This window comes from Streptomyces sp. NPDC042364 (assembly GCF_056437585.1).
This window is the reverse complement of the sequence record NZ_JBWKAJ010000008.1, coordinates 55,825-113,495: the sequence shown is the minus strand read 5'-3', so window position 1 is coordinate 113,495 and position 57,671 is coordinate 55,825. Positions and strand designations below refer to the sequence as shown.

The 57,671-nt window shown below is 73.5% G+C and carries 31 protein-coding genes (2 of these 31 only partly in view); 11 read left to right on the top strand and 20 right to left on the bottom strand.

Going from position 1 to position 57,671, the window contains the following annotated elements; genetic code table 11:
• Positions 1–258: the final stretch of a galactofuranose ABC transporter, permease protein YjfF gene (yjfF, locus tag AC067N_RS18180; RefSeq protein WP_478679890.1), read on the top strand. 771 nt of this gene lie to the left of the window's left edge; only the last 258 of its 1,029 coding nucleotides appear in the window; the start codon falls outside the window, past its left edge; the stop codon is at positions 256–258.
• Positions 259–711: 453 nt separating this feature from the next.
• Here yjfF and AC067N_RS18175 read toward each other — a convergent pair whose 3' ends face one another.
• Positions 712–1,149 carry a MarR family winged helix-turn-helix transcriptional regulator gene (locus AC067N_RS18175; RefSeq protein WP_478679889.1) on the bottom strand — a complete coding sequence of 146 codons (438 nt, stop codon included), beginning with the start codon at positions 1,147–1,149 and terminating at the stop codon, positions 712–714.
• A gap of 130 nt (positions 1,150–1,279) precedes the next feature.
• Between AC067N_RS18175 and AC067N_RS18170 the strand changes: the two genes are divergently transcribed.
• The 3 genes from AC067N_RS18170 (at position 1,280) to AC067N_RS18160 (ending at position 6,333) form a co-directional block, all read left to right on the top strand.
• A complete protein-coding gene (locus tag AC067N_RS18170; protein ID WP_478679888.1) occupies positions 1,280–2,302 on the top strand; it encodes an NADP-dependent oxidoreductase in 1,023 nt (340 codons plus the stop codon).
• A gap of 447 nt (positions 2,303–2,749) precedes the next feature.
• On the top strand, positions 2,750–3,538 hold the full coding sequence (locus AC067N_RS18165) for a thioesterase II family protein (protein ID WP_478679887.1): 789 nt from the start codon (positions 2,750–2,752) through the stop codon (positions 3,536–3,538).
• A 404-nt stretch (positions 3,539–3,942) separates the two neighbouring features.
• Positions 3,943–6,333 (top strand): BTAD domain-containing putative transcriptional regulator, encoded by a 2,391-nt coding sequence (locus AC067N_RS18160; protein ID WP_478679886.1) that lies wholly within the window; start codon positions 3,943–3,945, stop codon positions 6,331–6,333.
• On the opposite strand, the gene AC067N_RS18155 is transcribed toward AC067N_RS18160, so the two are convergent.
• The 3 genes from AC067N_RS18155 to AC067N_RS18145 form a co-directional block, all read right to left on the bottom strand.
• The gene (locus AC067N_RS18155) at positions 6,310–7,497 is read right to left on the bottom strand and encodes a cytochrome P450 (RefSeq protein WP_478679885.1); all 1,188 of its coding nucleotides are present in this window, start codon (positions 7,495–7,497) and stop codon (positions 6,310–6,312) included. The genes AC067N_RS18160 and AC067N_RS18155 overlap by 24 nt on opposite strands.
• Before the next feature lie 181 nt (positions 7,498–7,678).
• Positions 7,679–9,217 carry a flavin monoamine oxidase family protein gene (locus tag AC067N_RS18150; RefSeq protein WP_478679884.1) on the bottom strand — a complete coding sequence of 513 codons (1,539 nt, stop codon included), beginning with the start codon at positions 9,215–9,217 and terminating at the stop codon, positions 7,679–7,681.
• A gap of 247 nt (positions 9,218–9,464) precedes the next feature.
• The gene (locus tag AC067N_RS18145) at positions 9,465–10,358 is read right to left on the bottom strand and encodes an NAD(P)-dependent oxidoreductase (RefSeq protein WP_478679883.1); all 894 of its coding nucleotides are present in this window, start codon (positions 10,356–10,358) and stop codon (positions 9,465–9,467) included.
• Positions 10,359–10,511: 153 nt separating this feature from the next.
• On the opposite strand from AC067N_RS18145, the gene AC067N_RS18140 reads away from it, so the two are divergent.
• The gene (locus AC067N_RS18140) at positions 10,512–11,531 is read left to right on the top strand and encodes a helix-turn-helix domain-containing protein (protein ID WP_478679882.1); all 1,020 of its coding nucleotides are present in this window, start codon (positions 10,512–10,514) and stop codon (positions 11,529–11,531) included.
• 61 nt (positions 11,532–11,592) lie between these two features.
• Here the strand turns inward: AC067N_RS18140 and AC067N_RS18135 are convergent, their stop codons facing one another.
• The 6 genes from AC067N_RS18135 to AC067N_RS18110 all read right to left on the bottom strand — a co-directional run bounded on the left by AC067N_RS18135 (position 11,593) and on the right by AC067N_RS18110 (position 40,850).
• Positions 11,593–12,021, bottom strand: a complete 429-nt coding sequence (locus AC067N_RS18135; protein ID WP_478679881.1) for a YybH family protein — start codon at positions 12,019–12,021, stop codon at positions 11,593–11,595.
• 175 nt (positions 12,022–12,196) lie between these two features.
• Positions 12,197–13,033, bottom strand: a complete 837-nt coding sequence (locus AC067N_RS18130) for an NAD(P)H-binding protein (RefSeq protein WP_478679880.1) — start codon at positions 13,031–13,033, stop codon at positions 12,197–12,199.
• Positions 13,034–13,117: 84 nt separating this feature from the next.
• Complete coding sequence (locus AC067N_RS18125; RefSeq protein ID WP_478679879.1) at positions 13,118–14,452, bottom strand: NAD(P)/FAD-dependent oxidoreductase; 1,335 nt, start codon at positions 14,450–14,452, stop codon at positions 13,118–13,120.
• A gap of 54 nt (positions 14,453–14,506) precedes the next feature.
• A complete protein-coding gene (locus AC067N_RS18120; RefSeq protein ID WP_478679878.1) occupies positions 14,507–21,121 on the bottom strand; it encodes a thioester reductase domain-containing protein in 6,615 nt (2,204 codons plus the stop codon).
• 73 nt (positions 21,122–21,194) lie between these two features.
• Positions 21,195–26,849, bottom strand: coding sequence for a type I polyketide synthase (locus AC067N_RS18115; protein ID WP_478679877.1), 5,655 nt, complete (start codon positions 26,847–26,849; stop codon positions 21,195–21,197).
• A 120-nt stretch (positions 26,850–26,969) separates the two neighbouring features.
• Positions 26,970–40,850 carry a type I polyketide synthase gene (locus AC067N_RS18110; protein ID WP_478679876.1) on the bottom strand — a complete coding sequence of 4,627 codons (13,881 nt, stop codon included), beginning with the start codon at positions 40,848–40,850 and terminating at the stop codon, positions 26,970–26,972.
• A gap of 295 nt (positions 40,851–41,145) precedes the next feature.
• On the opposite strand from AC067N_RS18110, the gene AC067N_RS18105 reads away from it, so the two are divergent.
• Entirely contained in the window at positions 41,146–42,723 is a 1,578-nt protein-coding gene (locus tag AC067N_RS18105; protein WP_478679875.1) for an aspartate aminotransferase family protein, read from the top strand.
• 120 nt (positions 42,724–42,843) lie between these two features.
• Here AC067N_RS18105 and AC067N_RS18100 read toward each other — a convergent pair whose 3' ends face one another.
• Positions 42,844–43,275, bottom strand: a complete 432-nt coding sequence (locus AC067N_RS18100) for a PPOX class F420-dependent oxidoreductase (RefSeq protein ID WP_478679874.1) — start codon at positions 43,273–43,275, stop codon at positions 42,844–42,846.
• A gap of 148 nt (positions 43,276–43,423) precedes the next feature.
• Between AC067N_RS18100 and AC067N_RS18095 the strand changes: the two genes are divergently transcribed.
• From AC067N_RS18095 to AC067N_RS18085, 3 genes are all read left to right on the top strand, one after another.
• Positions 43,424–44,002 (top strand): TetR/AcrR family transcriptional regulator, encoded by a 579-nt coding sequence (locus AC067N_RS18095; protein WP_478679873.1) that lies wholly within the window; start codon positions 43,424–43,426, stop codon positions 44,000–44,002.
• A 13-nt stretch (positions 44,003–44,015) separates the two neighbouring features.
• Positions 44,016–45,194 (top strand): GDSL-type esterase/lipase family protein, encoded by a 1,179-nt coding sequence (locus AC067N_RS18090; protein ID WP_478679872.1) that lies wholly within the window; start codon positions 44,016–44,018, stop codon positions 45,192–45,194.
• Between the two features lie 161 nt (positions 45,195–45,355).
• Positions 45,356–46,219 (top strand): EI24 domain-containing protein, encoded by an 864-nt coding sequence (locus AC067N_RS18085; RefSeq protein WP_478679871.1) that lies wholly within the window; start codon positions 45,356–45,358, stop codon positions 46,217–46,219.
• 68 nt (positions 46,220–46,287) lie between these two features.
• Here AC067N_RS18085 and AC067N_RS18080 read toward each other — a convergent pair whose 3' ends face one another.
• The 3 genes from AC067N_RS18080 to AC067N_RS18070 all read right to left on the bottom strand — a co-directional run bounded on the left by AC067N_RS18080 (position 46,288) and on the right by AC067N_RS18070 (position 49,708).
• Positions 46,288–47,559, bottom strand: coding sequence for a pyroglutamyl-peptidase I (locus AC067N_RS18080; protein ID WP_478679870.1), 1,272 nt, complete (start codon positions 47,557–47,559; stop codon positions 46,288–46,290).
• A gap of 250 nt (positions 47,560–47,809) precedes the next feature.
• A complete protein-coding gene (locus AC067N_RS18075; protein ID WP_478679869.1) occupies positions 47,810–48,793 on the bottom strand; it encodes an aldose epimerase family protein in 984 nt (327 codons plus the stop codon).
• 15 nt (positions 48,794–48,808) lie between these two features.
• Positions 48,809–49,708, bottom strand: a complete 900-nt coding sequence (locus AC067N_RS18070) for an SGNH/GDSL hydrolase family protein (RefSeq protein ID WP_478679868.1) — start codon at positions 49,706–49,708, stop codon at positions 48,809–48,811.
• A 342-nt stretch (positions 49,709–50,050) separates the two neighbouring features.
• On the opposite strand from AC067N_RS18070, the gene AC067N_RS18065 reads away from it, so the two are divergent.
• Entirely contained in the window at positions 50,051–50,545 is a 495-nt protein-coding gene (locus AC067N_RS18065; RefSeq protein ID WP_478679867.1) for a DUF3145 domain-containing protein, read from the top strand.
• 234 nt (positions 50,546–50,779) lie between these two features.
• Here AC067N_RS18065 and fabF read toward each other — a convergent pair whose 3' ends face one another.
• The 5 genes from fabF to AC067N_RS18040 form a co-directional block, all read right to left on the bottom strand.
• Positions 50,780–52,051 carry a beta-ketoacyl-ACP synthase II gene (gene fabF / locus AC067N_RS18060; protein WP_478679866.1) on the bottom strand — a complete coding sequence of 424 codons (1,272 nt, stop codon included), beginning with the start codon at positions 52,049–52,051 and terminating at the stop codon, positions 50,780–50,782.
• A 113-nt stretch (positions 52,052–52,164) separates the two neighbouring features.
• Entirely contained in the window at positions 52,165–52,413 is a 249-nt protein-coding gene (locus AC067N_RS18055; protein WP_007381745.1) for an acyl carrier protein, read from the bottom strand.
• A gap of 99 nt (positions 52,414–52,512) precedes the next feature.
• On the bottom strand, positions 52,513–53,544 hold the full coding sequence (locus AC067N_RS18050) for a beta-ketoacyl-ACP synthase 3 (protein ID WP_478679865.1): 1,032 nt from the start codon (positions 53,542–53,544) through the stop codon (positions 52,513–52,515).
• A gap of 21 nt (positions 53,545–53,565) precedes the next feature.
• Positions 53,566–54,504: an ACP S-malonyltransferase gene (locus tag AC067N_RS18045; RefSeq protein WP_478679864.1), complete on the bottom strand. Its 939-nt coding sequence runs from the start codon at positions 54,502–54,504 to the stop codon at positions 53,566–53,568.
• A gap of 89 nt (positions 54,505–54,593) precedes the next feature.
• The gene (locus AC067N_RS18040; RefSeq protein ID WP_478679863.1) at positions 54,594–55,796 is read right to left on the bottom strand and encodes a PucR family transcriptional regulator; all 1,203 of its coding nucleotides are present in this window, start codon (positions 55,794–55,796) and stop codon (positions 54,594–54,596) included.
• Between the two features lie 122 nt (positions 55,797–55,918).
• Here AC067N_RS18040 and AC067N_RS18035 point away from each other — a divergent pair, with 122 nt between their 5' ends.
• Positions 55,919–56,578 (top strand): pirin family protein, encoded by a 660-nt coding sequence (locus tag AC067N_RS18035; protein WP_478680111.1) that lies wholly within the window; start codon positions 55,919–55,921, stop codon positions 56,576–56,578.
• A 7-nt stretch (positions 56,579–56,585) separates the two neighbouring features.
• Here AC067N_RS18035 and AC067N_RS18030 read toward each other — a convergent pair whose 3' ends face one another.
• Positions 56,586–57,671, bottom strand: partial view of a serine/threonine-protein kinase gene (locus AC067N_RS18030; RefSeq protein WP_478679862.1) — the 3' portion only. It continues 714 nt past the right edge of the window; the window shows 1,086 of its 1,800 coding nt (coding positions 715–1,800); its start codon lies off the right edge, out of view; it ends in the stop codon at positions 56,586–56,588.

Genomic DNA, 57,671 nt, shown 5'->3' with positions numbered 1-57,671 from the left:
CAGTCCGGTGACCCGCTGCACGCCGTCGGTATGGAACTCGACGCGATCGCCGCGACCGTCATCGGCGGAACCCTGCTGACCGGCGGCTCCGGCTACGTCATCGGCACGCTGTTCGGCGTCCTCGTACTGGGTCTCATCAAGAGCATCATCCAGTTCGAGGGAACCCTCAGCTCCTGGTGGACGAAGATCGCCACGGGTGTGCTGCTGTGCGCGTTCATCCTGATCCAGCGCGCGATGACGTCACGCAGGAAGACCTGACCGGAAGCGGAACCCGTCCTCGCCACCGGAGCGGCCCGGCGCACGAACCCCGTGCGCCGGGCCGCTCCCGCTGTCGTCGCACGCGGGGCCGCGGGCCGGGACGTGGCTGCCCTTCCGGGCGAAGACCACGAGACGCGGGAGAGTGAAGCGGCCCCCCTCCCGCCGGCGCCGGGACGGACCACGGGCGGAAGAGCCGTCCGAGCACCTCGCCCGGCGTCTCCACCGGGTGCCGCAGGACCGGCATCGCCGCGCCGGTCACCCCCCGCGCCGCCGCCGCGGACCCGGCCGACGGAGCGTGCCCGCGCCAGGTCGCGCCCGGTCCTGAAGGAGGAGCGGGCGCGGGGGTCCGTCGACCGTGGTGTGGAAGCGGCGGTGACCAGGGCGTGGGCCGCGCCCCAGGGCAGCCGGGCCGCGAGGGCAGCCGTCGCGAAGCCGTCACGCGGGCGGCGCGGGCTATGCCTCCAGCATGCGCCGCAGCAGGTCCCGCAGGGACTCCCGTTCCCTCGTCGACAGGCCCGCCAGCGGCTCCCGGGCGAAGTCCAGGGACTCGCGCAGGCTGCGCGCGACGCGTCGGCCCTCCGACGTCGCCGCGGCCAGCTTCACCCGGCGGTCCTTGGGGTCGGGGCGGCGCTCGACCAGACCCCGGGCCTCCAGCCGGTCGACGATGCCCGTCACGTTCGACGGTTCGCAGCGGAGCTTCTGGGCGAGCTGACGCATGGGGAGCGGTTCGAGGGAAAGGAGCCCGAGAAGGCGGGCCTGGGCGCCGGTGAGAGCGTGTCCGGCGGCGGCGTCCTCGTACTCCGCGTGGTAGCGGGCCACGACGGTGCCGATGAGTTCGACGACCTCGAGGGTCAGCGGGTCGATGCGGGGGGTCGTCCTCTGTGTGGCCATGGCCTCCAGACTACCTCTTTACTTGACAGCATGAAATATTCAGGAGCATGGTTGTTTCAGGTACTGAAGTAACCGCACGGTATGTACGACGACGAGCCGTACGCCGAACGCACCCGCAGGAAGGCCCCCCATGTCCGACACCTCCGCCCTCCCCGCCACCGGCCGCGAATGGCACCTGCTCAGCCGCCCCGTCGGCTGGCCGAAGTCCGAGGACTTCGCCCTGGTCGAGGCGGAGATCCGGCAGCCCGCCGCCGGTGAGGTCCTGGTGAGGAACAAGTTCCTCTCCGTGGACCCGTACATGCGCGGCCGCATGAGCGCCGCCAAGTCGTACGTCGCCCCCTTCGAGCTGGGCAAGGCCATGCAGGGCGGTGCCGTGGGCGAGGTCGTCGCCTCCGCCGCGGAGGGCATCGCCGCCGGCGACCACGTGCTGCACTTCGGCGGCTGGCGCGAGTACGCCACCTTCGACGCCAAGCAGGCCGTCAAGGTCGACCCCGACGCCGCGCCCCTGTCCACCTACCTCGGCGTCCTCGGCATGACCGGCCTCACCGCCTACGCCGGTCTGCTGCGCACCGCGTCCTTCAAGGAGGGCGACTCCGTCTTCGTCTCCGGCGCCGCCGGTGCCGTCGGCAGCCAGGTCGGCCAGATCGCCAGGCTCAAGGGTGCCTCCCGTGTCATCGGCTCGGCGGGTTCCGACGAGAAGGTCAAGCTCCTCGTCGAGGAGTACGGCTTCGACGCGGCCTTCAACTACAAGAACGGCCCCGTCGCCGAGCAGCTGCGCGAGGCGGCGCCCGACGGCGTCGACGTGTACTTCGACAACGTGGGCGGCGACCACCTGGAGGCCGCCATCGGGCAGCTCAACCGCGACGGCCGGATCGCCGTGTGCGGGATGATCTCCGTCTACAACAACACCGAGCCCGCCCCCGGTCCCAAGAACCTCGCCCGGCTCATCCAGACCCGCGGCCGCATCGAGGGCTTCCTCGTCGGCGACCACTACGACCTCCAGCCGCAGTTCGTCCAGGAGGTCGGCGCCTGGGTCCGCTCCGGCGAGCTCAAGTACCGCGAGACCGTGGTCGAGGGCATCGAGAACAACCTGGAGGCCTTCCTCGGCGTCCTGCGCGGCGACAACACGGGCAAGATGATCGTCAAGCTCTGAGCCCCACCCCGTGACGCGCCTCCGGTCGCGTTCGTTGCGCACGGCGGAGTCCGCACCCCTGGACGTGGGGTGCGGACTCCGCCGTGTCTGCAGCCGCGGGACGGTGCGCCCGGCGTCGTCGTCGGCCGGCACCGCGGCGGTGACGGTGCCGGCGGCGGTGCTGAACGGCGTGAGTCCCGGTCCGGGTCCCGGCGGAGCCCGGCACCGGTGCCACCGGCGCCTGAACAGCGTGGGGGCGTCGGTGTGTTCGGGGAGCCGGACGGGCAGGACTGCACGATGAGAGCGTGCCGTGGAGAAATGCCGGACGGGATGTGACGCCGGGATGCGACGATGCGGGTGACTGTACGACGCACGAACCTGTTCGAAAGGTCCTTGCATGTCTGATGAGGCGCGGACGCGTCGCGCGGCGGGCGCGGCGAAGAGGATGTCGGGTACGGAAACGCGGGGTTGGTCAGGGTGAGCCAACAACAGAACGTCTGGTTTCGGCGTTTCCCGCCGGCAGGGGACGCGGTTACCGGACCCGGCGTAGGCCCGGAGTGCGAACTGGTCTGCTTCCCGCACGCGGGCGGCTCCGCCACCTACTGGCGTCCCCTCGCCGTCGCCCTCGCCCCGGCCGTGGACGTCGTGGCCGTGCAGTACCCGGGACGCCTCGACCGGCTGCGTGAGGCACCGGTCGAGGACCTGCATCTGATGGCCGACCTGATCGCCGAGGCGCTGGGCCCGTCCGGGGACCGGCCCCGGGCCCTGCTCGGGCACAGCATGGGGGCCTCCCTGGCGTACGAGGTGGCCGTACGGCTCGCCCGGCGGCCCGGCGGCGAGCCGCGGCTGCTCGTCGTGTCGGGCCGCCGCGGACCTGCCGCCGCCCGGGGACGGAAGCGCGCTCTGCCCGGGGACGACGCCGAACTGGTCCGGCGCATACGGGAGTTGGGCGGCACGGACGCCATGGTCCTCGATGATCCGGAGCTGCTTGAGCTGATCCTCCCCTCGCTGCGCGGCGACTACCGGGCCCTCGCCTCCTACGAGGACACCCCCGGACGCCCCTTGTCCTGTCCGGTGGTCGCCCTGGCCGGCGACCGGGATCCGGAGGCGACCGTCGAGGAGGTGCGGACCTGGGGCGAGCAGACCTCGGGCGACTTCCGCACCCGGGTGTTCGAGGGCGGTCACTTCTTCCTCAACGACCATGCGGGGGACGTGATCGACCTGATCCGCGGACTGCTGCCGGTCCGCGCCGGCTGACCGGGACGGGCGACCACCGGCCGGGGCGGGAGGGCCCCGGCCGGCGCCCGGCACCGTCCTCCGTCTGTGCGGAGCCTGTGAGCCGCCTGGATCCGGCCAGAAAACGGGCCGCTTCCTGAGAGAACTTGACCGGAACGCACGGCTCGTGTGTCACTTGAGGACAGGTATTCGTGATCGACTCGGCGGGTCGACTTGCGGAGACGGGGGACACGGGGGTGGCACTGTCGACACCTGGGTATGCCCGTGCAAGGGGACCTCGAAGGCGATCGCTTGCAAGAACTTGAGGAATCTTGTAATGGGGGAAAGCGATGCGGTTTCGAATGCTGGGCCCATTAGAGGTTGTTTGCAGCGACCAGTTGGTCGGACTGGGCGGAACGAGACAGCGCGCTACACTCGGGTTTCTGTTGCTCAACGCCAACCGGGTGGTGGCGAGCAGTCAGTTGATAGAGGCGTTGTGGCCGGTCGGCAAGACGCCTCAGTCGGCCCGGAAAATACTGCAGAACTCCGTGTGGAGACTGCGCCGGGCGCTCACCCCGGACGAGCGCGACGCAGGCTGTGTGGAGCTGTTGAGTCAGGCCCCGGGCTACATGCTGCGGATCGCGCCCGACCGGACGGACCTCCACAACTTCCGGGGGCTGGTCGAAAAGGGGCGCGCGGAACTCGCGGCGGGATCACCGGAGAAGGCTTCCGTACTGCTGCGCGACGCACTGGCCCTCTGGCGGGGACCGGTGCTGGCGGATCTGGTGGAAACGGGAATCGACTGGCCCGAGCTGACGTCCGTCAGGAACGCCCGGCTGGACGCTCTGGAAGACTATTTCGAGGCGGAGCTGGGGTGCGGCCACCATCACCGCATACTGGCCGAGTTGGAGAAAACGGTGGCCACCGAGCCGCTGCGGGAGCGGCTGCTCGGACAACTCATGCTCGCGCTTTACCGGTCGGGGCGGCAGACGGACGCATTGGACGTCTATCACGCCGCCCGCAGTGAAATGGTGGAGAAACTCGGACTCGAACCGGGCCACGCACTCAAGGCATTGCAGCAGGCCATTCTCGTCCATGACCCGGCGCTGGTCCCGGTCGGCGTCCGGCAGCAGATCGAGTTGCTCATGACGGGCGCCTCCCGCGACCGCGCGGAGTCGGGCCTCCAGGGCGTACCGGACGGCCTCGACGCCGTACCCGCCCAGCCGGAGACCCCCGCCGCTCCGGCCGTACCCCGCGACCGCCGGGCCGCCGACGGCACGGTCGCCGAGGAGCCGGCCACCCGGCCGCCGACCGCCGAACCGCCCGCCCCGGCGGCACCCGTGCTGCGGACCATGGTGGCCGAGCGCAAGGACGTCAGCGTCCTCATCGTGCGCGCCCAGCTCAGCCCGGAGGACGGCGACAACGATCCCGAGCGGATCGACGAGGCCGCCGAGAACGCGGCCGCGGTCATCCGCGAGGAGGTCGAGTGCCTCGGCGGTACGGTCACCGCCTCGATCGGCCCGATCTGGCTCGCCCTGTTCGGGGTCCCCCGCACCGGCGAGGACGACGCCGAGCGGGCGGTGCACGCGGCGATGACCATCCGCGACCGCCTCGGTGTCGCGGCGTCCCCCGCCGGGCGGGCCACGGCCGCCGCGCGCGGGGTCTCCGTCCAGGCGGCGGTCGCCACCGGCGAGGCACTCGTCCGCTACCAGCCCGGCAGCGGCGAGGTCCCGCCGTCGGTCAACGGCGCCCTCCTCGACGAGTGCCACACGCTGCTGTCCCTCACCTCGGCGGGGGAGATCAGGGTCTGCGACGACACCCGTCGCGCCACCGAGTTCGCGGTCACCTACCACCACGGCGGCTCCTCGCCCGGCTGGCAGGTCGGGGGCTTCCGCCAGGAGTACGTCGCCCTGCACGCCGTACCCGTGATCGACCGCGAGTACGACCTCGACGTGCTGCGCGGCCTGCTCCAGCGCACCCGGCACCAGGCGACGCCCCATCTGGTGACGGTGCTGGGGGAGCCAGGCATCGGCAAGACCCGGTTCATCATGGAGTTCGAACGGCGGGTCGCGGCCAACCCGGAGGCCGTACGGCTGCTGGTGGTGCGCAGCCGGCCCGTCATCGGGGAGGAGCCGCTGGAAGTCCTGTACGACCTGGTGGCGTCCTGCTGCGGGATCCTGCGGGGCGACTCGGCCGAGACGACGCGGGCCAAGCTCACCGCCACCGTCGAGCGGCTGGTCGAGGCCGAGGAGGAGCGGCAGTGGATGGTGACGTGTCTGCATCCGCTCCTGGACGCCGAGGTCTGCGCGAGCACCCGGGTCGCGGTCGGCGACGCGCTGGCCGCCTCGCGGCAACTGCTCGCGGAGACCGCGGGGCGGGGCCCGCTCGTGGTGGTCTTCGAGGACCTGCACTGGGCCGACGACGTCCTGGTGGACTTCGTGGAGAGCCTCGCGTCGTCGGCGGGCTCACTGCCGCTGCTGGTGATCGCCACCGCGCGGCCGGAGCTGCTCAAACGGCGCCCCGAGTGGGGCAGCGGCATTCGGCACGGACTCACGCTCACCCTGGAGCCGATCTCCGACGCGGCCATCGACCGGCTGCTGGAGTTCCTGATGTCCACCACGGCCGGGGGTATGAACACCTCCGCCGGGGGACTTCTGGAGGCCCTGCTGGAGGGGGCCGGTGACGATCCGGCCGCCCGCCGCACCCAGTTGCGCCGCATCCTGGCGTCCGGCTCGGCCTCCCTCAGGGACGAGCGGTGCGGTCCCGGCGCGGGCGGCCCGCAGACCGCCGCGCCGGACCTGTGCCTGCCGAGGTCAGCCGGACACCCGTACCGGTAGCCGGGTGGGCGAGATCAGCTGCCGGGGGTTCTCGAACTCCAGGGAGCCGGTCTCGTCCACCGCGATGTCCGGGTAGCGGTCCATCAGGATGTTCAGGGCGATCCTCGCCTCGAGACGGGCCAGCGGCGCGCCGAGGCAGAAGTGGATGCCCTGCCCGAACACCAGATGGCTGGTGGTGCGGTGGATGTCGAACCGGTCGGGGTCGGGGAACCGGGAGCCGTCCCGGTTCGCGGCCCCGATCCACGGCGTCACCAGTGACCCGGCGGGGATGGTGTGACCGCCCAGCTCGGTGTCGGCGGTGGTGATCCGGGCCAGCCTCGGGAACGGCGGCCGCAGCCGCAGCACCTCCTCCAGCGCGCCCGGCAGCAGCGAGCGGTCCGCGCGCACCGCGGCCCCCACCTCCGGGTGCCGGTCGAAGAGGAGGACGGCGTTGCCGATGAGGGCCATCGTGGTGGCGTGCCCGGCGAACATGGTCAGACCGGTCACCCCGACGATCTCACCGTCGTCCAGGTACTCGCCGTCGACCTTGGCGCCCGCGAGCCTGCTGAGCACGTCGTCCGTGGGGTTCCTGCGCAGCCGCCGCACGTGCTCCAGCAGATACGCGTTCATCTCCCGCACCGCCGGGACCACCTCGCGCTCCAGCTGCTCCGGCGGGACGGTCGCGGCGTCGACGGTGCCGAGGGCCTCGCCCCACACCCGGAACAGTGGCTCGTCCTCGACCGGCAGACCCAGAAGCTCCAGGATCACGTTGATGGGCAGGGCGTAGGCCAGCGAGTCGATCAGGTCGAAACGGTCGGCGCCGCCCACCCCGTCGAGCAGGGCGTTGGTGACCTTCTCGATCCGGGGAGTCAGCCCGGTCACGGCTCGCGCGGTGAACACGGAGCTGATCACCGAGCGGAGCTGGCGGTGCCGGGGCGGGTCGGTCGTCACCAGATTGCCCATGTCGAAGAAGTCGAGATCGGGCTGCGGCGGATTGAACGCGCGGGCGGTGTCCGAGGAGAAGGTGGTCGTGTCGGCGAGAATCCGGGAGATGTCGGAGTAACCGAAAACCTGCCATCCGTTTTCCGGGTCCCGGTACACGGGCTGGGTGTCGAGCATCGAACGGAACCAGGCGAACAGCGACTCCGCCGGATCCTTTGCGAGAGTATCCGAAGTTATGCTCATGGTCCTGACCTTATCCTCGCGTTTCTCGTCCCACGGCGAATTCCGCGGGCACAAAGGGAATGCGTGAGAGACCTGAAACCGGCAGCGGACCGAAGTCCACTGCCGGTGACGTGGCGCCGGCTTCCGGAGACCGCCCGTATACCGTCGGCAGATCAGGGCGAGACCGGGCCGGGAGCGCGGGTCAGAACGCCGACATCGAGCGGTACAGCCGGCGGTCGACCTGCGGGGCCCGCAGGGCCGCCGTGCTCGTCAGGCGCTTGATCTCGGCGGTGCTCAGGAGCTTGCCCCCGGCCGCGCGGATGCCCGACTCGACGGCTCCGTCCATGTAGCCGCTCCAGCCGTCGGCGATGTCGCCGCCGGCGAACTTCACACGGCCGTGCGGCTTCTGGATGTCGCGGTGCAGCCGGGTCAGCTGGAACGGCTGGCGGAAGGCGCCGACGCCCAGCGCGAACTCGTCGGCGTGCCAGTCGTGGGCCGTGTAGCTGAGCAGCTTGGCGTCCGGAAGGATGTCCTTCACCGCCGCCTCGACCTGCTTGCGGTCCCGTACGTCGAAGGTGTCCTTCACGCTGAACGCCACCACCGGCTGGCCCACGTCGAAGCGGCCCATGATGCAGATCGGGTGTCCCTCCGGGGCCTCCGCGACGAAGCGGTCGGCGGGCCGCTTCAGGTCCAGCCACAGCTTCTTCTCGTGCGGCACGCCGATGCCCGCGGTGGAGGCCGTACGGTGCGCCTCCGGAAGCCCCGGGTTGAACTTGATCGTCTTCCACACGTTGACCGGGACGGCCATGATCACCTCGGGGGCGACGAACTGCTCCCCGGCCCGGGTGACGACGCGCACCCGGCTGCCGTCCTGCTCGACCGAGGCCACCGGAGAGTTCAGGCGCAGCGTGGGCGCCGCCTCGGCCAGGATGGCCGTGAGCAGCGAGATCGTGCCGTTCTTCGGGCGATAGGTGTTGACGCCGTGGAAGCCGTCGAAGTTCCAGCCGGACAGCGCCCACCACTGGGTGAGGTGGGTCAGCGCGCCGCGCTTGCTGGAGCCGCCGTACAGCGAGGTCGTGCTGGTGAGCCGGATCTCCTCCTCCGGCGCGTACCTCAGCTGGTCGAGCCGGTCACGGAGCGAGAAGCCGTCGTGCTCGCGGACCAGGTCCTCGCGGTGGAGCGGCTCGTAGGGGCGCGGGAAGTACTCCCGGTTGCCGTCCTCGAAGAACGGGGTGAACAGCTCCTTCTGGCGGGCGTACGCCTCGGCCGGGTCGTACTCCTGGAACCCGTCGAGGGTGGGCAGGATGCTCCGCTCGACACCCGCGTCGGCGACGATCGGGACCTTGTAGCGGTTCAGCTCCCGCCACACATACGGCTGGAGCGGGTCGACCCAGGCGCCGCCGCGCTCGATCTGCTGCCCCTGGTAGGTGTCGGTCCAGGTCCGTCCCCCGATGCGGTTGCGCGCCTCCAGCAGGAGGACCCGCTTGCCCTGGGCCTTCAACTCGCGGGCGGCGGTGACCCCGGCGAGGCCGGCGCCGACGACGATGACGTCGAAGTCCTTCTTCAGCTCCGCCGCCGCGGCGGCCGGCCGCGCGACGGCCGCACCCGCCGCGGTGACGAGCGTGGTGGCTCCGGCCGCCCTCAGCAGCGAGCGCCGCGTCAGCCGCGACACGGCCCGGCCGGAACCGGACGCCACGTTCTCGTTGGCCGATATCGCGCCGTGCTCGTTGGGTGTACTCACATTTCTCCTCGATGCGTCGCCGGCATGCATGCCGGGCACTCCCCCGGATCGTCGGACCGTGTCCGGAAAACGCTGCCAAACGTAGTGGAGCAGCGGCGATTTTCGGTCTTCCCCGGGTAATTCCGTTTGACGGACGGCAGGGGGATTGCCGGGGATTGAAATGTGAGAATTACGTGCAGGTGGAATGCAAAAGCCTCCGGGGTACGGCTGGTGGGCCGTACCCCGGAGGCCGGGCGGAACGCGTGTGTCAGGCGGAGGGCTTGCGGAACTGCTCGATCAGGGCCGCGTAGCCGTTCTCGGCGTGGCCGTCGGCCACCGCGCGGTCGACGAGCGCCTTGAAGAAGCGGGGCAGCTCGGCGTTGATGCCGAGGGTCTCGCTCTCCTCGGCGAGGTGCTCCAGAGCGTCCTGGTGGACCGTCATGGTGGCGTCGCCGGCCGGGTACTTGCCCTCGTCGATCTGCGGGGCGTACGCGGTCACGTACTCGGTGACCACGTTGATCATCGTGTTGGCCAGCGGGGCGAAGGTGGTGGCCTTCACCTTGGCGGTGCCCAGCAGGGCGGCGCCCTGGAGGAAGCCGTTGAGGATGCCCCACATGATGCCCAGCAGCGACATGTCGTACAGCGCGGACAGCCCGTGGTCGGTGTCCAGGTACGTGGTGCCCGCGGCGCCCAGTGCGCGCAGCGTCGCCTCGTGCTCCTCGTAGGCCGCCTTCGGGCCGCTGTACAGCAGGACGGCGGCGTCGGTGGCGATGTCCGGCGGGATCGCCATGATGGCGCCGTCGAGGTAGGTGGTCTCCACGCCCGCCGCCCACTCCGCGGTCTCGCGGGCCTGTGTCGAGGTGCCCGTGGTCAGGTTCACCACGACCTTGTCCTTGAGCGAGCCGGCCAACGGGTCGAGCAGCTCGCGCACGGCGGTGTAGTCCGTGACGCAGACGACGACCAGCGGGCTCGCCGCGACCGCGTCCGCGACCGAGCCGGCGCGGGCGGCGCCCTCGGCGACGAGCTGGTCGGCCTTGGCGGCCGTACGGTTCCACACGGTGGTGGGGTGCCCCGCCTTGAGGAAAGCAGCGGCTAATGCCTGGCCCATCAGACCCAGGCCGATGACCGACACCGGAGCTTGGGCTGCGTTGGTGTTCGACATTGCGTACTCCTGTTCCAATTCACACTGTGGTTTGCATGGTTTGCATCTCGGCGATGGTCAACCCACTGCCCGCAACCCTCGCATCGCGGTGCGGACGGCGGACAGTGGCAGAAGTGCCGACCTTCGCAAAATTCCTGCCGTAGGCTTGGCGGTATGAATCCTGGGTCTGTCGCCATCGCTCTGGTCAACGACACGGACATGCAGGTGTGCGAGGTCTACGAGACGGCCATCGCCTACGCGGTCTTCGGCGATCCCCAGCCGGACCTCGCCGACCCCTGGTACGACCTGCGGGTGTGCTCGGTGACCCCACCCTCCGCCGCCGAGCCGGCGCGGGGGTTCTCCGTCCGCACCACCCACGGCGTCGAGGACCTCGTCACCGCCGGCACCGTGATCGTGCCCTCGGTGCCGGACGCCGTGGTCAGCCGGGGGGAGCCCCTTCCGGCCGACTTCGTCGACGCGCTGCGCCGGGCCTACGACGCCGGCGCCCGCATGGTGTCCCTGTGCACCGGGGCGTTCGCACTCGCGGAGGCCGGACTCCTGAACGGCCGCCGGGCCGCCGCCCACTGGCTGAACACGGCCGACCTGGCCAAGCGCTACCCCGAGGTGGAGGTCGACGACTCGGTCCTCTACGTGGACGAGGGCCGGGTGCTGACCAGCGCCGGTATGACGGCCGGACTCGACCTGTGCCTGCACATCGTGCGCCATGACCTCGGCGCCCATGTCGCCAACCAGCTCGCCCGCCGCCTGGTGGTCTCCGGTCACCGGCCCGGAGGTCAGGCCCAGTTCGTGGATCTCTCCGTCCCGGTCACCGACGACGACAGCCTCGCCCCCGTCATGGACTGGGCCGCCCGCCACCTCGACCAGCCCCTCACCGTCGACGGGATGGCCAAGCAGGCCGGCATGAGCACCCGCACCTTCTTCCGGCGTCTCCAGGCCGCGACCGGGATGACTCCGCTCAAGTGGCTGCTCAACCGGCGCCTCGCACACGCCCAGACCCTGCTGGAGACCACCGACCTGCCGATCGAACGGGTCAGCGAGTTCAGCGGCCTGGGCACGGCGGCCAATCTGCGCCGCCACTTCACCCTGCACGTCGGGGTGACGCCCACGGACTACCGCCAGTCCTTCGGGGCGGCCCCGGCCCGCCGCAACACCCTCGCCGACGGGCGCCGCTGAACCGCCGGACCGGTCGGACCCAGGGGGCCCGGACGCCCCTCGCGCCCGGGCCCCGCACGGGCTACGCCCCGGCGGCCTCCTCGGCGGTCCGGGGACCGCTGACGCCGTAGGGGTTGTCGATGACGTAACGCCAGTTGCCGTCCTCGCCACGCCGGAGGACGTCCACGGCGACGCCCTCCAGATGCTCCGGCTTGCCGTCCGCGTCCTTGGTCTCCATCGACCACTCGACGATCAGCATCGCCGTGTCACCGGTCACGAGCGTCTGGAGCACCTTCGCGTCCACGGTCGGGCCGTAGGACATGAACTCCTTGACCCGGTCCCGACGGGCCTGGCCCGTCAGCGGCACACCCGGGTCCCAGACGCCGACGGCGTCCTCGGTGTACATCGAGTTGACGGCGTCCGCGTCACCGGAGTTGAACGCCTCGCCGAACATCTCCTGATGCGTCTCGATGTCGCTCGACAAAAACTTGTCGTACTTTCCGCTGGCCATGGATGAGCCGCTCCATTCATTCCCCCGCGGGGGAGTGGGACGAGAGTTGACAGATGGACATCGGGCGGATTGGGCATCGCGCCGCGCATTTCGACCCGTTGAACGCTACTGGCCGCCCGGAACGGCCGGGCCACACCCCGGTAACCATCCCTGACCAGCGGTGGAGAGCCGGTGGTTACCGTGCTGAGACCGCGTCCCAATCCGTCTCGGCCGCGTACAGGCGGAAGTCACGAGGCTCCCGTCCGAGAGCCCTCCGCACACCGTCGGAGAGATATGCCGTCCGGCCGTCACGAATGGTGTCGAACAGTTCGTTCATGAAATCCGCGAAATCCCGTGGGTAGCCCCGCCCGACGAGATGCCGGGCGTATTCCTCGGGGTCCACCACGACCGCGCGGATCTTCCGGCCCGCCGCCTCGGCGATCAGGTCGACGCACTCGGCGAAGGTCATCAGCCGCGGCCCCGACAGGACGTACAGCTCGCCCGCGTGCCCCTCCTCGGTGAGCGCGGCCACGGCGACGGCCGCGATGTCCTCGGCGTCGATGAACGGCTCCACGCCCGCACCGTCCGGCAGGATCACCTCTCCGGCGGCGACGTCCGGCGCCAGCAGCCGGTCCTCGCTGAAGTTCTGGGAGAACCAGGTGGGCCGCAGGATCGTCCACTCGGCGCCCGACTCCCGCACCGCCCGCTCGGCGGCGAACCGGCTCTCGTCGTGCGCCCACTGCTCCAGCGTCCGCGCGGACAGGAACACCAGCCGCCCCACCCCCCGCCGGGTGGCGAACGAGGCGAAGTCGGCGAGGAGTTCCGCGGCGTGGGGACCCTGTTCGTCCACCACGTAGACCGCCTCGACGCCCTCGACGGCCGCGGCCCACGTCTCCTTGTCGCGCCAGTCGAAGGGCTGGGCACCCGAGCGGGACGCCACCCTGGCCGTACGCCCGCGCTCGGCGAGCTGCCGCGCCACACGGCGGCCCGTCTTGCCCGTACCGCCGAGCACCAGAACAGGACTGTCGTTCATGTCACCTGCCATCAGAGAGAAACCGTCACGGAAAAGCCGTCGGGGAAGGCCGGCGAAGGCCGGAACAGGGTCAGGGGGACTCGGTCACGTCCGCGCGGCGTCCGGGGACGCCGCGCGGACCGCCGCCTGGATCCCGGGGGCGACGAGCGCCTCCGGCGGATCGACCAGGAAGACCACGCGGGCGTAAGCGGTCAGCAGCGAGTGGTCGCGGGTGGCCGCCTCCAGGAGCCGACCCACGTACGCCTGCTCCTCCCGCCACTCCTCGGTCCGCTCGCCCTCGACGCCGGGGAAGGCGAGGTCGGCGCTGGTCGTCATCGACCACACCGCGTCCACGGCCCCCTCCGCGAGGTCGGCGAAGTACTCCTCGGCACGCGGCGCGCCCGGCCGGGACACATGGTCGCGCAGCACCATGGCACCGAGGGCGGCGACCGTCATGCCCTGCCCGTACACCGGGTTGAAGCTGCACACCGCGTCGCCGAGCACGAGCAGCCCGGCCGGGAACGAGGTCATCAGCTCGTAGCGGCGGCGCAGATTCGCCGGGAAGCGGTACGCCACCGGGTCACCCAGCGGCTCGTGGTCCTTCACCGTGTCGTAGATGTCCGTTCCGGACAGCGACTTCAGGAACGCGAGGAACCCCTCCGAGTCATGGGGCGGGTAGTCGCCGAGGAAGCCGTACGCCGTCACCACCGTGCGGCCGCCCTCGATGGCGGCGCAGATCGCTCCGCGCCCGGTCTCCGGCGAGGCCACGACGTCGATGGAGATGTCGTCGCCCATCAGCTCGGGCGGCAGCCGGAAGTACTGCGTGGTGTAGCCGACCCCGATCCGCTGCTCGTCCTCCGCCACCTGCGGGAAACCCAGCTCCGCCAGCCACGCCGGGGTGCGGGAGCGCCGCCCGGTGGCGTCCACCACCAGATCCGCGGCCAGATCGCGCGACCGGCCGTCCTCCACCACCGACACGCCCACGACCGTCCGCCGGTCGTCCGACGTCAGCAGCCCGGTGATGTCGTGCCGGTGCAGGAACGACACGTTCGGCAGGGCTCGCACCCGGACCCGCACGCGCTGCTCCAGGTGCGGCCGGCTCATCGACAGCAGCAGCATGTCCGAGTTCGGCTGCGGCATCCGCTGCCCCTCCATGACCCAGCGCACATTCCCGGTGACGTCACCGGTCACCGCGCCGGTGGAGATCAGCTCGTCGGTCGCGCCCGGCAGCAGCTCCTCGATGATGTGCCGGCCACGGGCCAGCAGGGCGTGGACGTGGTTGCCCTGCGGCACGCCCTTGCGCGGCAGGTCGTCGTCCCTCAGCTCGTCCCGGTCCACCACGACGACCTCGTCGTACGCGTCCGCCAGCACACGCGCCGCCAGCAGCCCGGCCATGCTCGCGCCCAGCACGATCGCGCGGTTCCGCTCAGCTGTCCCCACGGTTGTCGCTCCTCCACTGTGTAGAAATCCGAAGCCGCGCGAAGAGGGCGCGGCTCATGCCCCCGCCTTCGGGAAGTAGCCGGCCCGCTCGAAGAACCCCACGTACTTCTCGAACAGGTCCCGCCCGATCTCCGGGCACTCGATGCCGGTGCCGGCCAGCGCCCGCTCCGTCTCCGACACGTCCAGCGGCGGGTACGTCGCACGGCCGTCACCCGCCATGAGGGCCTCGAAGGCGTCGAGCAGCGGCACCAGCGCGTTGTCGCGGTCGGCCCGTACCCGCTCCCGCCAGCTGTCCCAGTCCAGGACCGGCAACTCGTATCCGTACGACCGGAGATGGCCGACGAAGTCGGCGAAGGCCTGGTCCCGCTCGTTGAACAGGTGGAACGTGCCGCCCGCGGCCTCCTCCCGCGCCGCGAGGGTGGTGATCGTGCCGCTCACGTAGTCCACCGGCACCATGTGGAAGGACCCGGCGAGCCGGTCCGGCACCGCCCCGGCCTGGAGCAGGCCCTTCAGGCTCAGCCAGACGAAGTCCTTGGTCTGGCAGGCACCGGCCCGCTGGTCGCCGCAGACCACGTCCACCCGGTACACCGAGACCGGCAGCCCGCGCTCCCGCGCGATCCGGATGACCTGCTCGGCGACCCATTTGCTCTGCAGATACCCGTTCCACAGCTCCTCGGCGGGGCCGGTCGGGTCGGTCACCTTCGCCGGGACGTCCTCGGCGCCGGGCGCCGGCGCCGGGAAGACCCCGCTCGTCGAGACGTGGTGCACCGGCACGGTGCGGTGCCGGGCCGCCAGCCGCAGCACCTCCCGCGTCCCGTCCACATTGGACCGCCGCAGCTCGGTGTACGGCCGCAGCCAGCTCACCGTGGCGCCCGCGTGGTAGACGACGTCGACGAAGCGCGCCAGATCGTCGAACCCGCCCTCCGTCAGCCCCAGCCGGGGCGCGGAGAGATCGCCGACCACCACGGAGATCCGGTCCGGGTCCACCTCGTCGAGGACCTCGTACCACTCCAGGTTGGCGCGCAGCCGCCGCTCGGCGTCTGCCCGGTCGGCCCCGCGCACCAGGCAGTGCACACGGGCCCGGGTGGAGCGCATCAGGTCGCGCAGGAGGAACGCCCCGAGGAACCCGGTGGCGCCGGTCAGCAGGATCTCGCGGGGATCGGCGGACACCCGGCTGATCTCGCCGGCCGGGCGCACGTCGTCGTCGAGCCACACCTCCGCCGCGAAGTCCACGGCGGTGCCGGCGGGGACCGCTTCGGGGGCGCTCGTGAGCAGCTCGGCGCACAGGTGCTTCGTCAGCGCGGCCGGGGTGGGGTGCTCGAAGACCACGGAGGCGGAAAGCCGGAGGCCGGTCGCGGAACCGAGCCGGTTGCGCAGCTCCACGGAGATCAGCGAGTCGAAGCCGAGTTCGGTGAAGAACCGGTCGTCGCCGATGGCGGACGCGTCGCGGTGCCCGAGCACCAGGGCGACCTCGCCGCGCACGAACTCCGCCACGACCTCCCGCTGCCGCTGCTCCGGCAGCCCGTCGAGGCGCTGCGCCAGCGACCGCGTGCCCCCGGCGTCGTCCCGGGCGGACGGGCGGGCCGGTGTCCGCGCCAGACCGGTGAGGAGGAGCGGGACCTGGGCCGGGCGGGCGCGCAGGGCGGCCACGTCGAGAGGGGTGGCCACCAGCGCCGGCCGGCCCAGCCGCAGCGCGGCGTCGAGGAGACCCGGGCCCCGCTCCTCGGTGACCGGCAGCAGACCGGTGCGGGCGATGCGCTTCCGGTCGGCCTCGCCGAGGGCGCCGCCCATGCCGCCCGCCGTGTCCCACAGGCCCCAGGCCAGCGAGGTCGCGGGCAGACCGCTCGCGGCACGGTGTTCGGCGAGCGCGTCCAGGAAGGTGTTCGCGGCGGCGTAGTTGGCCTGGCCGGGACCGCCCACGAGACCCGCCACCGACGAGAACAGCACGAACGCCGACAGGTCGTGACCGAGCGTCAGCTCGTGCAGGTTCCACGCCGCGTCCACCTTGGGGCGCAGCACGGCCGCCAGCCGCTCGGGGGTCAGGGTCGCGATCATCCCGTCGTCGTTCACCCCGGCCGTGTGCACGACCCCGGTGAGCGGATGCCCGGCCGGGACGGTCGCGAGGAGGGCGCCGAGGGCCTCCCGGTCCGCCAGGTCGCACGCCGTGATCATCACCTTGGCGCCCAGCTCGGCCAGCTCGTCGGCGAGTGCGTCCGCACCGGGAGCCGCCGGGCCGCTGCGGCTCACCAGCAGCAGCCGGGACACCCCGTGCTCCCGGACGAGGTGCCGCGCGAACAGGGCACCCAGCGCACCCGTACCACCGGTGATCATGACCGTGCCGTCGCGCCGCCAGGGAGTGGGCGCCGGCTCGCCGCCGGCCGGCGTCAGCCGGGCCGCACGCGGAACCAGCACCGTGCCGCCCCGTACCGCGACCTGGGGTTCGCCGGAGGCGACGATCGACGGCAGGGCCTCCGCCGACGCCGGGTCGTCGTCCAGGTCGACCAGCACGATCCGGCCGGGCATCTCCGACTGGGCCGAGCGCAGCAGACCCCACACCGGGGCGGCGACCAGGTCGGACACACCGGCCGGCCGGTCGGCACCCCGGCCGGTGGCGACCGCGCCCCGGGTCACCACCACCAGCGGGATGTCGGCGGACCCCTCGTCCGACGGCCACGACCGGACGAGGGCCAGCGCCCGCCGTGTCGCCTCCCGCGCCCGCGCCGCCACATCACCGCCCGGCGCGAACACGAACGGGGCGAGCAGCGCGTCGAACGGGACCGGCGAGTCCAGCGCCGCGTCCACATCGGCGAACCTGCGGACGTCCTCGAACCCGAGGTCCCCGCTGCCCGTCTCCAGCACGGCCAGCGCGGCGCCGTCCCTGCCCTCCGGAACGACCGGGTTCCAGGCGACCCGGAACAGCGAGTCCAGCGGGCGCGACCGGGCCACGGCGACCTCGGTCGCGTCCACCGGGCGGGCGACGGCCGAGGCGAGCGACGCGACCGGCCGCCCGGACGGGTCGGCGAGCCGTACCGCCCAGCCGCCCTCGGGGCCAGGGGTCAGCCGCACCCGCAGCGCGCGGGCGCCGACGGCGTGCAGGCGGGCCCGGCCGATCTCCGCGACGACCCCGCCCCGCCCGGCCGCGAGCAGCGTGCCGTGCAAGGCGGCCTCCAGCAGCGCCGGGTGCAGCCCGTACCCGTCGACGTCCGTGTCCTCGTCCAGCGCGACCTCGGCGAACAGCTCCCCGTCGCGGTGCCACACCGCCGAGACCCCCGGGTACGCCGCCCGTGCCCCGTCGGCCACGTCCAGGGCCCGCGCCCCCGCAGGGGGCCACGCCCCCAGCTCGAACGGGGTCTCACGGCCGGCGGGGCTCAGGGTCCCCGAGGCGGCGACGGTCCACGCCGGGTGGTCCTCGTCGGCGCCCGCGTGGACGGTGAAGGCGCGGGTGCCCGCGGCGTCCGGCGCGCCGACGGTCAACTGGACGCGGACCCGGGAGCGTTCGGGCAGCACGACCGGGCGGCGCACGGTCAGCTCGTGCACGGCCGTGCAGCCGACCTCGTCGGCCGCGCGCCACACCACGTCCAGCAGGGCGGAGACGGGGAGCACGACCTCGCCGTCCCGGGTGTGCCCGGCGAGCCACGGGGCCGAGCGGGACGTGAGGCGGGCGGTGAGGACCAGCTCGTCACGGCCGGCGATCTCGACCGCCGCGTCCACCAGCGGATGGCCGGCCGCGCCCCCGGAACGCGCGGACGCCTCGGCGGGACCGGACTCCAGCCAGTACCGCTTCCGCTGGAACGCGTAGCTCGGCAGGTCCACCCGCCGCCGGGGACCGGCCTGGCCGAAGAACCCCGGCCAGTCCACGGGCACACCCGCGCTCCACAGCCGCCCCAGCGCCGCCACCACGGACAGGGGCTCGGAGGGGCCGGACCGTACGGCCGCCACGGCGGCCACGGCACCCGCGCCGGACACGCAGTCGTCGACCAGCGCCGTGAGCACCCCGGCCGGGCCCAGCTCCAGGGTGGTGGTCACCTGCCGCTCGACGAGGGTGCGGACCGCGTCCACGAAGCGGACCGGCTGCCGTACCTGCTGGATCCAGTAGTCCGGCGAACGCAGTTCCGCGTCGGTGGCGATGCGCCCGGTGACCGTGGACACCAGGGGGATCTCCGGCGCGTTCAGGGTGACGCCCCGCACGACCCGGCCGAACTCCTCCAGCATCGGCTCCATCAGAGGGGAGTGGAACGCGTGGCTGACCACCAGCCGCTTGGTCGCGCGGCCCCAGGAGCGGACCGTGGACGTGATCGCGGCGACCGCGTCCTCCTCGCCCGACACCACCGTGGACGACGGTCCGTTGAGCGCCGCGACCCCCACACGACCGCCGGTATCGGCGAGGAGCGGCTCGACCTCGTCGGCCGTGGCCTGCAACGCGACCATGGCCCCGCCCCTCGGCAGGGCCTGCATCAGCCGGCCCCGGGCGGCCACCACGGCCGCCGCGTCCGCGAGGGTCAGCACGCCCGCCACATGCGCGGCGGCCAGCTCGCCGATCGAATGCCCGGCGAGCAGGTCGGGCCGTACGCCCCAGGACGCGAACAGCCGGAAGAGCGCGACCTCGACGGCGAACAGCGCGGGCTGCGCGTAACCCGTCCTGTCGAGCCCGTCGCCCGACGCGATCACCTCGCGCAGCGGCCGGTCCAGCAACGGGTCGAGATGCGCGGACACTTCGTCGAAGGCCGCCGCGAACGCCGGGAACGCGGCGTGCAGTTCGAGGCCCATCGCGGCGCGCTGGGCCCCCTGGCCCGTGAACAGGAAGCCCAGCCTGCCCGTGGCGGTCGCGCCGCGCGGCAGCGCCGGCGCCACCGCTTCCGGAGTGAAAGCGCGCAGGGCGTCGAGGAGTTCGGTGCGACCCGCGCCCACCACCACGGCCCGGTGCTCCAGCCCGGCCCGCGTGGTCGCGAGCGCGTGCGCCACGTCTTCGGCCGACACCTCGGGGTGCCGCTCGACGAACTCGGCCAGCCGTTCCGCCTGAGCCCGCACGGCATCCGCCGTCCGCGCGGACAGGGCCCAGGGGATGGCGGGGAGAGGGACCGGGGGAGCGGGGGTCCCGACGTCCGGCGCCGTGTCCGGGGAGGGCACGGCGGGGGAGGCGGCAGCAGCGGTGGCGGGGGCGGCGGTGGCGGGCGCGGCGGTGGCGGTGGCGGCGGTGGCGGGCGCGGCGGTGGCGGTGGCGGACGTGCCGGAGGCGGCGCTCGCCGGGCGCGAGGTGTCCGCCGGCGTCTCCGCCGCTTCGGGAGCCTGCTCGATGATGACGTGGGCGTTGGTGCCGCTCACCCCGAACGCGGAGACCGCGGCGCGGCGCGGGCGGCCCGTGTGCGGCCAGGGGCGCTCCTCGGTCAGCAGCTCCACCGCGCCGTCGGACCAGTCGACCAGCGGGGTCGGCCGGTCGACGTGCAGGGTCCTGGGCAGCACCCCGTGCCGTATCGCCTGGACCATCTTGATGACGCCGCCCACCCCGGCCGCGGCGACCGCGTGCCCGATGTTGGACTTCAGCGACCCGAGGTACAGCGGGCGCTCCGCCGGGTGGGCCGCGCCGTACGTGCCCAGCAGCGCCTGCGCCTCGATGGGGTCGCCCAGCCGGGTGCCGGTGCCGTGCGCCTCGACCGCGTCCACGTCGGCCGCGTCCAGCCGAGCCTCGGCGAGCGCCTGGCGGATGACCCGCTCCTGGGAGGGGCCGCTGGGTGCGGTGAGCCCGTTGGAGGCGCCGTCCTGATTGACGGCGGTGGCCCGCAGCACGGCCAGGACGCGATGGCCGTTGCGCACGGCATCGGAGAGCCGCTCCACGAGGAGCAGCCCCACACCTTCGGACCAGCTGGTCCCGTCGGCGGCGGCCGCGAACGACTTGCACCGGCCGTCGGCGGCGAGGCCACGCTGCCGGGAGAAGTCGACGAACCCGCCCGGCGTGCCGCTGATGGTCACCCCGCCCGCCAGGGCGAGCGCCGACTCCCCGCTGCGCACGGACTGCGCCGCGAGGTGCAGCGCGACCAGCGACGACGAGCACGCCGTGTCCACCGTGACGGCCGGCCCCTCGAACCCTAACGAGTAGGAGACCCGGCCGGAGACCACACTGCTGAGCTTGCCGGTCATCAGGTAGCCCTCGAACTCCTCGGGCCCTTCCAGACCGAGGTACGTCTGGTCCACCGCGCCGACGAAGACACCCACGTTGGACGTCTTCAGCCCCGTCGGGTCGATGCCCGCCTGCTCGAAGGTCTCCCAGGCGGTCTCCAGCACCACGCGCTGCTGCGGGTCCATCGAGAGCGCCTCACGCGGGGAGATCCCGAAGAACGCGGCGTCGAAGTCGGCCGCGCCGTCCAGGAACCCGCCCTCGCGGGTGTACGACGTGCCGGGCGTGTCCGGGTCGGCGTCGTACAGCCCCTCCAGGTCCCAGCCCCGGTCGGAGGGGAACTCCGAGATGCCGTCCCGGCCCTCGGAGACCAGCCGCCACAGATCGTCGGCCGAGGTCACCCCGCCGGGGTAGCGGCAGGCCATGCCGACGATCGCGACCGGCTCCAGCCGTCCGGACTCCAGCTCGGCGATGCGGCTGCGTGCCTTCCGCAGGTCGGCCGTGACCCATTTCAGGTAGTCGGCCAGCTTCTTCTCATCCGCCATGGGACAACTCACATCTTCTCGGGGACGGCAGTGACAGCGGTGCGGGACACCGGGTGCGTGCGTGAGGACGGTTCGGCGCGGGGCATCAGCTGCCCGCGCGGCCGAGTTCGTTGTCGATGAAGTCGAGGAGCTCGTCGGTCGAGGCCGACTCCAGCGGGTCCTGCGGGCCGGTGTCGCCGGGCGTGCCGCCCCACGCGTCCATCCAGCGCGAAAGGATCGTCTGCAACCGGACGGTGACGGCGGCGCGTTCGTCCGCGTCGGCGGCGGCGTCCTCGCTGTCGCCGGCCGTCGAGAGGATCTCCTCCAGCTTGTCGAGTTCGGCGAGGAGCGGGGACTGCTCGGCGGACTCCTGTCCGGACCCGAGTCCGGCGAGCAGGAACGCGGTGAGGGCCGCCGGGGTCGGATGGTCGAACACCACGGTCGCCGGCAGCCGGACGCCGCTTGCCGCGCCCAGCCGGTTGCGCAGCTGCACGGCGGTGAGCGAGTCGAAACCCAGTTCCTGGAAGGGTCGTTGGGCCTCGACGGCGGCCGGGTCGCGGAAGCCCAGCACGACGGCCACCTCGCCGCGCACCAGGTCCAGCACGAACTCCCGCCGCTCGCCCGCGGTCATCCCGGCGAGCCGCTCGGCGAGGGGCACGTCCCCTTCGCCGCCGGTCCGATCCGGACCGCGGTCGGCCGCCGGCACCAGGGCCCTCAGCAGCGGCGGGACCGGACCGCCGAAGGCCCGTACGGCCGCGAGGTCGAACGGCACGGCTGTCACCGCCGGGTGACGGACCCCCAGCGCCGCGTCGAACAGCGCCAGCCCCTCCGCCGTGCTCGTCGGCACGAAGCCGTCGCGGGCGAAACGGGACCGGTCGGCCGGGGTCAGCCCCGCGTTGATCCCGCCCTCGACCTCCCACAGCCCCCAGGCCGGCGAACTCGCGGGCAGGCCCTCGGCGCGGCGCCGCTCGGCCAGCGCCTCCAGGAAAGCGCCGGCCGCCGCGTAGTTGGCCTGGCCCGGGCCGCCGAACACGCCCACGACCGAGGAGAACAGCACGAACGCCGCCAGCTCGTCGCCCTGGGTCAGCTCGTGCAGATGCCAGGCCGCGTCCGCCTTCGGGCCCAGCACCGCGTCCAGCCGACCGGACGTGAGCGCCGGGAGGAGGCCGTTGTCCAGGACCCCGGCCGTGTGCACGACCCCGGTCAGCGCGTGCTCGGCCGGTATCTCGGAGAGCAGCGCCTTGAGCGCGTCACGGTCGGCGACGTCGCACGCGGCGATCCGCACCTCGGCCCCGAGGCCCGTGAGTTCGGCGCGCAACTGCTCGGCCCCCGGCGCCCGTTCACCTCGGCGAGAGGCCAGCAGCAGCCGCCGGACGCCGTGCTCGACGACGAGGTGCCGGGACACGGCGGCGCCGAGCGCCCCCGTGCCGCCGGTGACGAGGACCGTGCCGTCCGGGCGCCAGCGGGGGGCCGTGCCGTCGCCCGCGTCGGCCCGGGTGACCCGCCGCAGCCGGGGCACCAGGAGCCGGCCGTCGCGTACGGCGGCCTGCGGCTCGTCCGTGGCGAGCAGGGCGGCCAGGAGTGCCGGGGGGACGGGCGCGGTGTCCGTGCCCGCGCCGGGGGCGTCCACGAGGACGATCCGGCCCGGGTTCTCCGACTGCGCCGACCGCACCAGGCCGCGGACCGCCGCCGCGTCCAGGTGCGGCACCTCGCCGGCCGTGGCGGCCACCGCGCCCCCGGTGACCAGCACGAGCCGGGTCGCGGCCAGCCGCTCGTCGGCCAGCCAGGCCTGGAGCAGGGCCAGCGCCCTCCCGGTCGCCGAGCGCACACCGTCCACGACCTCGGTGTCGTTGCCGGCCGCCGGCAGGTGGACGAGGAGGGCGTCGGCCGCCGTACCGGACTCGACCGCACGGCCGAGGGCGGCGAGGTCCTCGTAGGAGGTCACGGCGGACTCGCCGTCGTACGGCCGGGGTGCCGGGTAGGACGCACCGGCCTCCTCGTCCGGCAGCCGCCCGAGGGCCGCCCAGGCGACCGGCCGGTCCGGCCGGCCGGGGGTGAGCGGCACCCAGGTGACGTGGTGCAGGGCGCGCAGCGGGCCCGGACCGCCGATGAGTTCCGACGGTTCGGGGGAGCGCCGGACGACGGAGTCGACGGTGGCGACGGGCGCCCCGTCCGGGCCGGTCAGCACGACGGAGACGGCCCCCTCCGCCGCGGCGGCCCCGCCGTCGCTGTCCCCGGCTCGGGCGAGCCGGGTCCGTACGGCCGTCGCGCCGGGGGCGTGCAGCCGCACCCCCCGCCAGCGGACGGCGAACGGCTCGCCCCCGTCCACCGCGAGCGCGGCCTCCAGCAGCGACGGGTGCAGGACGTGACGGCCGGCGTCGGCGGCGTACTCCTCCGGGAGCCGCACCTCGGCGCCGTCGGCGTTCCCCGCGAGGGCGGCGGTCGTGCCGTCCTCGGCGCGCAGGGTGCCGGCGGCCAGCTCCGCCCACTCCCCGGTGTCGGGGTCCGGCAGGGCGTGCACGGTGACGGGGCGCCGGCCGGAGTCGTCCGGGGCCCCGACCCGCACCTGGAGCGGGACCTCACCGGTGTCGGGGACGGCGAGCGGGGCCCGCACGGTCAGCTCGTCCACCACCGGGCAGGCCACCTCGGTGCCCGCCCGGACGACCGCGTCCACCAGGGCCGCCGACGGCAGCACGACGGTGCCGGACACCGTGTGCCCGGACAGCCACGGCTGGGCGGCCGTCGCGACCCGGCCGCTGAACAGCACCTCGTCGGCGCCGGCCACCCTGACCGCCGTACCGAGCAGCGGGTGGTCCGAGCGGGCGGGGCCGGCCGTGTACACGGGCGCCGACTGCTCCAGCCAGTACCGCTCGCGCTGGAACGGGTACGTCGGCAGCTCGACGGTGCGCACCGGCAGGCCCTCGAACACCGTCGGCCAGTCCACCGGGAGCCCGGCCGTGAACGCCTCGCCCAGCGCGGCCAGCACCCGGTCGGGTCCGCCCTGGTCACGGCGGAGCGAGCCGACGCCGGTGACGGCCGTGCCCGCGGCGTCGGCGGTCTCCTCGATGCTGTGCAGCAGCACCGGGTGCGGGCTGCACTCGACGAAGACGCCGTGCCCGGCGTCCAGCAGGCTCCGCGTGGTCGGCTCGAACAGCACGCTCTGCCGCAGGTTGGTGTACCAGTACGTGGCATCCAGACCGGTGGTGTCGAACAGGCCGCCGGTGACGGTGGAGTAGAACGGCACCTCGGAGGGCCGCGCCTCGATGCCCGCCAGGTCGGCCAGCAGCCGCTCACGGATCGACTCGACGTGCGCGCAGTGCGAGGCGTAGTCCACGGGGAGCCGCTTGGCGCGGCCGCCGTCGGCCACGACCGCCGCGCGCAGTTCGTCCAGGGCGTCGGCGTCACCCGAGAGCACCACGGACACGGCGCCGTTGACGGCGGCGACCGCGACCCGGCCGCCGTAGCCGTCGATCAGTTCGCGCACGCGGGGTTCGGGCAACGCGACCGACATCATGCCGCCCCGGCCGGAGAGGTCCTCGGCGATCGCGCGGGCGCGCAGGGCCACCACCCGGGCGCCGTCGGCCAGGGACAGCGCGCCGGCCACGCACGCGGCGGCGATCTCCCCCTGGGAGTGCCCGATCACGGCCGCCGGCCGCACCCCGTGGGCCCGCCACACCGCCGCGAGCGACACCATGATCGCCCACAGTGCCGGCTGGATCACGTCCACCCGCTCCAGCGGCTCCCCGGCCCGTACCGTCTCGATCAGATCCCAGTCGGTGACCGGGGCCAGCGCCGCCGCGCAGTCGGCCATCGCTGCCGCGAACACCGATGAGGCGTCCAGCAGTTCGGCCGCCATACCGGCCCACTGGGACCCCTGCCCGGGAAACACGAAGGCGACCCGCGACGCCGCCGCGCGACCACCGCGCACCACGTGGGGTGCCCCGCGCCCCTCGGCGAGCGCGGCCAGCCCGGCGGTCAGCTCGTCGAGGTCGGCACCGACGACCACGGCCCGGTCGTCCAGTGCGGCCCGCGTGGTGACCAGGGCGTGGGCGATGTCGGGGACGGTGGCGGGGAGGGCGGTGGCGGGGGCGAGGCCGGCACCGGCGGTGGCGCCGCCGTCGGCGGCCTCGGGGTCCCCGCCCGCGGCCAGGAGGTCCAGCAACTGCCGGGCCCGCGCGGCGAGGGCGCCCTCGCCCTTGCCGGACAGGACCAGCGGCAGAGGGCGGCCGGGCCAGGAGGACGACGCGCCCCCGGCGGCCTGCTGTGGGGCCCGCGCGGGCCCGCCCTCGCCCTTCCCGGCGGTGACCTCGACGCCGGCTCCGACGCCGGCCCCATCGTCGGCCCCTTCCCCGGCCTCCCCCGTGGCCGTGTCCTGCGTCGCCTCCTCCACGATCACGTGGGCGTTGGTGCCGCTGAAGCCGAACGACGAGACGGCGGCGCGGCGGGGGCGTCCGGTGTCCGGCCATGCACGGGGCTCGGTGAGGAGGGCGAGCGCGCCCGTGTCCCAGTCGATGTGGGGGGAGGGCTCCTCGGCGTGCAGGGTCCTCGGCAGGACCCCGTGGCGGATCGCCTCGACCATCTTGATGACGCCGCCGACGCCGGCCGCCGCCTGCGCGTGTCCGATGTTGGACTTCAGCGAGCCCAGCCAGAGCGGCCGGCCGGCGGGCCGGTCCTCGCCGTACGTGGCGAGCAGGGCCCGTGCCTCGATCGGGTCGCCGAGCGTGGTCCCCGTACCGTGCGCCTCGACCGCGTCGACGTCGGCGGGCGACAGCCCCGCGCTGGTGAGCGCCTGACGGATCACCCGTTCCTGGGCGGGACCGCTGGGCGCGGTGAGCCCGTTGCTCGCGCCGTCCTGGTTGATCGCCGACCCCTTGATCACGGCCAGCACGGGGCGGCCCTCGCGCCGCGCGTCGGACAGCCGCGCGAGCAGCAGCAGACCGACGCCCTCTGCCCAGCCGGTGCCGTCGGCGGACGCCGAGAAGGACCTGCACCGGCCGTCGGACGACAGCCCCCGAAGCCGGGAGAACTCCACGAACGAGGTGGGCGTCGACATCACCGTCACCCCGCCGGCCAGCGCCAGATCGGCCTCGCCCCGGCGCAGTGCCGTCGCCGCGAGATGCAGGGCGACCAGCGAGGACGAGCACGCCGTGTCGACCGTGACCGCCGGCCCCTCCAGCCCGAAGGTGTAGGCGAGCCGGCCCGAGGCGACACTGCCCGCGCTGCCGCCGTACAGGTAGCCCTCGAACTCCTCGGCGGGCAGACGGGGCCGCGACCCGTAGTCGTTGTACATCGCCCCGACGAACACCCCGGTACGGCTGCCCCGCACCGAGTCCGGAACGATCCGCGCCCGCTCGAACGCCTCCCACGCGGTCTCCAGGAGCAGCCGCTGCTGCGGGTCGGTGGCCAGCGCCTCACGGGGCGACATCCCGAAGAACTCCGGGTCGAACAGGTCCGCGTCGTGCAGGAACCCGCCGTAACGGGTGTACGACTTGCCGACCGCCTCCGGGTCGGGATCGTAGAGGTCGTCGACGTCCCAGCCGCGGCCCTCGGGGAAGGGCGACACCGCGTCGACACCGTCGGCGACGATCCGCCACAACTGCTCCGGTGAGCGCACGCCGCCGGGGTAGCGGCACGCCATCCCGATGATCGCGATGGGTTCCCGCTCCCGCTCCTCCACCTCGCGCAGCCGCTTGCGGCTCGCGCGGGCGTCGGCGACCGCACGCTTGAGGTACTGGCGGAGTTGGTTCTCGTCGGTCGTCACGTCGTCTCAGCTCCATGGGGAAATCGGCACGGAAGTCATGGGTCGCCCGGGCCCGTCCGGGGGAGGGGACGGGCCCGGGCCGTGCGGCCCTGCCCGCCAGGGGGCGTTTCTGAAGTCCCGCTAGTCGAGTTCGTCGACCAGGGCGAACAGGTCCTCGTCGGTCGCGGAGTCGAGGTCGGGCAGGTCGTCGTCGCGGAGCGGGTCGGCACCGTCGGCGAGGTCGAGCAGTTCCCGCAGCCGGTCGACGATGCTCCGGTGCGCCGCCGTGTCCGAGAGGGCGTCCGGCAGCGCGGCCCTGAGCCGGTCGAGGTCGGCCAGCACCGGATCGGCGGGGGACGGCTCGGCGACCTCCACGACGAGTTCGGCACGCAGATACGCCGCCAGCGCGTCCGGGTTCGGATGGTCGAAGACGACCGTGGTGGGCAGCCGCAGCCCGGTGGCGCTGTTCAGCTGGTTGCGCAGCTCGACCGCGGTGAGCGAGTCGAAGCCCAGCTCGTTGAAGGCGCGGCTCGTCCCGATCGCGGTGGCGTCGGTGTGCCCGAGGACGGCGGCCGTCCTCGCCCGCACCAGATCGCTGAGCACCTGCTGCTGTTCCGCCGGCGGCAGCCCGGCCAGCCGCTGGGGGAGCGGCACCTGCTGCCGCTCGGCGCGGGGCACCGGCCGCGGGGCGAGCAGCCGCAACGCCGCCGGCAGGTGTTCGGCCCCGCGCAGCGCACCCGTGTCGATCCGGGTGACGGCGTGCACCGGCCGGTCGACGGCGAGCGCCGCGTCGAACAGCGCGGTGGCCTCGGCGTTGGTGAGAGGCAGCAGTCCGAGGCGGGCCAGACGGCTGAGGTCCGCGTCGGACAGATGGGTGCTGAGCGCGCTGCTCTCGGCCCACAGACCCCACGCGAGGGAGTGCGCGGGCAGGCCGTTGGCGTGCCGGTGGTGGGCGAGCGCGTCCAGGAAGGTGTTGGCGGCGGCGTAGTTCGCCTGCCCCGGTGTGCCGACGACACCGGCGACGGACGAGTACAGGACGAACGCCTCCAGGTCCATGTCCCTGGTCAGCTCGTGCAGGTTCCACGCGCCGTCGACCTTGGGCCGCAGCACGCCGTCGAGCTGGTCCGGCGTCAGCGAGGTGACCGTGGCGTCGTCGGTGATGCCGGCGGTGTGCACGACGGCGGCCAGCGGGTGCTCGTCGGGAATGCCGGCGAGCAGCGCGGCCAGCGCGTCACGGTCGGCGGCGTCGGCCGCCACGATCCCGACGTGGGCGCCGAGCGCGGTCAGCTCCGCGGCCAGCTGCCGGGCGCCGGGCCCGTCGGGTCCGCGGCGGCTGGTCAGCAGGAGCCGGCGGGCGCCGTGCTCGGTGACCAGGTGCCGGGCGAGGATCGCGCCGAGGGCTCCGGTGCCACCGGTGACGAGCACCGTGCCCCGGCTCCAGTCCGGCCCGGCACCGTCGACGCCGGCCTCGGTGCCCGGTTCGGCCGGGGCGAGCCTCGGGACCAGCACCTTCCCCGCCCGCAGGAGGAGTTGGGGTTCGCCGGTGCGCAGCGCGGCACCGAGGGCCGCGTGGGAACCGGGGTGGTCGTCGAGGTCGAGGAGCGTGAACCGGTCCCGATGCTCGGCCTGGGCGGAGCGCAGCAGCCCCCAGACGCCGGCCCGCGTCAGATCGGTGACGTCCTCGCCGTCCGGGGCGACGGCCCCTCGGGTGAGCACGACCAGCCGGCTCGCCGCGAACCGGTCGTCGGCCAGCCAGTCCCGTACGGTGCCGAGCAGCTCGTGCAGCACCGCCCGGGCCCGCCCCGCGAACCCGCCGGCACCGTCCGAGGCGTCCGCTCCGGCCGCGTCCGCGCCGGGCGCACCGCCCGCACGTTCCGCGCCCTCCGGCGCGTCCTCGGCCGGCGGCAGCAGGGGCAGCAGCACCGTCGACGGGACCTCGGCGCCGCCGTCGACCGCCTCCCGCAGCGCGGTGAGGCCGTCGTACGACGGGACGGGACCGGTACCGGAGGGCAGCGGCAGCGCCGCTCCCAGCACGGCCCAGGGGCCGTCGCCCGCGGTGGTGGCCGGGTCGGCCGGCGCGGGGGTCCACCGCACCCCGTACAGCCCCTCCCGGGCGCGGGCGCCCGCGGCGGCCAGGTCGCCGGGGGAGAGGGAGCGCAGCCGGAGTGCGTCGATCGTGGCCAGCGGCAGCCCCGTCTCGTCGGCGAGGTGCAGGGCCACCGCCACGGTCGTGTCGTCTGACCGCGTCACCGCGAGCCGGACCCGCAGCGCGCCGGGGCCGGTCCCGGCCGGGGGCACGCTGATGCCGGACCAGGAGAACGGCACCATCGGCCCGGAGGCCACGTCCGCCACCCCGGGCAGCAGCGGGTGCAGGGCCGCGTCGAGCAGTGCCGGGTGCAGGGCGAAGCGCGCGGCCTCGGCCCGGTGCTCCTCGGCGAGGGCGACCTCGGCGTGCAGGTCGTCCCCGTGCCGGGCGAGCCGGCGCAGGTTCCGGAACAGCGGACCGTACGCGTACTCCCGCCCGGCGAGGGCGTCGTAGACCCCGTCGAGGTCGATCACCTCGGCGTCGGCGGGCCGTCGTACGCCCTCGGGGGCGGCCATGGCGGGCTCGCCCGTGCTCAGGGTCCCCTCGGCGTGCCGGGTCCAGCGGCGGTCGCCGTCGGCCCGTGCGGGACGGGAGTGGACGGTGAGCGGACGCCGGCCGGAGTCGTCGGGGGCGCCGACCGACACCTGGAGGCGCACGTCGTCGTCCTCGCGCAGCACCAGCGGCGCGGTGAGGGTGAGTTCGTCGACCAGTGTGCAGCCGGCCCGGCGGGCGGCGTGCAGCGCCAGGTCCACGAACGCGGTCCCCGGCAGCAGCACGGTGCCCATGACGGCGTGGTCGGCGAGCCACGGGTGGGTGCGCGGGGAGACCCGGCCGGTGAGGACGAGGCTGTCGCCGTCGACGGCCTCCACCGCCGCGCCGAGCAGGGGATGGTCGGGGGAGTCGAGACCGAGGTCGGTGGCGTCACCGGAGACGGCCGGGGCCGTCAGCCAGTAGCGCTGCCGCTGGAAGGCGTAGCCGGGCAGGGGGGTGCGGCGGGCGCCGGGGAAGACCGCGTCCCAGTCGACGCGGGCCCCGCGCAGGGCGAGCCGTGCCAGGGCGGCGGGGGCGGTGAGCGTTCCGGGGCGTCCGGCCCGCAGCAGCGGGACCACCGCCGTCCCCGCCGACGCGGTCAGACACGGCTCGGCCAGCGCGGAGAGCACCCCGTCGGGGCCCAGCTCCACATAGTCGGTGACCCCGGCGGCCTCCAGCCGTCGAACCCCGTCCGCGAACCGCACCGCCTGGCGCACCTGGGCCACCCAGTACTCCGGAGTGCACAGGCGCGCGGCGTCGACCAGGTCACCGGTGACGGTCGACACGATCGGCACCGCAGGCGGGTGGAAGGTCACGCCGCGGGCCACCTCGGCGAAGGCGTCGAGCATGCCGTCCATGCGGTGCGAGTGGAAGGCGTGCGAGACGACGAGGCGCTTGACCTTGCGTCCCTCGGCCCGCCAGTGCTCCTCCAGTGCCGCGACCGCGTCCTCGTCACCGGAGACCACGACCGCCTCGGGGCCGTTGACGGCCGCCAGGCTCACCCCGTCGGGCAGGGCGAGTTCGTCCTCCGCCGCTGCGACCGCGAGCATCGCGCCGCCCTCCGGCAGGGCGTCCATGAGCCGGCCGCGGGCCGCCACCAGCGCGCACGCGTCGGGCAACGACAGCACGCCGGCGACATGCGCCGCCGCGAACTCGCCGACGGAGTGGCCCAGCAGATGGTCGGGCGTGAGGCCCCAGGACTCGGCGAGCCGGAACAGCGCGACCTCCAGCGCGAACAGCGCGGGCTGCGCGAACACGGTGCGGTGCAGCTCGTCCCCGCCGCCGAACACGAGGTCCCGCAGGGGCCGTTCGAGGTGCGCGTCGAGGTGCGCGTCGAGGTGTGCGCACACCTCGTCGAAGGCGGCGGCGAACACCGGGGAGGCGGCGTACAGGTCGCGTCCCATGCCGGGGCGCTGGCTGCCCTGCCCGGTGAACAGGAACGCCGTCCTGCCCCTCGGACCGCCGCCGTCACGGACGACGGAGGGCGCGTCCTCGCCCCGCGCCAGCGCGTCGAGGGCGTGCAGCAGCTCGTCCCGGTCGTGCCCCAGCACGGCGGCCCGGTACTCGTGCCGGGTCCGGCCGGTGGCCAGCGAGAAGCCGATGTCGACGGGGGCGAGTCCGGGCCGCTCGGCCGCGAACGCCCGCAGCCGCTCGGCCTGCGCCCGCAGCGCCGTGTCCGACTTGGCCGACAGCAGCCAGGGCAGAGCGGTCCCCGGGGCCGGGCGGGCCACGGCCGTCGCCTGACCGGCGTTCCCCGCGCCCCGCGAACCGGGGGCACCGGCCGCCGCGGGCTCCTGCCCGGCCTGTTCGATGATCACGTGGGCGTTGGTGCCGCTGATCCCGAACGACGACACGGCGGCCCGGCGCGGACGCCCCGCGTCCGGCCACTCACGAGCCTCGGTGAGCAGGGCGAGGGCGCCGCTGTCCCAGTCGATGTGCGGTGAGGGCTCTTCGGCGTGCAGGGTCTTCGGCAGCACCCCGTGCCGCATCGCCTGGACCATCTTGATGACGCCGCCGACCCCGGCCGCGGCCTGCGCGTGCCCGATGTTGGACTTCAGTGAGCCCAGCCACAGCGGGTTCGCGGCGTCGTGGTCGGCGCCGTACGTGCCCAGCAGGGCCTGGGCTTCGATCGGGTCGCCCAGCGCGGTGCCCGTGCCGTGCGCCTCCACGGCGTCGACGTCGAGGGCCCGCAGCCCGGCGCCCGCGAGGGCCTGCCGGATCACCCGCTCCTGGGAGGGGCCGTTGGGCGCGGTGAGCCCGTTGCTGGCGCCGTCCTGGTTGACGGCGGAGCCGCGCAGCACGGCGAGCACCCGGTGCCCGTTGCGCCGGGCGTCGGAGAGCCGCTCCAGGAGCAGCAGGCCCACGCCCTCGCTCCAGGCGGTGCCGTCGGCGTGCGCGGAGAACGACTTGCAGCGGCCGTCCGGCGCGAGCCCCCGCTGCCGGCTGAACTCGACGAACGAGCCGGGCCCGGCCATCACGGTGACCCCGCCGGCCACCACCAGGTCGGACTCCCCGGACCGCAGCGCCTGCGCCCCCAGGTGCAGGGCGACGAGCGAGGACGAGCAGGCGGTGTCCACGGTGACCGCCGGACCCTCCAGGCCGTACGCGTAGGCGAGCCGCCCGGAGATCACGCTGGAGGTGTTCCCGACCAGCAGGAACCCCTCGAACTCGGCGGGCACCGACGGCAGCCGCGACGCGTAGTCGTCGTACATGGCGCCGACGAACACCCCGGTGTTGCTGCCGCGCAGCGCGGCCGGGTCGATCGCCGCGTCCTCGAAGGCGTCCCAGGCGGTCTCCAGGAGCAGCCGCTGCTGGGGGTCGGTCGCGGTCGCCTCGCGCGGCGAGATCCCGAAGAACTCCCGGTCGAAGAGGTCCGCGTCGTGCAGGAACCCGCCCTCGCGGACGTACGACGTGCCGGTGCTCTCGGGGTCCGGGTCGTAGAGCCTCTCCAGGTCCCAGCCGCGGTTGGCCGGGAAGCCGCTGATCGCGTCCGTGCCGGAGGACACCAGCCGCCACAGGTCCTCCGGCGAGGCCACCCCGCCGGGGTAGCGGCACGCCATCCCGACGATCGCGACGGGCTCGTCGGTGCCGGTCGCGGACGGCGCCTTCGCCACGGCGGCCGGGGCCTCGCCCGCGATCCGGTCCAGCAGATGGCGGGCCAGCGCGTCGGGGCTCGGGTGGTCGAAGACGACCGTGGACGCCAGCCGCAGTCCGGTCGCGCCGTTCACCTGGTTGCGCAGTTCGACGGCGGTGAGGGAGTCGAAGCCCTGCTCCTTGAACGCCCGCGTGGCGTCCACGGCGTCACCGGAGGCGTGCCCCAGGGCCAGGGCGGCGGACGTACGCACCACGGCGAGCACCGCGGCGTACCGTTCCTCCTCCGGCAGCGCGGCGATCCGCGCCGACCAGTCCCCGGTGCCGGGAGCGCTCGCCGTGCGCGCCACCCGGCGGGTGCGGACCAGACCCCGCCAGACGGCCGGGACCTGGTCGCCGCCCGCACCGGCCCGCCCCGGCCGCAGCGCGGCGGGCACGACGAGCGCCCCGGTGCCGGCCAGCGCCTCGTCGAACAGCCGCAGCCCGTGGTCCGCGTCCAGCGGAACGACACCGGTCCGCGTCCAGCGGGCCACGTCGGCCTCGGAGAGCGTGCCGCCCATGCCGGCGGCCGTGTCCCACAGCCCCCACGCCAGCGAGTGCGCCGGCAGGCCCTGCGCGCGCCGGTGGTGGGCGAGGGCGTCGAGGAAGGTGTTGGCGGCGGCGTAGTTGGCCTGGCCCGCCATACCGGTGATGCCCGACACGGACGAGAACAGCACGAACGCCGCCAGGTCATGATCGCGCGTCAGCTCGTGCAGATGCCACGCCCCGTCGACCTTGGGCCGTAGGACCTCCTCCACCTGCGCCCCGGTCAGCGAGCCGACCGTGGCGTCGTCGAGGACACCGGCCGTGTGCACGACGGCGGTCAGCGGGTGCTCCGCCGGCAGGCCGGCGACCAGCCCGGCCAGGGCGTCCCGGTCGGCGGCGTCGACGGCGGCGATCCGGACGTGCGCCCCCAGCCCGGTGAGTTCCCCGGCGAGCGCGGACGCGCCGGGGCTGTCGGGTCCGCGGCGGCTGGTCAGCAGGAGCCGGCGGGCGCCGTGCGCGGTGACCAGATGCCGGGCGAACAGCGCGCCGAGACCGCCCGTACCGCCGGTGATCAGCACCGTACCGTTCGGGTCGAGCCGCGGCGCGTCGGTGCGGCGGCCCGTGGCACGGGTCAGCCGCGGGGCGTGCGACCGCCCGTCCCGTACGGCGATCTGCGGTTCCCCGGTGGCCACGGCGGCGGCCACCAGTGCCGACGCGTCGCCCTTCCCGTCGAGGTCGACGAGCACGATCCGGTCCGGGTGCTCGGTCTGCACGGTGCGCAGCAGACCCCACAGCGGCGCGTGCACCAGGTCGGTCACGTCGTCGCCGGGGAGCGCGGCGACGGCACCGGTGGTCGCGACGACCAGCCGGGACGCCGCGAACCGCTCGTCGTCCAGCCACCGCCGGACCAGCTCCAACGTCCGTACGGTCGCGCCCCGCGCGGCGGCGGGGGTCGCCTCCCCCTCCGCGGCGGGAGTGATCACCACGAGGTCGGCCGGCTCGACGGCGGACAGGTCGTCCGCATCGCCGAGGTCGCTCATGCTCCACGCGGGGATCTCCGGCGTGGGCAGCGTGGGCCAGTCGACGGTGAACAGGGAGTCGTCGCGGGCGGCCGTGGCCGCGGCGAGCCTGTCGCGGTCGACCGGGCGCAGCGTGAGGGAGGCGACGGTCACGACGGGAGCGCCCGTGCCGTCGGCGACGGTCAGCCGGAAGGTGTCGTTGCCGAGGGGCGAGATCCGCACCCGCAGCGCGGTGGCCCCGGCCGCGTGCAGCCGGACCCCCGCCCAGGAGAAGGGCAGCCGGATCCGCCCCGGCTCCTCGGCCGCCGACGGCAGCAGCGGGTGCAGCGCGGCGTCGAGCAGTGCCGGGTGCAGCCCGAACAGAGCGGCCCCTTCACGCTGTTCGTCGGCGAGCGCCACCTCCGCGAGGAGGTCGTCGCCGTGCCGCCACACGGCCCGCACGCCCTGGAACGCGGGCCCGTAGTCGTAGCCGAGGTCCCGCAGCACGGCGTAGGCGTCGTCGACCGGCTGCGGCACCGCGCCGGCGGGCGGCCAGGCGCCCGTGTCCGGGGTCGTCACGGCCGGGACGGCGCCCGGCACGAGGACACCGGTGGCGTGCCGGGTCCACGGCCGGTCCGCCGCCGTGTCGTCGTCGGCGGTCGCCGGGCGGGAGTGGATCGTGAACGGCCGGGCGCCCGTGCCGTCCGGGGCGCTGACCCTGACCTGGACGCGCACCGAGTCCCGCTCGGGCAGCACCAGCGGTGTCTCCAGGGCGAGATCCTCGACCGTGTCGCCGCCCACGCGCTCCCCGGCGGCGAGGGCCAGCTCCAGGAAGGCCGTTGCGGGCAGCAGCACCCGGCCGTCCACGACGTGGTCCGTCAGCCAGGGGTGCGTACGGGGCGACAGCCGGCCGGTGAGGACGAGGTCCTCGCCGCCCGCCATCTCCACCGCCGCGCCGAGCAGCGGGTGCCCGGCCGGGTCCAGCCCGAGCCCGCGCGCGTCGGAGCGGGCGCCGGGTGCCAGCCAGAAGTGGTCGCCCCGGAAGGCGTACGTCGGCAGGTCGATCCGGGTGGCGCCGGGGAAGTACGCGGTCAGGTCGACCTCGCCGCCGGCCGCGTGGACCTGCGCCAGGGCGGTCGTGTACGTGTCCGCCTCCGGCCGCCCGGCCCGTGAGAGCGCGACGCTCGTCACGGGGCCGCCGTCCTCGTCCTCGGCGAACGCCTCGCGCGCCATGCCGGTGAGGACGGCGTCCGGGCCCACCTCCACGAACAGCCCGGCCCCGAGCGCCCGCAGGGACCGTACGGCGTCGTGGAAGCGGACGGTGGCGCGGATCTGGCGGGCCCAGTAGTCGGGGGAGCCGAGCAGCTCGGGACCGGCGGGCTCGCCGGTGACCGTGGAGACGACCGGGATCGTGGGCGGGTGGAAGGTCAGGGACCGGGCCACCTCGCGGAACTCGTCGAGGATGCCGTCCATGTGGGGCGAGTGGAAGGCGTGGCTCACCTGGAGCCTGCGGGTGCGGCCGCCGCGCTCGCGCCACTCCTGCGCGATCCGGGTGACCACCGGCTCGTCGCCCGCGAGGACCACGGAACGGGGCCCGTTGACGGCGGCGAGGGAGACGGCGTCCGCGTACCCGGCGATCGACTCGGCGACCTCGTCGGGGTCGGCCTGGATCGCGATCATCGCCCCGTCCGAACGGGCTGCCTGCATCAGCCTGCCCCGCGCGGCGACCAGCGCGGCGGCGTCCTCGAGCGACAGCACCCCGGCGGCATGGGCCGCCGCCAGCTCGCCGATCGAGTGCCCGGCGAGCAGCTCGGGCACGACCCCGTCCCGCTCGACCAGCAGCCGGAAGAGGGCGACCTCCACGGCGAACAGCGCGGGCTGGGTGTACCGCGTGCGGTGCAGCAGCTCCGCCGCCGCGCTGCCCTCCTCGGCGAACAGCACCTCACGCAGCGGCCGTTCCAGATGCGGGTCGAGCGCCGCGCACACCGCGTCCAGCGCCTCGGCGAACACCGGGAACGTCTCGTACAACTCCCGCCCCATACCGAGGCGTTGGGCGCCCTGGCCGGTGAACAGCAACGCCGTCCGCCCCGTCTCGCCGACGGTGCCGCGCACGACGTTCGGCGCTTCCGCCCCGCCGGCGACCGCGTCCAGCCCGGCCAGCAGTTCGCCGGCGTCCGAGCCCAGCACCACGGCCCGCCGCCGGAACGCCGTCCGTGTCGTCACCAGCGACAGTCCGACGTCGCCGATCCGCGCCCCGGCCGCACCGGCCACGAAGTCCCGCAGCCGCCCGGCCTGCGCCCGGACACCCTCCTCGGTGGGAGCGGAGAGCACCCAGGGGACCCGCGGGGCCGCGGCGGGGGAGCCCGCACGCACACCGCCCGCCGACGGCGTCGCGTCCGCCGCGGCCTCGCCCTGCTCCGCCAAGTCCCCCTGCTCCACGATCACATGGGCGTTCGTGCCGCTGATACCGAACGACGACACGGCGGCCCGACGGGGCGCCCCGGTGCGCGGCCACTCGCGCCGCTCGCGCACCAGCTCGGCCGCGCCGGCCGTCCAGTCGACGTGCGGGGTCGGCTCGTCGACGTGCAGCGTGGCCGGTACGAGGCCGTGCCGCATCGCCTGGACCATCTTGATGACGCCGCCGACCCCGGCCGCGGCCTGGGCGTGCCCGATGTTGGTCTTCAGCGAGCCGAGCAGCACCGGCTCCCGGCCCTCCCGGTCCCGCCCGTACGTGGCGAGGACGGCCTCCGCCTCGATGGGATCGCCCAGCGCGGTGCCCGTTCCGTGCGCCTCCATGACGTCGACGTCGGCCGTGGTGAGTCCGGCGTCGGCGAGCGCCTGCCGGATCACCCGCTGCTGCGACAGCCCGTTCGGGGCGCTCAGCCCGTTCGAGGCGCCGTCGGAGTTGACGGCCGAGCCCCGCACCACCGCGAGTACCCGGTGCCCGTTGCGGCGCGCGTCGGAGAGCCGTTCCACGACCAGCAGACCCACGCCCTCCGCCCACGCGGTCCCGTCGGCCGCCGCCGCGAACGCCTTGCAGCGAGCGTCCGCCGCCAGCCCGTGCTGCCGTGAGAACTCCAGGAACATGCCGGGTGTCGACATGACCGTCACCCCGCCCGCGACGGCGAGACTCGACTCGCCGCGCCGCAGCGACTGCACGGCCAGGTGCAGCGCGACCAGCGACGAGGAGCACGCCGTGTCCACGGTCACCGCGGGCCCCACGAACCCGAACTGGTAGGCGATCCGCCCGGACATCACGCTCGCCGCGCCGCCGGTCAGCAGATGCCCCTCGACGCCCTCGGGCGCGTCGTGCATCCGGGGCCCGTAGTCCCCGGCCGTCGCGCCGACGAAGACCCCGGTACGGCTGCCGCGCAGCTCCTGCGGAACCAGTCCGGCACGCTCCAGCGCCTCCCAGGCGGTCTCCAGCAGCAGCCGCTGCTGCGGGTCCATGGCCTGCGCCTCGCGCGGGGAGATCCCGAAGAAGGACGCGTCGAACCGGCCCGCGTCGTGCAGGAACCCACCCTCGCGGACGTAGCTCTTCCCCGACCGCTCGTGGTCCGGGTCGTAGAGGTCCTCGGCCCAGCCCCGGTCGGTCGGGAACGCCGAGACGGCGTCGCCGTCCTCGGCCACCAGACGCCACAGGTCCTCGGGAGAGGCGACGCCGCCGGGGTACCGGCAGGCCATGCCGACGATCGCGATCGGCTCGTCGTACGCGTCCTGCCCACCCGAGTCCGCACCGGCCCCGGTGACCGCCCGCGGCAGCACCTCACCGGCCCCGCCCGGGTCCGCCCCCGCCAGCTCGGCCGCGACGAACCCCGCCAGCGCCCTGGGCGTCGGATGGTCGAAGACCAGACCCGTCGGCAGTCGCAGCCCGGTCGCCTCGGCGAGGTTCTCGCGCAACTCCACGGTCATCAGGGAGCTGAACCCGAGGTCCCGGAACGGCACGTCCATCTCGACGGCACGCCCGGCGGCGTACCCCAGGACGGCGGCGACATGCGAGGTCACCAGCTCGACCGCCGACCGGTCACCCGCCGCACCGCGCGCGACGGCGGGCTTCGGCCGCACGGCGGCGGGCGGGGCTCCGGGCACGGACACCGCGGAACCGTCCGCCGCGGCACCCTCGGCGCGGGCCAGGTCCGTCACCCAGTACCGCTCCCGCTGGAAGGCGTACGTCGGCAGATCGACGCGACGTCCCCCCACCCCCTCGAACACGGCCTCCCAGTCCACCGCCGCACCGCGGACGAACGCCCGCGCCAGCGCCGTCCAGGCCGTCCGCTCCTCGGGCCGGCCCGGGCGCAGCGCGGGCACGGCGGCGACGGAGTCCTTGTCGAGCACGCTCTCGGCCACCATCGCCGAGCAGACGCCGTCGGGCCCCAGTTCGAGGACGGTCCGTACGCCCTCCGCCTCCAGGGTCCGCGCGGCCCGCATGAACCGCACCGGCCGGCGGACCTGCTCGACCCAGTACTCGGGGGAGGTGAGCAGTCCGGGCGCCGCGATCTCGCCCGTCACCGTGGACACCACGGGGACACGGGGCTCGCGGAAGGCCAGCCCGGTGACCACCCGGCGGAAGTTGTCGAGCATCCCGTCCATGTGCGGCGAGTGGAACGCGTGGCTCACCGTCAGACGCTTGGTCCTGTGCCCGCGCCCCTTGAGGACGGCGGCGATCTCCAGGACCGCGTCCGTGTCCCCTGAGAGCACGAGGGCCGCGGGGCCGTTGACGGCCGCGACCGCCACCTCGTCCTCCCGGCCCGCGAGCAGCGGCAGCACCTCGTCCTCGGCGGCCTGTACGGCGACCATGGCGCCCTCGGCGGGCAGTTCCTGCATCAGCCGGCCCCGGGCGGCGACCAGCGCGCAGGCGTCGGCGAGCGAGAGGACCCCGGCGACATGGGCGGCGGCGACCTCGCCGACCGAGTGCCCGGCGAGAAGGTCGGGCCGCACGCCCCACGACTCGAACAGCCGGAAGAGAGCGACCTCGACGGCGAACAGCGCGGGCTGGGTGTACCGGGTCTCGTCGAGTCCCTCGCCGGTGACGACGACCTCGTGCAGGGGCCGCTCCAGCAGCGGGTCGAGACGGTCGCACACCGCGTCGAAGGCCGCCGCGAACACCGGGAAGGCGGTGAGGAGTTCGGAGCCCATTCCGATCCGCTGGGCGCCCTGACCGGTGAAGACCATGGCCAGCCGGCCCGCCGCCTCGGTCCCCGTCACCACGTCGGAGGCGGGCAGCCCCGAGGCCAACGCGCGCAGTCCGGCGGTCAGTTCGTCCCGGTCGGCGGCCAGCACGACACCCCGGTGACCGAGCTGTGAGCGGGTGAGGACCGACGACCGGCCGACGGAGGCGGGCTCCGCCTCACCGTGGCTCTCGACGAACTCGGCGAACCGCCCGGCCTGGGCGCGCAGCGCAGCCGCACCCCGCCCGGAGACCACCACGGGCAGCACGGCGCCCTCGGGGCGGGTGGGCCGTCCGGCGTCGGGTTCACGCGCGTCGGGCGCCTCGCCCACGACCAGATGGCAGTTGGTGCCGCCCATGCCGAAGGAGCTGACGCCGGCGACCAGCGGACGCTCGGGGTGGGGCCACTCACGCAGCCGGTCGTTGACCGACAGGTTGAGGGTGTCGAGCGGTATCGCCGGGTTGGGAGTACGGAAGTTGAGGCTCGGCGGGAGCATGCGGTGGCGTACGGAGAGGACCGTCTTGATGAGCCCGGCGATGCCGGCGGCCCCTTCGAGGTGCCCGATGTTCGTCTTCACCGAACCCACGCGCAGCGGGTCCCCGGCGGCCCTGAGCGCCCCGACCGCCGCCCCGAGCGCGGCGGCCTCGACCGGATCGCCGACCGGGGTTCCGGTGCCGTGCAGCTCGACGTACTGGACGGCGTCCGGCGCGACCCCCGCCCGCCGCTGGGCGAGCCGGACCACCTTCTCCTGCGCGGCGGCGCTGGGCACGGTGAGGCCGGGTGTGGCGCCGTCGTTGTTGACCGCGCTGCCGAGGATCACGCCGTGCACCCGGTCGCCGTCGGCAAGGGCCCGCCGCAGCGGCTTGAGGACGACCATGCCGGCGCCCTCGCCGCGCACATAGCCGTTGGCCCGGGCGTCGAAGGTGAAGCAGCGGCCGTCCGGGGAGAGCCCGCCGAACCGCTCCGCGCCCATCACCCCTTCGGCGAGGAGGTTGAGGTTGACGCCCGCCGCGAGCGCCAGTTCGGCCTCCCCGGCGCGCAGGCTCTCACAGGCGAGGTGCACGGCGACCAGCGAGGACGACTGGGAGGTGTCGACGGTGAGGCTCGGCCCGTTCAGGCCGAGCGCGTACGAGACCCGGTTGGCGATGATGCCGCGGTGGGTGCCGGCGACGGTGTGCTGGGTGATGGCGGCGGAGCCCTGCCGGTACAGCAGGCTCGTGTAGTCCTCGCGCGCGGTGCCGACGAACACCGCCGTGGGGCTGCCGTCCAGGCTCGCCGCGACGATCCCCGCGTCCTCCAGCGCCTCCCAGGTGATCTCCAGGAGCAGCCGCTGCTGCGGGTCCATGACGACGGCCTCGCGGGGCGAGATGCCGAAGAAGGCGGCGTCGAACTCCTCGACGGCGTCCAGGAACCCGCCACGGCGTATCTCGCTGCGGGCGTCCGCCGAGATCGGCTCCCAACGGTGCTCGGGCATCTGTGTGACGGCGTCCCGGCCCTCGCGCAGCAGCCTCCAGAACGCCTCGGGACCGGCGGCGCCGGGCAGCCGACAGGACAGGCCGACGACGGCGATCGGTTCCTGCCGATCCAGTGGGTCGATTGCTGCGGAGTGTCGCTCACTCGTCATTTTCGCTCGGCTGCCCTTCCATTGCTGGAAATCACCTCGGGTAACGACCATGCGCTCCCGGCGAGCGTATCCGCACTTTTTTCGGTCCGGCCCGAAAACCGTCCCGGCCCGGTAACGTGCCGTTCGCTCCGGAATTAGCGCGTCATGAGGACGGTCAATTACCGGGGATGTTCCCGAGACTTACCGGTGAGCGGGGCGTTACTGGTTCATTACGGCAGATCCGGAAGGTGGGAGATGCCAATGTTAGGGTCTGCCGAAATCGGTCGGGCAGAAAACAATCGGAGAGGAATACCCGGTGGTCGAGAAACTCGAACTGGCGGAACCGCACCTTGCCGGATGGCTGTCCTCACTCGGACTCGGCGTCGAATACATCCGCTCTCAGGGGAACACCCTCTTCTACCGTGACGACCAGGGCGCGGAAATCCCCGTCCTCGACCTGGTCGGCGGCTACGGCTCGGCGATACTCGGGCACAACAACCCGGAGATCGTGGCCTACGCGAAATCCCTGCTCGACCAGGGGACACCGATCCACGCCCAGTTCTCCCGGCACCCGTACGCCAACGACCTCGCCTGGAAGATCAACGGCATCCTCCAGCGTGAGTTCGGCACCGACGAGCACTATTCGGCGGTCTTCGCCAACAGCGGCGCCGAGGCCGTCGAGGTGGCGGTCAAGCACGCCGAACTCGACCGGGTGATGAAACTCGCCGAGCTGGCGGAGGAGATCGAGACCCACCTCGACGAGGCCCGCGCGGCGGTACGGTCCGGCGCCCGCGTCGCCACCGACTCCACCGTCGGCCTCCTCGGCCCCGGCGCGGTGCCGGGGGACGCCGGCGACATCCACCGCCTGCTCGACGCGGTCCGGGCCGCCAACAGCGAGCGCATGTCCGCCCGGCCGGTGTTCCTGGCCCCGGAGGGCTCCTTCCACGGCAAGCTGGTCGGCAGCGTCCAGCTCACCCACAACGTCGGCTACCGCACCCCCTTCAGCGCCCTGGCCGCCCAGTGCCGCTTCGTGCCGCTCGACGAGCCGGACGCGCTGGAGAAGACCGTGGCGGAGGAGCGCAGGACGGTCCTGGACCTCGTCGTCGAGGACGGCGTCGTCCGCCTGACCGAACGGGAACTGCCCGTCATCTGCGCCTTCATCCTCGAACCCGTCCAGGGCGAGGCCGGCATCCGCGTCCTCGACCGGGCCGCCGTACGCCGGGTCCAGGAGGTCTGCGCCGCGATCGACTGCCCGATCATCGTGGACGAGGTGCAGAGCGGCATGGGCCGCTCCGGCGCGTTCTTCGCCAGCTCGCACCTCGGTCTCCAGGGCGACTACTACACCCTCGCCAAGAGTCTCGGCGGCGGTGTCGCCAAGGCCGCGCTCACCCTGATCCGGGGCTCCCGCTACCGCACCGACTTCGAACTCGTCCACAGCTCCACCTACGCCAAGGACAGCTTCTCCACCCTCGTCGCCGGCCGCACCGTGGACCTGCTGGAGGCCGACGACGGGAGGGCGTACCGGCTGGCCGCCGAGCGCGGCGACCGGCTGCTCGCGGTGCTCGGCCGCCTGAAGGAGGAGTTCGGCGACATCGTCAAGGACGTCCGCGGCAAGGGCCTGATGATCGGTCTGGAGTTCCACGACCAGTCCGAGTCCACCTCGGAGATCATCCGCGACCAGGCGCGGGCGGGCCTCCTCGGCTATCTCTTCGCCGGCTATCTGCTCCGCGCCCACGCGATCCGCATCTTCCCCACCGCGAGTGCCACGAACACCCTGCGCCTCGAACCGTCGGTGTACCTGACGGACGACGAGATCGCCCTGGCGGACAAGGGCCTGCGCGACCTGATCGCGGTCCTGCGCAAGCAGGACGGAGAGACGCTGCTGCACGCCTGAGCGGCGACGTCCCGCCGCACGGAGACACGGCGACGGCCGTCGGCCCCGGAACCCAGCCGGGTCCGGGGGCCGACGGCCGTCGCCGCGAGCACGGGGCGCGGCCCGCCCCCTGCCGTCGCGTCAGCTGATGTCGGCCCCGTAGACGTGGTCGACCGTCATCGTGATGAGCACCCGGCGGTCGGAGACCATCACCGCCCGGTACTCGTCCCAGTCCGGGTGCTCACCGGCCGCGACCCGGTAGTACTCCACCAGCGCCTCGACCTCGGGCCCATGGGGGTCGGTGCCCGGCCCGGTCAGCGTGGCGATGCCCTCGGCGGTGGCCCACGACATGCCGTCGGGGCTGGTCACCTCCAGCGTGGCCCGGGCGTCCCGCCGCAGGTTGGCCACCTTGGCCGCGCCCGCGCTGGTGGACACGTGGATCACACCCGCACGCTCGTCGAAGAACGGCTGGACGGGGGAGAGCTGGGGCCGCCCGTCCGCCTTGATGGTCGCGAGCACCCCGATCTGGCTCTTCGCAAGCAGCGTACGGGGGTTGAAGGAAGTAGAGGTCATGTCACCGATCATCGGCCTTCACACCGGTAGGAAGTCAAGGCGGCCCGCGTGCCCCGCGATGACGTACCCACAAAACTAAGGACCATGCCTATTTGCCTAAAGGCTTTAGGAAGCTCCATACTCGACCTCACCGAGCGGGAGGAAGGTCATGGCGCGCGTGGGACTCACCCCGGAACGCCTCGTCCGGGCGGGCGCGGAGCTGGCCGACGAGGTCGGGTTCGACGAGGTGACCGTCTCGGCGCTGGCCCGGCGGTTCGACGTCAAGGCCGCCAGCCTGTACTCGCACGTGCGGAACTCCCAGGACCTGAGGACCCGTATCGCCCTGCTGGCCCTGGAGGAACTCGCCGACCGGGGCGCCGCCGCGCTCGCCGGCCGGGCCGGGAAGGACGCCCTGGCCGCCATGGCGAACGTGTACCGCGACTACGCCCGCGAACACCCCGGCCGCGCCACCGCCGCCCGGATGCGTCTCGACCCCGAGACTGCCGCCGCGAGCGCGGGCGTCCGGCACGCCCGGATGACACGGGCGATCCTGCGCGGCTACGACCTGGAGGAACCGGACCAGACCCACGCCGTCCGGCTGCTCGGCAGCTTCTTCCACGGCTACGTCAGCCTCGAACTCAGCGGCGGGTTCAGCCACAGCCTCCCCGACTCCGAGGAGACCTGGACCCGGATGCTGGACGCCCTCGACGCCCTGCTGCGCAACTGGCCCGCACCCTCCGCCCCTTGACCCCAGGTGAGGCATGCACACCGACGACCACTGGATCACCACCCCCCTCACGGCCGGCCTGCTGCGCGGCGCCCTCGACCTGGAGCGCACCGAGCACGGCGTGCTCCCGCACCGGCTCCCCGCCCGGGCCCGCGCCCAGTGCGCCGACCCGCAACTGGCCATGGCCGAGGCCCAGCCCTCCGGCGTACGCCTGGCGTTCCGCACCCGCGCGACCACCGTCGAACTCGACACCCTGCCCACCAAGCGGAACTACGTCGGGGCCCCGCCCCGCCCGCACGGCCTCTACGACCTGCTGGTGGACGGCGTCCTGACCGGCCGGGGAAGCGTCACCTCGGGCAACACCCTCACCATCGACATGACGGCCGGAACCACCGAGAGCGAGCCCGGCACCCCGGGCACCGTCCGCTTCACGGACCTCCCGGACACCGACAAGACGGTCGAGATCTGGCTCCCGCACAACGAGACCACCGAACTGGTCGCGCTGCGCACCGACGCCCCCGTGGAGCCCGCCCCGGACCCCGGCCGCCGGACCTGGCTGCACCACGGCAGCTCGATCAGCCACGGCTCGGACGCCACCGGCCCCACCGGCATCTGGCCCGTCCTCGCCGCCTCCCTCGGCGGCGTGGAAGTCGTCAACCTGGGCTTCAGCGGCGGAGCGCTCCTCGACCCGTTCACCGCCCGCACCATCCGTGACACCCCCGCCGACCTGATCAGCCTCAAGATCGGCATCAACATCGTCAACCACGACCTCATGCGCCGGCGCGCCTTCGCCCCCGCCGTCCACGGCTTCCTCGACACCGTCCGCGACGGTCACCCCACCACCCCCCTCCTGGTCGTCTCGCCCATCCTCTGCCCCATCCACGAGACGACCCCCGGTCCCTGCGCCCCCGACTTCACGGGGATCGGGGAAGGGCGCCTGCGCTTCCGCGCCATGGGCGACCCGGAGGAGGTGCCCCTTGGCAAACTGAACCTCCGGGTGATCCGTGCCGAACTCGCCGGCCTGGTGGCGGACCGGGCGAAGAGCGACCCGAACCTCCACTACCTCGACGGCCGGGACCTGTACGGCGAGGCGGACGCCGAGGCCCACCCCCTCCCCGACGACCTCCACCCGGACGCCCACACCCACCGCGACATGGCACGGCGCTTCGCCGACCTGGTCTTCACTGCCGACGCGGCCCCCTTCGCCCCGTGAAGGGCCGCAGGCCCCTTCCGGGGACGCGGGCAACCGCGCGTCGAAGAGGAGACGGGAGGAGACGGGAGGAGACGGGAGGAGACGGGCGGGGGCGGGCGGGGGCGGGCGGGGGCGGCAAACCCCCTGGCCCTCCCGGCCCACCCCATGGATAAAGTGCCCCCATGCGCGATCTAGGGGTGGGTTTCCAGTATCTCGTCCAGGGCCAGAAGTGGGTGGCCCGGCACGGCAGGCAGTACGGCTTCGGTCTGATCCCCGGCCTGATCACCCTGGTCCTCTATCTGGCCGCCCTCACCGCCCTGGCCGTCTGGGGCCCCGACTTCGTCGCCTGGGCCACCCCGTTCGCCGACGACTGGTCCAGCCCCTGGCCCGGCCTCTTCCGCGGCTTCCTCACCGCCGTCCTGTTCGCCCTGGCCCTTCTCCTCTCCGTCGTCACCTTCACGGCGATGACGCTCCTCATAGGGCAGCCCTTCTACGAGAACCTCTCGGAGAAGGTCGACCGCGACGTCTCGCCCGACGGCACCGCGCCGGAGTCCGGCCTGCCGTTCTGGCGGGAGCTGTGGATCTCGGCCCGCGACAGCCTGCGCATCGTCATCAGGGCGGCGCTGTGGGGCGTCCTGCTCTTCGCCCTCGGCTTCGTCCCGTTCATCGGGCAGACGGTGGTCCCCGTCATCGGCTTCTTCGTGACCGGTTTCTTCCTCACCGAGGAGCTGACGGCGGTCGCCCTCCAGCGCCGCCGTGTCGACCTCCGCGACCGTCTGCGGCTGCTCCGCTCCCGCAGGACCCTGGTCTGGGGCTTCGGCACCCCGCTCGCCCTGGCCTTCCTCGTCCCGTTCGTCGCCGTCTTCCTGATGCCGGGCGCGGTCGCGGGCGCGACCCTCATGGCCCGCGACCTCCTGGGCGAGGAGACGACGGACGGCGACGCCGACGACGAGAACGCCACCGGCCCCCACGCCGGCCACGCCCCCCACGGCCACACGCCCCAGCCCCGGCCTGCGGACCCCTGGACCAAGCCCCGGACGCAGTGACCCGCGGGGCCGTTCACGGGGCCGACGGGCAGCCGCCCGCCGACCTCGTCCCTGCGCCGGCCCCGGCGTCACCGCTTGGCCGGCCCCCGCCCGAGCGACGCGTCCGCGGCCACGCCGAGGATCGCCCGTACCTGCCCGATGATGTCCAGCCGGTTCCGTACGAACTCGGGATCGGTGACCGTCCCGGCCGCCGGATCGGTGTTCCCCGTCCCGAACTGCAGCACCGGCGTGTGCACATGCCCGCCCGGCAGCACGTCACGCAGCCCCAGCCGGTCCCGCAGCAGCGTCGCCCGGTAGGCGATCTCGTTGGAGAGGTAGTTCCCGCCGCCCCCGGCCCTGGCGGTCGAGCCCGCGGTCGGACCCTCCGGCCGTACCACCGCGGACGTCCCGCCCGCCGGAATCTCGGTCACGCTCGTGTTGTCGTACACCGGGAAGCGCCCGGTGTCCGCGGCGACGATCTCCGCGTACGGCAGGGTCGTCGACGTCCACTGCGGCTGCGCGGCGGGGCCGGTCACCGGGATGGTCTCGGTGCGGGCGACGTCGTCGTTGTCCGGGAAGCCGCCCCGCCAGGCCCCGTTGGTCCGCTCGATGTCGAAGCGCCCGACCCGGCCCTGGCTGACGGTGGCGAAGAGGTCCACCCGCGGCAACCGCGGCCGCAGTGTGCGCTCCACCGTCCCCTCGGCGAAGTCCTGCCAGCGGACGGGGAAGACGGCCGTCTCGATCCGCGCCGGACCGGCGGCGGTCCGGACGACCGTCCCGTCGAGCGCGAGAGCCGTCGCCCCGGACGGGTTGGAGATCCGGATGTCCCGGTCCAGCGTGAACGGATCGAACCCGGTGACGAGGATCCGCTTCAGCCCCTTCCCGTCGGCGGAACGGGGATAGCGGATCGCGTCCTGCCCCCGCGACGCCCGCTCCAGCTTCCCCAGCAGCATGGCCCGTCGGGCATCGCTCAGTTCGAACTCCGGCGCCCACTGCCGTACTTCCCGCGTCATCCCCAACCGGGCCCAGTACAGCGGCCGGTCGTCGTCCCGGCTGAGGTCACCGCCCGCCGGCCCCCGCCCCTGCGCCCGGTCCACCGCCCGCGTCCACAGCCGCGACCCCTGCCGCTCGACGATCCGCTCGGCCTGCGCGTACGACCGCGCCCCGGCCAGAGCCCGCTCCAACTCCGGGGCCACTCCGTCGAATCCGGACCGCCGCAGAATCTCCTGGGGCACGGCCCGGTCGAGCCGCTGCTCCTCGACGGTGAGCGACGCGGCCGCGGTCCCCGAGGCCGGAACCGGCCCGGACGCGGAGGCGGAGCCGGGGAAGCAGAGCCCCGCGCACAGAGCCGCCAGCCCCACAGCTCCCCGCACACCGGCCCTGCCGCTTCGCCCCAACCTGAAACCAAGTCCTGTGGAATGCAAGGGAGTTCGAGTCCTTCCGTAGCTGTGGCGCCCGCTCGCGCCGTGGGGGGTGTGGCCCGGACGGCGGCAGTATCGCGTGACGGAAGGGGCACACGCCATGCCGCGTGCCGTGCGGGACCGGCCCGGCCGCCGCTCGGCCCTCGCGCCCCTCCCCTGCCCTCCCCGAGCAGGGCCCACGGGACAACCCTTAGGCGCGCACCCCGAACCCGTAGACCGTCTCCGACCGGTACACGTCCCCCGGCCGCAGTTCCGTGCTAGGGAACCGCGGCCGGTTGGGCGAGTCGGGGAAGTGCTGCGTCTCCAGGGCGATCCCGCCACCCGGCCCGAACGGCCCCTGAAGGTGATCCGCCGTGTAGAGCTGCAGCCCCGGCTCGGTCGTGGCCACGGTCAGCATCCGCCCCGAACCCGGATCGACCAGCTCCGCCACCGGCTCCGCCGTCGCGGTGACCCCCTTGTCCAGCACGAAGTTGTGGTCGTACCCGGCCCCCACCTTCCGGGCCGTCCGGAAGTCGAACCGCGTCCCCGCCACCTCGGCCGGCTCACCTGTCGGTACGAGGTCGGCGTCCACCGGGGTGACCGTCGCCGCGCCGATCCGCAGCTCATGCCCGGCGGCGCTCCCGGAGGCCGCGCCCGCGAGGTTCCAGTAGGAGTGATTGGTGAGGTTCACCACGGTCGGTGCGTCGGTCACCGCCTCGTACGCGATCCGCAGCGCACCGCCGTCCTCGTCCAGCGTGTACGTGACGGATACCTCCAGCCGCCCCGGGAAGCCCTCCTCCCCGTCCGGACTCACCCGTGACAGCCGCACCCCGCCCTCGACGGCCTCCGCGTCCCACGCCCGCTTGTCGAAGCCTCGGGGACCCCCGTGCAGGGAGTTCGGCGCGTTGTTGCGCTCCAGCCGGTACACCCGGCCGTCCAGCACGAACCGTCCCCCGGCGATCCGGTTCGCGTACCGCCCGATCAGCGCCCCGAAATAGGGCCCCTGGTTCCGGAGGTACCCGTCGAGATCCGCGAATCCCAGCACCACGTCCGCCGTCCGCCCGTCCCGGTCCGGGATCTCCACGGACTGCACGATGCCGCCGTACGTCAGGACGCGCACCCGGGCGCCGCCCCGCTCCAACGTCCAGCGGTGAACAGGCGTGCCGTCGGAAAGTGTGCCGAAAAGTTCGCTCATGAGCGGAACCCTAGGTCACACATCCTTTTTGCTGATGATCCGGTAGGCGATCTCCGCCAGCCGTGCCTGCCCGTTCACACTGGGATGGAACCAGTCCCACTGGCTGAGCTGGGCCTGCCCGAAGCGGTAGTCGAAGACGGCGTCGCCGTCGTATCGGCAGTGGCGGTCCTCGGCGCAGACGTCCCGCAGCACGTCGTTGTACGCCTCCACGCGGTTCTGGACGGTCTCCCGCCGCTCGGTCGCCGCCGTGGTGAGGACATCGGGGTCGGCCAGCATGGACGGGCAGATACCGAGCTTCCAGACCTGCTTGCCGAGCGGGTTCGTACGCCCCTCGGACCACAGCCGCTTCAGATCGGGCACGCTCGCCACGAACACCTGCGTCTTCGGCAGGGCGTCGCGCAGCGCGGCCATGGAGTCCTCGAAGTCGGCGCGGAAGTCCGCGACCGGGGTCATCTCCTCGGCGGTCGCCCGGCACGCGTCGTTCGCGCCGATCATGACCGTGACCAGCTCCGGCTTCCGGGTCGCCGCCCGCGCCACCTGGCTCGGCAGGTCGGCCATCCGGGCGCCGGTGACCGCGTAGTTCCAGCTGCGCTCCGCCGCTCCGGTCCGGCCGAGCAGCCGTACGGCGAGACTGTCGACCGAGGCGTCGCTGCCGGTCGCCCACGAGACCTCGGGGCAGTCCGACAGCACCTTGCAGGCGTCGAAGCCACGGGTGATGGAGTCGCCGACGGCCGCCAGCGACTTAGGGGTGCTGTCCCAGGACGGGGTGGGCGACGCGGAGGGCCGGGTCTTCGCGCCGGTTCCCTCGGGGCCGGGGGAGTTGCCGCCGGTGGCGTCGCAGCCGGTCACCGCCAGCACGGCGGCCGCCAGCACGGCACCGGACACCGCCCTCGAACGGTGGCGTCGCTTCCGCATCCCCTGGTCCCCTCCTCGGTCATCCATGCAAGTTCCCACCCATGTCAACGCGCGGGGGTTCCCGACACGGAGGGGGCCGGGACGGATGTGGCGGACGACGCAACCGATCCGGCCATTCCGGACGTCCCCTCAGATGGCCGAGTTCTTACGGCGATTCACCCCGTGTGGCCCAGCGGAAGGGTCGGAACACGCGTCCCGCCGGGTGAAACCGCGCTGCTTACCGGCGTCGGCTCCGACGGTACGTCACCCTCCCCGCCTCGCCGCACGGTAGCCTCGGCCCGTGGCCGCTCGGCCACCGCCGTTCCGTCAAACTGCAAGACGTCCCGCTCTGTGGAGGCCCCGGTGACGACACGTGGAGTTCTGTACGTGCACTCCGCGCCGCGCGCGCTGTGCCCGCACGTCGAGTGGGCCGTCGCGGGCGTCCTGGGCACCCGCGTGAACCTCGACTGGATCCGCCAGCCGGCCGCGCCGGGCACCTGGCGCTCGGAGTTCTCCTGGCAGGGCCGGCCCGGAACGGCCTCCCAACTCGCCTCCGCGCTCCGCGGCTGGCAGCTGATCCGCTTCGAGGTCACCGCCGAGCCCTGCCCCAACGCCGAGGGCGAGCGCTACAGCTGCACCCCCGACCTGGGCATCTTCCACGCCGTCACCGGCATCCACGGCGACATCCTCATCCCGGAGGACCGCCTGCGCGCCGCTCTGACGAGATCCCAGCGCGGCGAGACGGACCTGGAAGCGGAGATCGCCAAGCTCCTCGGCAAGCCCTGGGACGACGAACTGGAGCCGTTCAGGTACGCGGGCGAGGGCGCCCCGGTCCGCTGGCTCCACCAGGTCGTCTAGACGGACCCGGGCCGCGACGCCGGTCCTCCGGTGGCGCGGGGAACCGCGCGACCAGCCCAAGACGGCCCGCACCCGGCCGCAACGCAGCCCGCGCAGCCCGTCGACGGCGAACGGCCACGCAGCCCGTCAACGGTGAACGGCCACGCAGCCGCAACGGCGAACGGCCAGGCAGCCGCAACGGCGAACGGCCCGAACTCTTCCCAGAGTCCGGGCCATCTTCAGTCAACGCCGGTTTCAGATCGTCCTGAACGCCAGCACCACGTTGTGTCCGCCGAACCCGAACGAGTCGTTCAGCGCGGCGATCCGGCCCTCGACGGGCAGCTTGCGGGCCTCACCCCGCACCACGTCCGCGTTGGCCTCGGCCTCCGGGTCCAGGTTGTCGACGTTGATCGTCGGCGGAGCCACCCGGTGGTACAGCGCGAGGACCGTCGCGACGGTCTCGACGCCACCGGCACCACCCAGCAGATGCCCGGTCATGGACTTCGTACCGGAGACGGCCATGTGGTCGGCGTGGTCCCCGAACACCTTCCGCAGCGCCTTCAGCTCGGCGATGTCACCGGCAGGCGTCGACGTCGCGTGCGCGTTGACGTGCACGATCTCCGCCGGGTCCAGGTCGGTGCGCTCCAGCAGGTGCTCCAGGGCGGCGGCGATGCCCCGCCCCTCCGGCTCGGGCTGCACGATGTCGTGGCCGTCGGCGGAGATGCCCTGCCCGACCGCCTCCGCGTAGACCCGCGCCCCGCGTGCCGCGGCGTGCTCCGCGGACTCCAGGACCACGACGCCCGCGCCCTCGCCGAGGACGAAGCCGTCGCGGGCGGTGTCGTACGGACGCGACGCGGCCTGCGGGTTCTCGTTGTTCTTGGACATCGCCATCATGTTGCCGAACGCGGCGATGGGCAGCGGGTGGATCGCCGCCTCGGTGCCGCCGGCGACCACGACGTCGGCGCGGCCGGTGCGGATCATCTCGATGGCGTAGCCGATGGCCTCGGCGCCCGACGCGCAGGCGGAGACGGGGGTGTGCACACCGGCACGGGCGCCCACGTACAGACCGACGTTGGCGGACGGGCCGTTGGGCATCAGCATGGGCACGGTGTGCGGGGAGACGCGGCGTACGCCCTTCTCCTTCAGCACGTCGTACTGGTCGAGCAGCGTCGTCACGCCGCCGATGCCGGAGGCGATGACCGCGCCGACCCGGTCGGCGTCGACGGTGCCGTCGTCGGCGGAGGTCTCGGTGTAACCGGCGTCGGCCCATGCCTCCTTGGCCGCGATCAGCGCGAACTGCGCCGAGCGGTCCAGCCTGCGGGCCTGCGGCCGGGGGATGACCTCGGTCGGCTCGACGGCGATCTGTGCCGCGATACGGACCGCCTGGTCGGCGGCCCAGTCCTGCTCCAGGGGGCGGACACCGGACTTGCCGGCCACCAGCCCCTCCCAGGTGGAAGTCGCGTCGCCACCCAGCGGTGTGGTTGCGCCGATACCGGTGACGACCACGGTGCGATTGGTCGAACTCACGGGAATGTTCTCCAACGGTTACGAGGATTCAGCGGCGCCACCGCCGGGTGGCGGGGCAGTCGGACTGACTCCGGGGACCGGGCGGCCGGACGGCCGGTCCCGGTCCCGGCGGATCAGGCCTGGTGCTTGAGGATGTAGTCGGTCGCGTCGCCGACGGTCTTGAGGTTCTTGACGTCGTCGTCCGGGATCTTGACGTCGAAGCGCTCTTCGGCGGCGACGACGACCTCGACCATGGACAGGGAGTCGACGTCCAGGTCGTCGGTGAAGGACTTGTCCAGCTGGACGTCCTCGACCGGGATGCCGGCGATCTCGTTCACGATGTCGGCGAGACCGGCGACGATCTCTTCCTGAGTGGCGGCCATGTCAGGCGCTCCTTCGTAGATATCCAGAGGGTGGGCGTCCGCCGCGTCGGCGGCAGGTGTTGCTGTACCGCGCCGGACCACAAGATCCGGAACGGTTGCCTAGGGGAGGGTAACGACCGTCGCTGCGTACACGAGACCCGCCCCGAAGCCGATGACGAGCGCGGTGTCGCCGCTCTTCGCCTCGCCGGTCGCCAGGAGCCGCTCCATGGCGAGCGGGATCGAGGCGGCCGAGGTGTTGCCGGTGGTGCGCACATCACGGGCGACCGTGACGTGCTCCGGCAGCTTGAGTGTCTTCACCATCGAGTCGATGATCCGCTCGTTGGCCTGGTGAGGGATGAAGACGTCCAGGTCGTCCGGGCTGATCCCGGCCGCGTCCAGCGCCTGCTGAGCGACCTTCGCCATCTCGAACACGGCCCAGCGGAACACCGCCTGGCCTTCCTGGGTGATCGCGGGGAACTTGACGTTGCCGTCGCTGTCCAGCGGGAGCTTGTCCGGATCACCGGTCCGGTACTCGTTCCACGGCACCGTCTGCTTGATCGTCCCGGCCTTGTCGCCCTCGGAGCCCCAGACCGTGGGGCCGATGTGCGGCTCCTGGGAGGGGCCGACGACGACCGCGCCGGCGCCGTCACCGAAGAGGAACGCGGTGGCCCGGTCCTCCAGGTCGGTGAGGTCGGACAGCCGCTCCACGCCGATGACGAGGACGTATTCCGCGGAGCCCTCGACGACCATGCCCTTGGCGAGGGTCAGGCCGTAGCCGAAGCCCGCGCAGCCGGCCGAGATGTCGAAGGCGGCGGCCTTCGCCGTGCCCAGCTTGTCGGCGATCTCCGTGGCGATGGCCGGGGTCTGGCTGAAGTGCGAGACGGTGGAGACGACCACGGCGCCGATCTGCTCGGCGGAGATGCCGGCGTCGGCGATGGCCTTGCCGGACGCCTCGACCGACATGGCGGCGACGGTCTCCTCGTCGTTCGCCCAGTGCCGGGTCTCGATGCCGGAGCGGGAGCGGATCCACTCGTCGGAGGAGTCGATCCTCTCCAGGATCACGTCGTTGGGCACCACACGGACCGGGCGGTAGCCGCCGACGCCGAGGATGCGTGCGTACGGGGCGCCCTTGCTCGGCCTGATCTTCGACATTGCTGTCTGGCTCCTAGGGTCTCAGGCGCCCGCCGCGTCAGCGGCAGGTGTCGATGTCTCGGCGATGAGCTCACGAGCGGCGTCGAGGTCGGCGGGGGTCTTCAGGGCCACCGTCCTCACGCCCGGCAGCGCGCGCTTGGCGAGACCGGTGAGCGTACCGCCGGGGCAGACCTCGATCAGGCCGGTCACGCCCAGCCCCTTGAAGGTCTCCATGCACAGGTCCCAGCGGACCGGGTTGGCGACCTGGCCGACCAGGCGCGAGAGCACCTCGGCGCCGGTCGCGACGGCATGGCCGTCCTTGTTGGAGACGTAGGTGACGGTCGGGTCCGCGGGCGACAGCGCCTCGGCGGCCTTGGCGAGGGCGTCCACGGCCGGGGCCATGTGGTGCGTGTGGAAGGCGCCGGCGACCTTGAGCGCCACGACCTTGCGCACGCCCTCGGGCTTGTCCTCCGCGAGAGCGGCCAGCTGCTCCAGGGTGCCGGCGGCCACGATCTGGCCCGCGCCGTTCACGTTCGCCGGGGTCAGACCCAGCTTCTCCAGATGCGGCACGGTCGTCTCGGGGTCGCCGCCGAGCAGCGCGGACATACCGGTCTCGGTGATCGCGGCGGCCTCGGCCATGGCCAGACCCCGCTTGCGTACCAGGGTCAGCGCGGCCGTGTCGTCGAGGACACCGGCGAGGGCGGCGGCGGTGATCTCGCCGACGCTGTGGCCCGCGACGGCGCCGGGCGCCACGTCACCGAGGGCGGTGGCGGACAGCAGACCGGCCGCGACCAGCAGTGGCTGGGCCACCGCCGTGTCCCGGATCTCGTCCGCGTCGGCCTGCGTCCCGTAGTGGGCGAGGTCGAGTCCGATGGCGTCCGACCACGCGGCGAGGCGGTCGGCGGCACCGGGCAGTTCGAGCCAGGGGGTCAGGAAGCCGGGCGTCTGGGCGCCCTGGCCGGGAGCGACGAGTACGAGCACTCTCACACTCTCTCTTGGGGACGGCCGACGCCGCCCGTGAGGACAGGGACGAAGAACAGCAGGGCCTTTTGTAGCCCTCCGACAAAACCCTAGAGCTGGTGATCCCCATCGACCAGACGCCCCAGGATCAGCGCGATCCGCAACGTGAACGCAGAGCGTACATCGGAGGGCGACCAGCCGGTGACGTCAGTCACACGTCGAAGCCGGTAGCGCACGGTGTTGGGATGGACGAACAGCATCCGGGCCGCACCCTCCAGACTGGACGCCTGTTCGAGGTAGACGCTGAGCGTTTCCAGGAGCGCGGAGCCGGCCTCCTCCAGTGGTCTGTAGATCTCCTCCACCAACTGCTCGCGCGCACTGGGGTCGCCCGCGATGGCGCGCTCGGGAAGCAGATCGTCGGCGAGCACCGGCCGGGGCGCGTCCTGCCAGGCGGAACAGGCCTTGAGCCCCGCTGCCGCCGCCTGCGCGGACTTCGTGGCGGCCAGCAGATCGGGCACGATCGGCCCCGCCACGACCGGGCCCGCCGCATACGGTCCGATCAGTGACTTCGCCACCTGCAAGGGGTCGTTGCTGCCGCCGGCGATCACCACGAGCCGGTCGCCGAGCACCCCCGTGAGCACCTGCAGCTTGGCGTGCCGGGCCGCCCGGCGGATGGCCTCCACGGTCAGTTCGCTGTCGCCGTCCGGGGCCGTGCCGAGGAGCACGCACACATGCTCGGGAGAGTTCCAGCCGAGGGCGGCGGCCCGGCTGACCGCGCCCTCGTCGGCCTCGCCGCTGAGCACCGCGTTCACGACCAGGGACTCCAGGCGCGCGTCCCACGCGCCCCGCGCCTCGGCGGCCTGCGCGTACACCTGGGCGGTGGCGAAGGCGATCTCCCGCGCGTACACGAGCAGTGCCTCGCGCAGCACGCTCTCGTCGCCGGGGGCGGCGACCTCGTCGATCGCGGACTCCATGACCTCGATGGTCGTCCGCACCATCTCGACGGTCTGGCGGAGGGTGATCGCCCGGGTCAGCTCGCGCGGCGCGGTACCGAACACGTCCGTCGAGATGGCCTGGGGGGCGTCGGGACGCCGGAACCACTCCGTGAACGCCGCGATACCCGCCTGGGCGACCAGTCCGATCCACGAACGGTTCTCGGGCGGCATCGCCCGGTACCAGGGCAGCGTCTCGTCCATCCGCGCGATGGCCTGCGCGGCGAGGCTTCCGGACGACTTCTCCAGCCGCCTCAGTGTCGCGGCGTGCGCATGGACGTACGGTGCGGTCTCGGACTTGCTGGCTTCTGGTTCGGGCACGTGACCAAGAGTGCCTTATCGCCGCGCTCGCTCGCGCCGTGGGTCCGTGAGCTGGGCATGCGTCCGCCGGGGGCCGCGCCCCCGGGCCCCGCTGCGGCCGGCCGGGCTACCGTGGGCGGGTGATGGACGTACGGCGCGCAGACGAGCGCTACCCGGGGGGAGACGCCTCGGCCGGCATCTCCTCCTTGCACGCCTTCTCCTTCGGGGCGCACTACGACCCGGACAATCTGCGGTTCGGGGCGATGATCGCGTGCAACGAGGAGCGGCTCCGGCCCGGCGCCGGGTTCGACGAGCATCCCCACAGCCACACCGAGATCGTCACCTGGGTCGTCGAGGGCGAGCTGACCCATCGCGACACCACCGGCCATGAGACGGTGGTCCGCCCCGGCGACGTCCAGCGGCTCAGCTCGGCGGGCGGTGTACGGCACGCGGAGCGCAACGAGGGCACCGAGCCGCTGACCTTCGTGCAGATGTGGCTGGCCCCGTCGGCCCCCGGCGGCGACCCCGCCTACGAGATCGTCCGCGGTATCGCGGACTCCACCCCGTACGCCGTCCCCGAGGCCGGCGCCATGCTGCACGTCCGGCGCCTCGGTGCGGCGGGGGAGCGCACCGCCGTACCGGACGCGCCGCGGGCGTACCTGCACGTCGTCCGCGGCACGGTCCGGCTCGGACCGCACGAGCTGGGCCCCGGCGACTCGGTGCGGGTGGCGGACGAGAAGGGGCTGGAGCTGGTCGGGACGGCCGTACCGGCGGAGGTGCTGGTCTGGGAGCTGGGGGAGTGAAGGCTGGTCAGCCGTCGCCCTCCGGCTCCTCCGCGTTGCGCCAGATCGTGAGGTCCACGGAGACGTAGTTGCTGGGGTCGTTCTCAGGGGCTCTGCCCTGGTAGGTGACCAGTGCGATGTGCCCGGAGCCGGTGTGCACGCACAACTGGGTGCCCTTCGAGAGCTGCGACAACGACACTATGTCGGCGAACCGGGTCTCCGCGCGGCAGGTCTTCAGGGAACCCTTCTGGGCGTTGTTCAGCAGGACGATCTTGTCGTTCCCGCTGAGCAGCTCGCCGTCGTAGTAGTACAGGTCGCTGTAGTAGATGGAGCCGCCTTCGTCGTCCTGCGGCTTGGGCGGGGAGTCCGCGAACTCCACGTAGTAGTTGTGGGGGATGTTGATGCCCTTGTAGGTCACCGGCTTCGGGTCGGGCAGCGGCTTGCTGCTCGCCGAGTTCGAACCACCGCTGGACGCGCCGTCGTCCGAGTCCCCGATGCTCTTCAGGACCGAGGCACAGCTGCCGAGCCAGAACAGGCCGAACACCACCGCGACGCCGATCCCGATCCAACTGCCCGCGCTCCGCCGTGGCTTGACGGGAAGCGGGCGGAACTGCGGCTGCGGATGCCAGGTCTGCGGCTGCTGCGGATAGGGCGCCGGATGCCCGGTCGGCACGGTGTGCGGCCCCGGCTGCGGGTGGTACGCCATGGCCGGCTGCGGCGGGTATGGCGTCGACGGCGGCCCGGGCGCGGGCGGGGCCGACGGACCGGCGTGCCCGGCGTGCATGGTGGGCGCCGCGTGCACCGGCGGCGCGGCGTGGCCGGCGGCTCCCACGTCCTGCCGGGTCACCGGGGCGGTGGGCGCGACCGGCGGGAGCGCCGAGGTCGGTGCCTGCGCCGCCGTGCTCCGCGCGGCGAGCAGTTCCGCCGACGCGGAGACCCGGCGGGTGATGTCGGCGCCGATCGCCTCCGGCAGCCAGGAGCCGGACTGGACCAACGGCTCGGGCGAGGCCTCCTGGCACAGCGCGATGACCTCTTCCGGCGAGGGCCGGTCCTCGGGGTTCTTCGCCAGGCAGCGTTCCACGAAGCGGAGTTCACCGGGGAGACCGGAGAGATC

Coding starts and splice junctions, on each gene's coding strand:
- AC067N_RS18075 (WP_478679869.1), bottom strand. CDS start 48,793: ATGAGCGAACTTTTCGGCACACTTTCCGACGGCACGCCTGTTCACCGC.
- AC067N_RS18155 (WP_478679885.1), bottom strand. CDS start 7,497: ATGAGCATAACTTCGGATACTCTCGCAAAGGATCCGGCGGAGTCGCTG.
- AC067N_RS18140 (WP_478679882.1), top strand. CDS start 10,512: ATGAATCCTGGGTCTGTCGCCATCGCTCTGGTCAACGACACGGACATG.
- AC067N_RS18110 (WP_478679876.1), bottom strand. CDS start 40,850: ATGACGAGTGAGCGACACTCCGCAGCAATCGACCCACTGGATCGGCAG.
- AC067N_RS18095 (WP_478679873.1), top strand. CDS start 43,424: ATGGCGCGCGTGGGACTCACCCCGGAACGCCTCGTCCGGGCGGGCGCG.
- AC067N_RS18100 (WP_478679874.1), bottom strand. CDS start 43,275: ATGACCTCTACTTCCTTCAACCCCCGTACGCTGCTTGCGAAGAGCCAG.
- AC067N_RS18145 (WP_478679883.1), bottom strand. CDS start 10,358: ATGTCGAACACCAACGCAGCCCAAGCTCCGGTGTCGGTCATCGGCCTG.
- AC067N_RS18170 (WP_478679888.1), top strand. CDS start 1,280: ATGTCCGACACCTCCGCCCTCCCCGCCACCGGCCGCGAATGGCACCTG.
- AC067N_RS18070 (WP_478679868.1), bottom strand. CDS start 49,708: ATGCGGAAGCGACGCCACCGTTCGAGGGCGGTGTCCGGTGCCGTGCTG.
- AC067N_RS18050 (WP_478679865.1), bottom strand. CDS start 53,544: ATGTCGAAGATCAGGCCGAGCAAGGGCGCCCCGTACGCACGCATCCTC.
- AC067N_RS18090 (WP_478679872.1), top strand. CDS start 44,016: ATGCACACCGACGACCACTGGATCACCACCCCCCTCACGGCCGGCCTG.
- AC067N_RS18085 (WP_478679871.1), top strand. CDS start 45,356: ATGCGCGATCTAGGGGTGGGTTTCCAGTATCTCGTCCAGGGCCAGAAG.
- AC067N_RS18130 (WP_478679880.1), bottom strand. CDS start 13,033: ATGAACGACAGTCCTGTTCTGGTGCTCGGCGGTACGGGCAAGACGGGC.
- AC067N_RS18175 (WP_478679889.1), bottom strand. CDS start 1,149: ATGGCCACACAGAGGACGACCCCCCGCATCGACCCGCTGACCCTCGAG.
- AC067N_RS18035 (WP_478680111.1), top strand. CDS start 55,919: ATGGACGTACGGCGCGCAGACGAGCGCTACCCGGGGGGAGACGCCTCG.
- AC067N_RS18135 (WP_478679881.1), bottom strand. CDS start 12,021: ATGGCCAGCGGAAAGTACGACAAGTTTTTGTCGAGCGACATCGAGACG.
- AC067N_RS18055 (WP_007381745.1), bottom strand. CDS start 52,413: ATGGCCGCCACTCAGGAAGAGATCGTCGCCGGTCTCGCCGACATCGTG.